Annotated in this window: 53 protein-coding genes, 5 tRNA genes and 1 other RNA gene; 38 read left to right on the top strand and 21 right to left on the bottom strand. The window is 52.4% G+C overall.

What is annotated here, in order from left to right:
• A partial coding sequence (locus tag ACTG33_RS03100) for an NAD(P)/FAD-dependent oxidoreductase (protein ID WP_439133718.1) occupies nucleotides 1-1,129 on the bottom strand: 1,129 nt, incomplete at its 3' end.
• 222 nt (nucleotides 1,130-1,351) lie between these two features.
• Between ACTG33_RS03100 and ACTG33_RS03095 the strand changes: the two genes are divergently transcribed.
• Nucleotides 1,352-2,383, top strand: coding sequence for a helix-turn-helix domain-containing protein (locus ACTG33_RS03095; protein WP_439133717.1), 1,032 nt, complete (start codon nucleotides 1,352-1,354; stop codon nucleotides 2,381-2,383).
• A 284-nt stretch (nucleotides 2,384-2,667) separates the two neighbouring features.
• On the top strand, nucleotides 2,668-3,738 hold the full coding sequence (gene hppD, locus ACTG33_RS03090) for a 4-hydroxyphenylpyruvate dioxygenase (RefSeq protein ID WP_439133716.1): 1,071 nt from the start codon (nucleotides 2,668-2,670) through the stop codon (nucleotides 3,736-3,738).
• On the opposite strand, the gene cobB is transcribed toward hppD, so the two are convergent.
• Genes cobB through trhP form a run of 4 tightly spaced genes read right to left on the bottom strand, consistent with a single transcriptional unit; the run spans nucleotide 3,728 to nucleotide 6,713 of the window.
• Complete coding sequence (cobB, locus tag ACTG33_RS03085) at nucleotides 3,728-4,459, bottom strand: Sir2 family NAD+-dependent deacetylase (protein WP_439133715.1); 732 nt, start codon at nucleotides 4,457-4,459, stop codon at nucleotides 3,728-3,730. The genes hppD and cobB overlap by 11 nt on opposite strands.
• Nucleotides 4,449-5,039 carry a substrate-binding periplasmic protein gene (locus ACTG33_RS03080; RefSeq protein WP_439133714.1) on the bottom strand — a complete coding sequence of 197 codons (591 nt, stop codon included), beginning with the start codon at nucleotides 5,037-5,039 and terminating at the stop codon, nucleotides 4,449-4,451. The genes cobB and ACTG33_RS03080 overlap by 11 nt, the downstream gene beginning before the upstream one ends.
• Before the next feature lie 36 nt (nucleotides 5,040-5,075).
• Entirely contained in the window at nucleotides 5,076-5,300 is a 225-nt protein-coding gene (locus tag ACTG33_RS03075; RefSeq protein ID WP_439133713.1) for a hypothetical protein, read from the bottom strand.
• A gap of 45 nt (nucleotides 5,301-5,345) precedes the next feature.
• On the bottom strand, nucleotides 5,346-6,713 hold the full coding sequence (gene trhP, locus ACTG33_RS03070) for a prephenate-dependent tRNA uridine(34) hydroxylase TrhP (protein WP_439133712.1): 1,368 nt from the start codon (nucleotides 6,711-6,713) through the stop codon (nucleotides 5,346-5,348).
• Between the two features lie 160 nt (nucleotides 6,714-6,873).
• Between trhP and ACTG33_RS03065 the strand changes: the two genes are divergently transcribed.
• On the top strand, nucleotides 6,874-7,980 hold the full coding sequence (locus tag ACTG33_RS03065) for a GGDEF domain-containing protein (RefSeq protein ID WP_439133711.1): 1,107 nt from the start codon (nucleotides 6,874-6,876) through the stop codon (nucleotides 7,978-7,980).
• Between the two features lie 42 nt (nucleotides 7,981-8,022).
• Here ACTG33_RS03065 and ACTG33_RS03060 read toward each other — a convergent pair whose 3' ends face one another.
• Nucleotides 8,023-8,949: a glutaminyl-peptide cyclotransferase gene (locus ACTG33_RS03060; RefSeq protein ID WP_439133710.1), complete on the bottom strand. Its 927-nt coding sequence runs from the start codon at nucleotides 8,947-8,949 to the stop codon at nucleotides 8,023-8,025.
• On the opposite strand from ACTG33_RS03060, the gene ACTG33_RS03055 reads away from it, so the two are divergent.
• Entirely contained in the window at nucleotides 8,948-9,589 is a 642-nt protein-coding gene (locus tag ACTG33_RS03055; RefSeq protein WP_439133709.1) for a DUF502 domain-containing protein, read from the top strand. The genes ACTG33_RS03060 and ACTG33_RS03055 overlap by 2 nt on opposite strands.
• A gap of 64 nt (nucleotides 9,590-9,653) precedes the next feature.
• On the opposite strand, the gene mnmC is transcribed toward ACTG33_RS03055, so the two are convergent.
• The 4 genes from mnmC to ACTG33_RS03035 form a co-directional block, all read right to left on the bottom strand.
• Nucleotides 9,654-11,828, bottom strand: coding sequence for a bifunctional tRNA (5-methylaminomethyl-2-thiouridine)(34)-methyltransferase MnmD/FAD-dependent 5-carboxymethylaminomethyl-2-thiouridine(34) oxidoreductase MnmC (gene mnmC, locus ACTG33_RS03050; protein ID WP_439133708.1), 2,175 nt, complete (start codon nucleotides 11,826-11,828; stop codon nucleotides 9,654-9,656).
• A 108-nt stretch (nucleotides 11,829-11,936) separates the two neighbouring features.
• On the bottom strand, nucleotides 11,937-12,464 hold the full coding sequence (gene fldB, locus ACTG33_RS03045; RefSeq protein WP_439133707.1) for a flavodoxin FldB: 528 nt from the start codon (nucleotides 12,462-12,464) through the stop codon (nucleotides 11,937-11,939).
• A 101-nt stretch (nucleotides 12,465-12,565) separates the two neighbouring features.
• Entirely contained in the window at nucleotides 12,566-13,048 is a 483-nt protein-coding gene (gene trmL, locus ACTG33_RS03040) for a tRNA (uridine(34)/cytosine(34)/5-carboxymethylaminomethyluridine(34)-2'-O)-methyltransferase TrmL (RefSeq protein WP_439133706.1), read from the bottom strand.
• 245 nt (nucleotides 13,049-13,293) lie between these two features.
• Nucleotides 13,294-13,836: a glycine cleavage system protein R gene (locus ACTG33_RS03035; RefSeq protein ID WP_439133705.1), complete on the bottom strand. Its 543-nt coding sequence runs from the start codon at nucleotides 13,834-13,836 to the stop codon at nucleotides 13,294-13,296.
• 225 nt (nucleotides 13,837-14,061) lie between these two features.
• Here ACTG33_RS03035 and ACTG33_RS03030 point away from each other — a divergent pair, with 225 nt between their 5' ends.
• The 3 genes from ACTG33_RS03030 to ACTG33_RS03020 all read left to right on the top strand — a co-directional run bounded on the left by ACTG33_RS03030 (nucleotide 14,062) and on the right by ACTG33_RS03020 (nucleotide 15,977).
• Nucleotides 14,062-14,907 (top strand): class I SAM-dependent methyltransferase, encoded by an 846-nt coding sequence (locus ACTG33_RS03030; RefSeq protein WP_439133704.1) that lies wholly within the window; start codon nucleotides 14,062-14,064, stop codon nucleotides 14,905-14,907.
• A 73-nt stretch (nucleotides 14,908-14,980) separates the two neighbouring features.
• Nucleotides 14,981-15,343: a YheU family protein gene (locus ACTG33_RS03025; RefSeq protein ID WP_439133703.1), complete on the top strand. Its 363-nt coding sequence runs from the start codon at nucleotides 14,981-14,983 to the stop codon at nucleotides 15,341-15,343.
• Entirely contained in the window at nucleotides 15,336-15,977 is a 642-nt protein-coding gene (locus ACTG33_RS03020) for an alpha/beta family hydrolase (protein WP_439133702.1), read from the top strand. The genes ACTG33_RS03025 and ACTG33_RS03020 overlap by 8 nt, the downstream gene beginning before the upstream one ends.
• 33 nt (nucleotides 15,978-16,010) lie before the next feature.
• On the opposite strand, the gene ACTG33_RS03015 is transcribed toward ACTG33_RS03020, so the two are convergent.
• Nucleotides 16,011-16,439: a hypothetical protein gene (locus tag ACTG33_RS03015; protein WP_439133701.1), complete on the bottom strand. Its 429-nt coding sequence runs from the start codon at nucleotides 16,437-16,439 to the stop codon at nucleotides 16,011-16,013.
• A 138-nt stretch (nucleotides 16,440-16,577) separates the two neighbouring features.
• Here ACTG33_RS03015 and tusA point away from each other — a divergent pair, with 138 nt between their 5' ends.
• Complete coding sequence (gene tusA, locus ACTG33_RS03010) at nucleotides 16,578-16,862, top strand: sulfurtransferase TusA (protein ID WP_439133700.1); 285 nt, start codon at nucleotides 16,578-16,580, stop codon at nucleotides 16,860-16,862.
• A gap of 236 nt (nucleotides 16,863-17,098) precedes the next feature.
• Here the strand turns inward: tusA and ACTG33_RS03005 are convergent, their stop codons facing one another.
• The gene (locus ACTG33_RS03005; RefSeq protein ID WP_439133699.1) at nucleotides 17,099-17,797 is read right to left on the bottom strand and encodes a hypothetical protein; all 699 of its coding nucleotides are present in this window, start codon (nucleotides 17,795-17,797) and stop codon (nucleotides 17,099-17,101) included.
• Between the two features lie 202 nt (nucleotides 17,798-17,999).
• Here ACTG33_RS03005 and ACTG33_RS03000 point away from each other — a divergent pair, with 202 nt between their 5' ends.
• The 4 genes from ACTG33_RS03000 to ACTG33_RS02985 are packed head-to-tail and all read left to right on the top strand — an operon-like array spanning nucleotide 18,000 to nucleotide 21,251.
• Nucleotides 18,000-18,494 (top strand): gamma-glutamylcyclotransferase family protein, encoded by a 495-nt coding sequence (locus tag ACTG33_RS03000; protein WP_439133698.1) that lies wholly within the window; start codon nucleotides 18,000-18,002, stop codon nucleotides 18,492-18,494.
• Complete coding sequence (locus tag ACTG33_RS02995; protein ID WP_439133697.1) at nucleotides 18,491-19,057, top strand: elongation factor P hydroxylase; 567 nt, start codon at nucleotides 18,491-18,493, stop codon at nucleotides 19,055-19,057. Before ACTG33_RS03000 ends, ACTG33_RS02995 begins: the two co-directional genes overlap by 4 nt.
• Before the next feature lie 14 nt (nucleotides 19,058-19,071).
• Nucleotides 19,072-20,070, top strand: a complete 999-nt coding sequence (locus ACTG33_RS02990) for a 5'-3' exonuclease (RefSeq protein ID WP_439133696.1) — start codon at nucleotides 19,072-19,074, stop codon at nucleotides 20,068-20,070.
• Nucleotides 20,067-21,251 (top strand): 4-phosphoerythronate dehydrogenase, encoded by a 1,185-nt coding sequence (locus tag ACTG33_RS02985; protein ID WP_439133695.1) that lies wholly within the window; start codon nucleotides 20,067-20,069, stop codon nucleotides 21,249-21,251. The genes ACTG33_RS02990 and ACTG33_RS02985 overlap by 4 nt, the downstream gene beginning before the upstream one ends.
• A gap of 31 nt (nucleotides 21,252-21,282) precedes the next feature.
• Here the strand turns inward: ACTG33_RS02985 and ACTG33_RS02980 are convergent, their stop codons facing one another.
• Nucleotides 21,283-21,465 carry a PA1571 family protein gene (locus ACTG33_RS02980; protein WP_439133694.1) on the bottom strand — a complete coding sequence of 61 codons (183 nt, stop codon included), beginning with the start codon at nucleotides 21,463-21,465 and terminating at the stop codon, nucleotides 21,283-21,285.
• Between the two features lie 473 nt (nucleotides 21,466-21,938).
• On the opposite strand from ACTG33_RS02980, the gene ACTG33_RS02975 reads away from it, so the two are divergent.
• Together ACTG33_RS02975 and ACTG33_RS02970 are read left to right on the top strand one after the other, a co-directional pair.
• Nucleotides 21,939-23,111: an ATP-NAD kinase family protein gene (locus tag ACTG33_RS02975; RefSeq protein WP_439133693.1), complete on the top strand. Its 1,173-nt coding sequence runs from the start codon at nucleotides 21,939-21,941 to the stop codon at nucleotides 23,109-23,111.
• Nucleotides 23,108-24,058, top strand: a complete 951-nt coding sequence (locus ACTG33_RS02970; protein ID WP_439133692.1) for a class I SAM-dependent methyltransferase — start codon at nucleotides 23,108-23,110, stop codon at nucleotides 24,056-24,058. Before ACTG33_RS02975 ends, ACTG33_RS02970 begins: the two co-directional genes overlap by 4 nt.
• Before the next feature lie 61 nt (nucleotides 24,059-24,119).
• On the opposite strand, the gene ACTG33_RS02965 is transcribed toward ACTG33_RS02970, so the two are convergent.
• Entirely contained in the window at nucleotides 24,120-24,563 is a 444-nt protein-coding gene (locus tag ACTG33_RS02965) for a hypothetical protein (protein ID WP_439133691.1), read from the bottom strand.
• Between the two features lie 41 nt (nucleotides 24,564-24,604).
• On the bottom strand, nucleotides 24,605-25,819 hold the full coding sequence (locus ACTG33_RS02960) for a pyridoxal phosphate-dependent aminotransferase (protein WP_439133690.1): 1,215 nt from the start codon (nucleotides 25,817-25,819) through the stop codon (nucleotides 24,605-24,607).
• Nucleotides 25,820-26,057: 238 nt separating this feature from the next.
• On the opposite strand from ACTG33_RS02960, the gene msrB reads away from it, so the two are divergent.
• Genes msrB through ACTG33_RS02945 form a run of 3 tightly spaced genes read left to right on the top strand, consistent with a single transcriptional unit; the run spans nucleotide 26,058 to nucleotide 27,173 of the window.
• Nucleotides 26,058-26,483: a peptide-methionine (R)-S-oxide reductase MsrB gene (gene msrB / locus ACTG33_RS02955; protein WP_439133689.1), complete on the top strand. Its 426-nt coding sequence runs from the start codon at nucleotides 26,058-26,060 to the stop codon at nucleotides 26,481-26,483.
• A 9-nt stretch (nucleotides 26,484-26,492) separates the two neighbouring features.
• Nucleotides 26,493-26,750, top strand: coding sequence for a hypothetical protein (locus ACTG33_RS02950; RefSeq protein ID WP_439133688.1), 258 nt, complete (start codon nucleotides 26,493-26,495; stop codon nucleotides 26,748-26,750).
• A complete protein-coding gene (locus ACTG33_RS02945; RefSeq protein WP_439133687.1) occupies nucleotides 26,751-27,173 on the top strand; it encodes a hypothetical protein in 423 nt (140 codons plus the stop codon). It abuts the gene before it with no gap.
• Nucleotides 27,174-27,192: 19 nt separating this feature from the next.
• Here the strand turns inward: ACTG33_RS02945 and ACTG33_RS02940 are convergent, their stop codons facing one another.
• Complete coding sequence (locus tag ACTG33_RS02940) at nucleotides 27,193-27,972, bottom strand: hypothetical protein (protein ID WP_439133686.1); 780 nt, start codon at nucleotides 27,970-27,972, stop codon at nucleotides 27,193-27,195.
• 417 nt (nucleotides 27,973-28,389) lie between these two features.
• On the opposite strand from ACTG33_RS02940, the gene ACTG33_RS02935 reads away from it, so the two are divergent.
• From ACTG33_RS02935 to ACTG33_RS02915, 5 genes are all read left to right on the top strand, one after another.
• Nucleotides 28,390-28,465, top strand: a tRNA-Glu gene (locus ACTG33_RS02935).
• A gap of 2 nt (nucleotides 28,466-28,467) precedes the next feature.
• Nucleotides 28,468-28,543 (top strand) — tRNA-Gly (locus ACTG33_RS02930).
• 78 nt (nucleotides 28,544-28,621) lie between these two features.
• Nucleotides 28,622-28,697, top strand: a tRNA-Glu gene (locus ACTG33_RS02925).
• A gap of 32 nt (nucleotides 28,698-28,729) precedes the next feature.
• Nucleotides 28,730-28,806 (top strand) — tRNA-Gly (locus ACTG33_RS02920).
• A 306-nt stretch (nucleotides 28,807-29,112) separates the two neighbouring features.
• Nucleotides 29,113-30,567: a GumC family protein gene (locus tag ACTG33_RS02915; protein ID WP_439133685.1), complete on the top strand. Its 1,455-nt coding sequence runs from the start codon at nucleotides 29,113-29,115 to the stop codon at nucleotides 30,565-30,567.
• A 79-nt stretch (nucleotides 30,568-30,646) separates the two neighbouring features.
• Here ACTG33_RS02915 and ACTG33_RS02910 read toward each other — a convergent pair whose 3' ends face one another.
• Nucleotides 30,647-31,036, bottom strand: coding sequence for a PA2817 family protein (locus ACTG33_RS02910; protein WP_439133684.1), 390 nt, complete (start codon nucleotides 31,034-31,036; stop codon nucleotides 30,647-30,649).
• Nucleotides 31,037-31,133: 97 nt separating this feature from the next.
• On the opposite strand from ACTG33_RS02910, the gene ACTG33_RS02905 reads away from it, so the two are divergent.
• The 3 genes from ACTG33_RS02905 (at nucleotide 31,134) to queF (ending at nucleotide 33,795) form a co-directional block, all read left to right on the top strand.
• The gene (locus ACTG33_RS02905) at nucleotides 31,134-32,099 is read left to right on the top strand and encodes an ABC transporter ATP-binding protein (protein ID WP_439133683.1); all 966 of its coding nucleotides are present in this window, start codon (nucleotides 31,134-31,136) and stop codon (nucleotides 32,097-32,099) included.
• Nucleotides 32,096-32,869, top strand: coding sequence for an ABC transporter permease (locus ACTG33_RS02900; RefSeq protein ID WP_439133682.1), 774 nt, complete (start codon nucleotides 32,096-32,098; stop codon nucleotides 32,867-32,869). Before ACTG33_RS02905 ends, ACTG33_RS02900 begins: the two co-directional genes overlap by 4 nt.
• Before the next feature lie 89 nt (nucleotides 32,870-32,958).
• Nucleotides 32,959-33,795 carry an NADPH-dependent 7-cyano-7-deazaguanine reductase QueF gene (gene queF, locus ACTG33_RS02895; protein ID WP_439133681.1) on the top strand — a complete coding sequence of 279 codons (837 nt, stop codon included), beginning with the start codon at nucleotides 32,959-32,961 and terminating at the stop codon, nucleotides 33,793-33,795.
• Nucleotides 33,796-33,953: 158 nt separating this feature from the next.
• On the opposite strand, the gene ACTG33_RS02890 is transcribed toward queF, so the two are convergent.
• The 3 genes from ACTG33_RS02890 to ypfJ form a co-directional block, all read right to left on the bottom strand.
• Nucleotides 33,954-35,324, bottom strand: coding sequence for an adenylate/guanylate cyclase domain-containing protein (locus ACTG33_RS02890; RefSeq protein WP_439133680.1), 1,371 nt, complete (start codon nucleotides 35,322-35,324; stop codon nucleotides 33,954-33,956).
• Nucleotides 35,325-35,802: 478 nt separating this feature from the next.
• The gene (locus ACTG33_RS02885) at nucleotides 35,803-36,912 is read right to left on the bottom strand and encodes a hypothetical protein (protein WP_439133679.1); all 1,110 of its coding nucleotides are present in this window, start codon (nucleotides 36,910-36,912) and stop codon (nucleotides 35,803-35,805) included.
• 220 nt (nucleotides 36,913-37,132) lie between these two features.
• Nucleotides 37,133-38,044, bottom strand: a complete 912-nt coding sequence (ypfJ, locus tag ACTG33_RS02880) for a KPN_02809 family neutral zinc metallopeptidase (RefSeq protein WP_439133678.1) — start codon at nucleotides 38,042-38,044, stop codon at nucleotides 37,133-37,135.
• A gap of 267 nt (nucleotides 38,045-38,311) precedes the next feature.
• Here ypfJ and ACTG33_RS02875 point away from each other — a divergent pair, with 267 nt between their 5' ends.
• The 12 genes from ACTG33_RS02875 to ACTG33_RS02820 all read left to right on the top strand — a co-directional run bounded on the left by ACTG33_RS02875 (nucleotide 38,312) and on the right by ACTG33_RS02820 (nucleotide 46,009).
• Nucleotides 38,312-38,875 carry a nitroreductase family protein gene (locus ACTG33_RS02875; RefSeq protein ID WP_439133677.1) on the top strand — a complete coding sequence of 188 codons (564 nt, stop codon included), beginning with the start codon at nucleotides 38,312-38,314 and terminating at the stop codon, nucleotides 38,873-38,875.
• Between the two features lie 80 nt (nucleotides 38,876-38,955).
• Nucleotides 38,956-39,043: transfer RNA gene (locus tag ACTG33_RS02870), tRNA-Ser, on the top strand.
• 155 nt (nucleotides 39,044-39,198) lie between these two features.
• An RNA gene (gene ffs, locus ACTG33_RS02865) (signal recognition particle sRNA small type) lies at nucleotides 39,199-39,295 on the top strand.
• A gap of 178 nt (nucleotides 39,296-39,473) precedes the next feature.
• Nucleotides 39,474-41,408 (top strand): DNA polymerase III subunit gamma/tau, encoded by a 1,935-nt coding sequence (gene dnaX, locus ACTG33_RS02860; RefSeq protein WP_439133676.1) that lies wholly within the window; start codon nucleotides 39,474-39,476, stop codon nucleotides 41,406-41,408.
• A 41-nt stretch (nucleotides 41,409-41,449) separates the two neighbouring features.
• Nucleotides 41,450-41,770, top strand: a complete 321-nt coding sequence (locus ACTG33_RS02855; protein ID WP_439133675.1) for a YbaB/EbfC family nucleoid-associated protein — start codon at nucleotides 41,450-41,452, stop codon at nucleotides 41,768-41,770.
• Nucleotides 41,771-41,847: 77 nt separating this feature from the next.
• Entirely contained in the window at nucleotides 41,848-42,441 is a 594-nt protein-coding gene (gene recR, locus ACTG33_RS02850) for a recombination mediator RecR (RefSeq protein ID WP_439133674.1), read from the top strand.
• A 58-nt stretch (nucleotides 42,442-42,499) separates the two neighbouring features.
• Nucleotides 42,500-43,633: a ribonuclease D gene (rnd, locus tag ACTG33_RS02845; RefSeq protein ID WP_439133673.1), complete on the top strand. Its 1,134-nt coding sequence runs from the start codon at nucleotides 42,500-42,502 to the stop codon at nucleotides 43,631-43,633.
• Between the two features lie 128 nt (nucleotides 43,634-43,761).
• Nucleotides 43,762-44,052 (top strand): YcgL domain-containing protein, encoded by a 291-nt coding sequence (locus tag ACTG33_RS02840; RefSeq protein WP_439133672.1) that lies wholly within the window; start codon nucleotides 43,762-43,764, stop codon nucleotides 44,050-44,052.
• The gene (locus ACTG33_RS02835; RefSeq protein WP_439133671.1) at nucleotides 44,049-44,276 is read left to right on the top strand and encodes a hypothetical protein; all 228 of its coding nucleotides are present in this window, start codon (nucleotides 44,049-44,051) and stop codon (nucleotides 44,274-44,276) included. Before ACTG33_RS02840 ends, ACTG33_RS02835 begins: the two co-directional genes overlap by 4 nt.
• Nucleotides 44,273-44,722: a YcgN family cysteine cluster protein gene (locus ACTG33_RS02830; protein ID WP_439133670.1), complete on the top strand. Its 450-nt coding sequence runs from the start codon at nucleotides 44,273-44,275 to the stop codon at nucleotides 44,720-44,722. Before ACTG33_RS02835 ends, ACTG33_RS02830 begins: the two co-directional genes overlap by 4 nt.
• A 57-nt stretch (nucleotides 44,723-44,779) precedes the next feature.
• Nucleotides 44,780-45,196 carry a hypothetical protein gene (locus ACTG33_RS02825; protein WP_439133669.1) on the top strand — a complete coding sequence of 139 codons (417 nt, stop codon included), beginning with the start codon at nucleotides 44,780-44,782 and terminating at the stop codon, nucleotides 45,194-45,196.
• A gap of 144 nt (nucleotides 45,197-45,340) precedes the next feature.
• On the top strand, nucleotides 45,341-46,009 hold the full coding sequence (locus tag ACTG33_RS02820) for a YEATS-associated helix-containing protein (protein ID WP_439133668.1): 669 nt from the start codon (nucleotides 45,341-45,343) through the stop codon (nucleotides 46,007-46,009).
• Here the strand turns inward: ACTG33_RS02820 and ACTG33_RS02815 are convergent.
• Nucleotides 46,006-46,281, bottom strand: a complete 276-nt coding sequence (locus ACTG33_RS02815) for a hypothetical protein (protein ID WP_439133667.1) — start codon at nucleotides 46,279-46,281, stop codon at nucleotides 46,006-46,008. The genes ACTG33_RS02820 and ACTG33_RS02815 overlap by 4 nt on opposite strands.
• On the opposite strand from ACTG33_RS02815, the gene ACTG33_RS02810 reads away from it, so the two are divergent.
• The coding region (locus tag ACTG33_RS02810) for a VWA domain-containing protein (RefSeq protein WP_439133666.1) at nucleotides 46,268-48,031 on the top strand (1,764 nt) is incomplete at its 3' end. The two genes, ACTG33_RS02815 and ACTG33_RS02810, sit on opposite strands and share 14 nt — an antisense overlap.

Below are 48,031 nucleotides of genomic sequence, written 5' to 3'. Positions count from 1 at the left end.
ACTCCTGTGGACGGTTTACACAGTCGGCGGAGATCAGTTTGCCTTCTTTCAGATAGAAGGCTACAAAGCTGCGGGTGTTGTCTTTATCACCGCGGATGACCACTTGATCGTAGCCTTGGCTCAAGCCGGCAATTTGCAGTTTCAGATCGTACTGGTCGGACCAGAACCACGGCAGTGAGTGATAGGCCACGTCCTTGCCGCAAATGCTGGCTGCAGCAGATTTCGCCTGATCGGTGGCGTTAGGGACAGATTCCAAACGCAGACGCTCGCCGTACAGGGCATTGGGGTGATTGGCACAATCACCGGCCGCCACGATGTCTGGATCATTGGTGCGGGCGTATTCGTCCACCACAATCCCGTTTTCGACGGTGAGGCCTGCGGCTTCGGCCAGCTCGACGTTAGGAACAATACCCACGCCGATGACCACCAGATCCGCTGGCAGGCTGGTGCCATCGCCACAGGTCACTTCGGTCACGCGACCATCACTGCCTTCGAAGCCGGAGACGGCGATGCCGGTTTTGATGATCACGCCTTCATCGCTGTGGACACGGGTGTAAAATTCGGACAGGGCGGGAGCGGTTACGCGAGCCAGAACGCGCGGTGCCATTTCCAGTACGGTCACGTTCATACCCATCTTTTTCAGGGAGGCGGCGGTTTCAAGACCGATATAACCACCACCCACAATCACGGCGTTTTTGCCTTCAGTAATTTCCTGCTGGATAGACTCGGTGTCTTTCATGTCGCGCAGGTAATGAATGCCGTCCAGATCGACGCCAGGCAGGGATACAGTGCGCACGCGGGAGCCGGTGCACATCGCCAGCTTGTCGTAGTTCAGCACTTCGCCGTTGGTCAGGGTCAGAGACTTGTGGGCGCGGTTGATGTTGGCCACACGAGTATTCAGCTTAAATTCGATGTCGTTCTTGTCGTAGAGCGCTTGGGCGCGAATCATCAGATCGTCAATTTTCTTCTCACCGGACAGTACGGCTTTTGACAGCGGTGGGCGATGGTAAGGCATGTAGGGCTCATCGCCGATGACCAGAATTTTACCGTCCCAGCCTTCTTGTCTCAGGGACGGGGCAAGTTGGGCGGCCGCGTGGCTGGCGCCAATAATAATGCAGGTTTTAGACATGATGATATCTCGTGATTCGATCGTTAATTCGTGACTGTTCAGGTTTTGTCAGGATCCTGTCAGAAGTTCCTGTCAGGGCTACTGAACATTCTTTGAGTGATTGGGGCTAAGATTACTCTTAGGTTTTGTACTTGTGGATAGCATTTAAGGCCAGATGAGTAGCATTATCGTCCTTTGTTGAGTATCATTTTCGGCCAAATAGTTATCGGTAGTATCGCTTATATGCGTAAGCCTCAGCAGCAGGAACAACAACAATTTGTCGACAAGCAGCTTTTGATATTGGATCAGGTGTTGCGGGAGGAGTGTGCCTATGTGGATCGTGAGGCGCTTGGGCACTGGTGTGGGTTAAGTGTTCCCTGGTGGGAACCGGGACATAACCTTAGTTTGGATGACTTCCTGCGTTTACTCCGCCAGCTGCATGACAATGAGGTGCCGAATATTGCCGTGCGTCTCGCCCGGCGCCGCAGTCTGGAAGATATGGGGGTGTTGGGGTATGCCCTGCTGGCGAGTCCGACCTTGCAACAAGGGCTGCAGTTGTCGGCGCATCTGGTAGAGAGTAACTTCCCGTTTTTGAAAGTCTCACTGGCCACCGACAACGAGCACGCGCTGGTGTCTTGTGACGTGATGGCCGGCGGTTCGGATTACTTTCAGTTGCTGCTGGAAGAGTGGATTTTCTCCCTGTGGGTCTATATTCAGGCGCTGTTGCCAGAAGGGCTGGCGGCCTGCGCCAGCTACGCCACGCTCAACTACCATGCACCGACGTATCACTGGCAGTACCAGCAGATTCTGGGGTGTCGGGTCGATTTTGATCAACCGAGAGCGGTGCTGGCGATCCCTAAACAATGGTTGTACATCGCGGTTAAAGGTCGCAGTGGACACACCCAGCAGCTCTACGACACGCAAGTAAAACGTTTGCTGAAAGAGCAGGAACACAGCGGCGATATCGTCAGCCGGGTGAAGCGTCTATTGCTGGAAAAGCCGGTGCAATGCGATTACCGGCTCGAAACCACCGCGCCATTTCTGTCACTGTCTGCCCGTACCCTGCGGCGTTATCTGGCGGAAGCGGGCACCAGCTTCCGCGCGGTCAGCCTGGAGGTAAGGATGGATCTGGCGAAGGACTATCTCCTCAATACACAACTCACCGCGCAAGAGATTGCCTATCAATTAGGCTACGCACAGCCCAATAACTTCTATCGAGCGTTTAAAAGCTTTTACCAGCTGCCGCCGGAGCAGTATCGGTTGCTGCACTCTTAACCTCCTCAAATCTACTAATCCGCTCGCCTTGAGCGCGTCGAAGGGCCTGTTGCGGTGGTTGGTATCCTTCGACAAGCTCAGGATGAACGGGCTGAGGCAGTATGTGCGGGAGACATGGTAAGGGTTATAAGAGATACGTTCGCCCTGAGCCTGTCGAAGGGCCTGTTGCGGTGGTTGGTATACTTCGACAAGCTCAGGATGATCGGAGTGGGGCAGGAAGACCTTCTTTACGCCCAACGACTGCTAAGCTTAAGGCAATAAAAGCCAGTTAAGCAGGTATTGTCATGGCTGATCTATTTGACAACCCCATGGGGTTGGATGGTTTTGAGTTTGTCGAATTCGCTGCCCCGAAGAAAGGGGTTCTGGAGCCAGTGTTTGAGACGCTGGGCTTTTCCCGATTGGCGACTCACCGTTCCAAGGATGCCGTGTTGTATCGACAGGGCGACATCAATTTTATTATCAATTACGAACCCCAAAGCGAAGCCCAGTATTTTGCTGAAGAGCATGGTCCATCGGCCTGCGGCATGGCGTTTCGGGTGAAAAATTCGCACAAGGCTTATCAGCGGGCTCTGGATCTGGGGGCTCAGCCGATCAATATCCCCACGGGTCCCATGGAGTTGCGCTTGCCTGCGATTAAAGGCATCGGTGGTGCGCCTCTGTATCTCATTGATCGCTATCAAGAAGACCTCTCCATTTACGACATTGATTTTGAATACATCGACGGTGTCGAGCGTCACCCCGAAGGTTGTGGTTTTAAGGTGATCGATCATCTGACCCACAATGTCTATCGCGGCCGGATGGAGTTTTGGGCGAAATTTTACGAGCGCATTTTCAACTTTCGTGAGATTCGCTATTTCGACATCAAGGGTGAATACACTGGATTGTTATCCAAAGCTATGACCGCACCGGATGGTCGCATCCGGATTCCTTTGAATGAAGAAGCGTCACAGGGAGGACAGATTGAAGAGTTTCTGATGGCGTATAACGGCGAGGGCATTCAACACATCGCCTTTTCCTGCGATAACCTTTATGAGGCCTGGGATAAGTTGAAAGCGCGAGGTGTGGTGTTTATGAAACCTCCACCAGAGACCTATTACGATATGCTGGAAGAGCGCTTGCCGGGTCACGGTGAAGCGGTGACGGAATTAAAACAGCGGGGGTTGTTACTGGATGGCAGTACCGAAGGTGGGCAGCCGAAGCTGTTGTTGCAGATCTTTTCCGACACGTTGGTCGGCCCGATGTTTTTTGAATTTATTCAGCGCAAACAGGATGAAGGCTTTGGCGAAGGCAATTTCAAAGCTCTGTTTGAATCCATTGAGCGGGATCAGGTGGCGCGCGGCGTAATTACAAAGTGAGGGATTGCAGATACTCCGGCACCACTTCACTGGCGGGGCCGTAGTGGGCCTCGTCAAAGAAAGAGCCGTGATTGGACGGTTCCAGATTCAGCTCTACCGTATGGGCACCGGCCTGCTTTGCCATCTGAAAAAAGCCCGCCGCCGGATAAACATTGCCCGAGGTGCCGATTGAGATAAACACATCGCACTGGCTCAGGGCCTGATCAATCTCATCCATATACAGCGGCATTTCTCCAAACCACACCACGTGAGGGCGCAGCTGGCCGGGCATCTGGCAGCAGGGGCAGGCGCGGTCGACATCGATAGCTTCCTGGCAGGGAAACAGTTGTTCCGTGGCTGAGCAGCGCACTTTTAACAGTTCACCGTGCATATGCAGCAAATTCCGGGAGCCCGCCTGCTCGTGCAGGTTGTCGATATTCTGAGTGATCAGGGTGAACTGGCCACTGGGTGTCTGCGCTTTGTGTGCTTTTTCAAATTCGGCCAATGCCAGATGTCCAGCGTTAGGCTGAATGCCATCCAGCAATTGCATGCGGCGTGCGTTGTAAAACCGCTGTACCAGTTCGGGATCCCGTACAAAAGCTTCTGGAGTGGCGACGTCTTCGACTCGATGTTCTTCCCATAAGCCGTCGGCAGCCCGAAAGGTACGAATGCCTGACTCGGCGGAGATGCCGGCACCGGTCAGAATGACGATGTTTTTGGGTACAGTAGCATCAGGGGCCATGTGAGCGAGCGTCCTTACCGGGAGCCTTGTCTGGTTCTACCCCGTTGTTAGATTCGTAGTAATAAGGCGGGGTGTAACCTTGAAGGTTGTCGTACCAGATTTTATCCAGTGAGCCATCATCGATCATGTTGTGGATCACCATTTTCAGCTTGGGAAGGTGGTTGCTCAGGGGCGATGCCTGACTGATGGCAAGCAGAGCGGTTTCGCTGAATTTATGAGTATAGGGAGCGGTCGTAATCTTGGGGAATTCCTGCTCGAGCTTTTCATGGCCAATGTTGAACCCGATATAGGCGTCAATTCTGCCGGCGCTTAGCATTTTGGGCAGTTGATCCTCTCGCAACACGACGGTTTTGTTAATGCGCTCATCGTTATCGAATTTTTCAAAATAGGAGTAGCCATTAACCACACCCACGTTAAGTTGATAGAAGTCTTCGTAGTTTTTCAGTCGGTCTTCTTCACCGCGTCGGACGTAGAAAGGAATGGTGTAGGGGATGGGCCAGATTTGCACGAAGTCCATATAATGGCTGCGCGACGGGGTTACCGCGATAAACAGCATGATATTGAGCCGGCCGCTTTTCATATACCGCAGGCAGCGCTGAAAGGGGCAAAGCAGGTGTTATTTTGACCACCCGAGTCTGCGACCAATTTCTTCAATCAGGTCGTACTTAAACCCCCCGACGATCTTGCCGTTCTCGACATTACTGAGCTTATCCAGACCGATGGCGCCATGTGTGAGCGTTATCGATTTCTCCGAGTTGGCTGTCGTCGCCCATGCCGGGGCACTGCCCAATATCAGCAGGATCAGAAAAAAATACGTTTGGACGATACCGGTTGGGCGCAATGTGACTATCCTTTTTTGCTACTGCGGTGCTGTTCGCTGTCTGGCTTAAAGGTAACGCATCAACATAGCGTAACCGCCGTCTTCAGGCAGTGCAATGTCCGCCGGCATAGGTATTTTTACTTGATGGCCCGAGCCAGGTGCTGCGTCGATAGACTGTCCTTTTTTGTTTTCCAACGCATCCAGCGTAAAGCGCAGATTGCCCTGTGGGGTAATCAGTTCCAGCTGGCTGCCCGTTTCAAAACGGTTTTTCACATCAATGGAAAGCCAGCCATTGTTCGCGTCGTAGGCGGTAGCTTCACCGACAAACTGTTGGTGGTTGCTGGGGTTACCTGCTTCGTAGTTCTGGTATTCGCTGGGCACGTGGCGGCGATAGAATCCCTCGGTGTAGCCGCGGTTGGCCAGGTGTTCCAGCTCTTTCATCAGGTTCATATCAAAGGGCTTGTTGGCCATGGCGTTGTCGATAGCCTGACGGTAAACCTGCGCCGTGCGGCCCGCATAGTAGTGGGATTTGGTGCGGCCTTCGATTTTCAGTGAGTGAATGCCCATTTTTACCAAACGGTCGACGTGTTGTACCGCGCGCAGGTCTTTGGAGTTCATGATGTAGGTGCCGTGCTCGTCTTCGTAGGCTGGCATGTACTCGCCGGGACGACTGCGCTCCTGCAACAGCATCGAAATTTCATCGTCCCCGGTGTTGGCGCCTGCGGCTTTAGGGTCGTAGACGCTGGCCTTGGGCCCGCTGTTACCTGTAAGGGAGCCAGAATCTACGGCAATCAGGTTGCCGGTCTCGTCTTCTTTGGCTTCATGGGTGTTGTATTCCCAGCGGCAGGAATTGGTGCAAGCCCCCTGGTTGGAATCGCGGTGGGTCATATACCCCGATAGCAGGCAGCGGCCAGAGTAGGCGATGCACAGGGCGCCGTGGACAAAGACTTCCAACTCCATTTCTGGACAGCGCTGACGGATCTCTTCGATTTCGTCCAGCGACAGTTCGCGGGACAGGATTACCCGCTCGACGCCCTGACGATGCCAGAATTGCACCGTGGCGTAGTTGACGGCGTTGGCCTGCACCGAGAGGTGAATCGGCATATCCGGCCATTTGTCCCGAACCAGCATGATCAAGCCTGGGTCGGACATGATCAGAGCGTCCGGGTGCATCTCGATGATCGGCTCCAGATCACGCAGGTAGGTGCGAATCTTGTCGTTGTGCGGTGACAGGTTGCTGGCGAGGTAGAACTGTTTGCCCTGTCCGTGAGCTTCTTTGACGGCTTCGGACAGCACTTCCAGACGATTAAACTCGTTGTTGCGCACTCGCAAGCTGTAGCGGGGCTGACCTGCATAGACGGCGTCGGCACCGTAGGCAAAGGCGTAGCGCATGTTTTTCAGCGTGCCGGCGGGAGAGAGGAGTTCAGTGGTCATGGGAAAATCTCGGCAAAGGGGTTTTACAGGAGCCCTAAAAGGTGACTGGCTGGTCACAAATTGTGACGGTCAATTAATAAAAGTTCTCAAACAGGGCGCAATTTTACCGGATGTCGGCCGATATTACAGGGTATCCGCAGATTGAATGGTCTAAAACCACGTGCCAAAGATTGATTTACAACACGAAAATTCAAAATTGAAGCAATCCGTCCAGTCACTGTTGGCCCGGATTGAGGAAAATCAGCGCATCGACCGGCATTTTCAGGGGTTCGAGTTTCAGCTGTTGGGGTGTTATCACCTGAAAGATGTGCTGGATATCCTGCTGGTGGATGCCATGAAGCATTTCAACCTGGATGATGTGGGGCTGGTTCTGGTGGATCGGGACTTCTCTCTGGAAGAGTTGATGACATCACTGGACATCGGTCGTTATGAAAACCGCCTGCAGTTACGTCACAGTGATGATTTTTCTCTGACGCTCTATCGGGGCGATTATCGGGTGACACTGGGTGAGCAGGATACTTTAACCGCCAGCCGTCTGTTTCCCAATCTCGACCAGTTGGGATCGGCGGCACTGTTACCGCTGGTGCGGCACAATCAGCTGCTGGGCAGTCTGCACTTTGCCAGTCGCTCTCATGAGCGCTTCTCACCGGACAAGGCGGTGGACTTTCTGCAGCACCTGGCGGGAATCAGTGCCGTGTGTCTGGATAATAGCCTGAGCAACGAGCATCTTAAGCGCCAGAGCTTGTATGACCGGTTGACCAAAGTCAGCAATCGCATGCATTTTGATCTGGAGTTTGGTAAAGAACTGGAGCGTTCGGAGCGTAACGGGCAGCCGCTCTGCTGTCTGTTTCTGGATCTCGATCACTTCAAGCAGGTGAACGATCAGTTTGGTCACCAGATGGGGGATATCTGTCTCAAGCAAGTGGCGGCGGCGATCCGGCAGGAATTGCGCAAAACCGACCTGCTGGCCCGTTACGGCGGTGAGGAGTTTGTGGTGTTGTTACACAGCTGCGAGCAGCGGGAAGGCTTGCAGATTGCCGAGCGAATTCGGGAAGTGGTGGATAAACTCAAAATCACAGGGCGCGGCGTGGTCAGGCCGACGGTCTCCATTGGGTTGGCGTGTTGGCATCCGGCGGGCAACCGCACTCACGATTTGTCACGGTTGGGTCAGCGTTTATTAAAATGCGCCGATGAAGCCATGTACGAGGCGAAGGAACAAGGGCGCAACCGGGTGGTCAGTAAGGTGTTTTGCCAGATTGTGGCTTAATCTGATCTGACTTTAACCTTGATGATTTGGCTCTGGATGATTTCACTCTAAAGGCTGTGGTGGGTTTTTCAGTTGAATCAAATAGCGTTTGTTCCAGCGCTTGCCGGTTACCCAAAAGCCCTGTTGTTGTTCATCCCAGGCAATACCGTTCAGAACACTGTCGCTGTCGAAGCTGCGATGCTGTCGGGTGAGTTCGCGCAGTTCGATTTTTCCCACCAGTTGTCCGCTGTCAGGATGGATGGCGGCGATATAGGATTCGTGCCAGACGTTGGCCCAAATCAGTCCGTAGGCAACGGTGAGGTCGTTCAGATACTCCACGGGTTGTTGGTTGTCTGTGACATTCAGTGTGCGGTTTATGGAGAAGTCTTCCGGGTCGCGAAACAAAAGCTGATCACCACCGTTACTCATCACCAGTTCTTGACCGAAGCTTGTCAGTCCCCAGCCTTCTCCCTGATAGGCCAGCGTGCTTTTCAGATTCAGACTGTTCGGATCCAATACCAACACTCGTTCGCTTTTCCAGGTCAGTAAAAACAGCTTACCGTTGAACACCGTGAGACTTTCGGCAAACAGATCATCGGGGAGTGGTTTATACTGGCCTTCGTTTTTATCTGGCTCAAGTCTATCGGAGACAGGTCTATCGGAGACCGGGGCATCGGAGACAGGTGTAGCGGAATCAGTTTCGCCGGAGGCGGGTCCATTAAAAACAGGGTAGCGGTGAACAACCGATTTGCCGTAGAGCCCACTGCTTTCTATCAGGTAGTGACCATCGACGACCAATCCCTGGGTAAAACTGCGCTGGGAATGGGGTAACGTTTTGATAATACTGTAGTCGTAATTTGCGGCATTATGAATTGAATGGCTGGTATCTGTGGATGCCTGCAAGGTGCACTTATTCAGGCTCAGCGCGACAAAGGCGAAGGCCACAGTGGGCAACAGTTTGCCATAGACACATTTCGGGAAGAATTGCATGAAACGGTTAAAATCTTTTATTGGATTAACGCTCTTGGGGGGCATTACGGTTGTTCTTCCCATCGCAATTCTGATGTTGTTGTTTCAGTGGTTGTTCGATCTTATCACCGATTTTATTCAACCCCTGAGCGATATGCTAACCAGTCGTGCTGATATTGCGGACATGTTGGCGGATTGTATGGTGATCCTGGTCGTGCTCGGGCTGTGTTTTACCGTTGGCCTACTGGTCAAAACCAGTGTGGGACGCTGGATTCATCACTGGATGGATATGGGGTTGGCAAAGTTTGCGCCTGGTTACAGCACGATTCGCGATATCGTGGTGCAGTTTGTCGGCGGCAGTGAAGAGCATTCATTGCTGAATGGGCAGGTGGCTTTGGTGAAGCTGTATGGTGATACCTGTGAGTTGCAGGTGACGGGTATTGTGACCTCAAAGTACGATGAGGGCTTCACGGTGTTTGTGCCTACGGCACCGGTGCCCACATCGGGGATGGTCTACCACGTGCCGGCTCAATACGTGACCTTGCTGCCTGATGTCAGCGTGGAGCAGGCGCTGCGCACGGTGATTGCCTGTGGGGCAGGGTCGCAGTCGTGTTTGTTGGAACAGGCGCAGATGACGTCGTCTAATCGATCTTCAGGCTAGTTTGTAATTCAGATTGGTTTGTAATCCAGACTGGTTTGTAATTCAGACTGATTCGTCATTCACGCTAGCGTTTTTTGCGGATCAAATCCCGGATCCAGAAGCGGCCGGGGTGCAGTGCCGTCTGTAACGGCTGCCCCACTGGCGTTGGCTCTCCGTGTATTTGCGCGGCCAGTATCTCGGCGCACAGCGGAGTGTAAGTCAGTCCTCGAGAACCGTGCCCAACGTTGATAAACAGACCCGGCCAGTAGCGTCCGGCGTGGGGAATGTTAGAGCGCGCATTTTTCCTCAGCAGGGCGAAGTCTTCCATAAGTTCAGCGTATTTGGGCAGAGCGCCGACCATAGGCAGGTAGTCGGGGGTGGTGCAGCGCAGGGCGGCTCGTCCACCCAGAACTCCCTCTTCCACAAACGTGTCCGCAAGCGCGGGTGCCTGAGTGCTCATGGTGGCCAAATTGCGTCGATGGTCGTCATCGTTTGGTGACAGGTCAAACATTTTTGGATTGAAAGTGGCGCCCAGGCAGTGCTGGCCTTCGGTCGCCGGCGGGAGATATCCCTCTCCGCAGAGTACCGTTTTTAATGCCTGACTTTCCTCTGTTGCTTTCACATAACTGACTTGCCCGCGAATGGGTTTCAGCGGCAGTTCTTGCAGGGTATTGCTCTTTCCTAAGGCATCACTCTTTTCCATTACGAGATTCAGTGCGTGGCTGGCAGTCGTGATCACCAGTGTCGGTGCGTTGTATTCCGCGCACTCTGTGTGCACTTGCCACTGCTGAGCTGTCTCATTGTATCGCACGCTATCAACGGAGCTGTTCAGAACCACGTCGATATTGGGATGCTGTGTGAGCCACTGGCAGAGTCTGGCAGGATTGATCCATCCCGCTTGCGGAAAGAATAATCCACCGAAAGGGGAATCGATACCACTGATGGCACTGGCTTGCTGGGCATCCAGTTGAGAGAACAGCCCCTGTTCGCCGTGACTCTGACTGAGCTGATCATGCAGGTGAGCGCTTTTTTCCTGACTGGCCAGTTGCAGGACGCCGCAGCGTTCTCCCGCGCTGGACACTCCTTTTTGAAAGACTTCATCCCAATAGCTGCGGTAGCTGCGCTGTGCGAACTGCAGTGCCTGCAAATTAAAGTCGGACAGGGTTTCCTGGCGGTGTGAGAGCTTGGCGTACAGCACTCCTTGCGGATTGCCGGAGCCTTCCTGAGCGAGCTGTTCGTGTCGTTCCAGTAACGTGACACGCCAGCCGCGATTGGCGAGAGCCCTTGCCGTGTGGCAGCCCGCGATACCGCCACCGATAATCAGCGCGTGTTGATCTTGTGGTTTGGGCGCTTGTTGTTTGGATATTTGCCGCTTGGACGTCTGGCTGGTCTGGCTGTTGCAAACCTGCCAGGGTACAGGGTAGGGGGAGTTAAACCCATTGCAGGGCAAGCTATCCGGTGACTCGATGGCAGCCGATTCGATCAGCTTGCCGTAGACCATTTCCCGTTTGCGACCAAAGCCCTTGCCGGTGTGGATCTGGAAGCCGTGTTGTGTCAGCCCGCGCTTAATCATGGTTGCGGCCGCAAAGGTGGCGACAGTCGCTTCAGGCGCACTCAGTTGTTGCACCCGTTCAAACAGTTCAGATCGCCACATATCCGGGTTTTTTGCCGGGGAAAATCCGTCCAGAAACCAGGCGTCGATACCGCGTTGTGGGCGTCGGTGAGCCGGATGGGTGGATTGCAGCAGTTGCTCCAGGCCCTCGCAGGCTTCGCCAATAATCAGGGTGAGGCGAACGCGGCCTTCGGCGAACACGAGATGGTGAAAGCCTGGATGCAGCACTGGCGGGTACTGTTGGATGAGTTGATCGGCCAGAGTTTTGAGTTCTGGCCAAAGTGCCAGTGATCGCTCCAGATCTTCAGGGCGCAGTGGAGCCTTTTCGACCGAGAGATAGTGCAAGTTGGCATCTTGTGGAGCACTCTGCTGCCACAGTTGCCAACTGCTGAGAAAACTCAGCCCAGTGCCAAACCCGGTTTCGCCAATCACAAAATCAGAGTCGGGTGTCAGAGCCTGCCAGCGGGATTCGAGAAAATTGTGTTCCAGATAGAGGTAGCGGGTTTCTGCCAGACCATCCAGCTTGGAAAAATAGTAATCGTCACACTCATCAGAGAGCGGCAGGCCATCGGCATCCCAACGCAGGGTTGCATGTTTGAACGATGCTGAGTGTACAGAGGAGGTCGGTTTATCAGAAGAATCGGACATGGACGTTAATCGGTTAAGGTCGGGGCCGTTCGATCCGGATTTCGGGGGGACGGATTAGTGTGTCAGAGCAAATTAATGTGTCCGCGCAAACTAATGTATCAGGGAAAACTAATGTATCAGGGCAAACTCGCGCATGATTTGATCACACCACTTTTCCAGTCGCTCATCGGTCTTGTCGAACTGATTTTCGTCGTCCAGAGCCAGGCCGACAAACTGTTTTCTGTCGGCTGTCAGGGCTTTGGAGGCTTCAAAGTCGTAACCTTCGTTGGGCCAGTAACCCACGGGTTGGGCACCCAGTTTGACCAGTTTAAAGTGCAGGTAGCCCATGGCATCAAGGAACCATTCGGGATAGCCCACTTGATCGCCCAGTCCATACAGCGCCACCTTGCGGCCGGCAAAGTTGACCAGGTCCAGCTCTTCCCAGATTTCTTCCCAGTCTTCCTGCAGTTCACCGTAGTCCCAGGTAGGAATGCCCATGATCAGGAAGTCATAGCTTTCTGCGGTGAGCATGGACTCATCGGTGATGTTAAACACATCAACGACTTCGTCGGTCAAAATGTCGCAGATTTTGTCGGCCACAATCTCGGTATAGCAGGTGGAGCTACCGTAGAAGAGGCCTACAGGGGCTTTACTCATGTGATCTATCCTAATTTCGAGGGCGTCATTCTAGGGGCAAGGCCGAAAAAATGCACGAATTGAGCGTCCTTGTGGGGCTATTCTGTGCATTTTTTTGAATTTTAAAGCGAGCCGGGAAAGCCCATTTGACGCCAGGCCTCATAAACAATGACTGAGACGGCATTGGACAGGTTCATGCTACGACTGTTGGGCTGCATGGGGATCCTGAGTACGTTTTCTGGTGGTTGTTGCGCCAGCAATTCCGCGGGTAAGCCTCGGGTTTCTGGGCCAAATACCACGTAGTCGCCGTGGGTAAAGGGAGCGTCCGTGTAGGAGCGTGTACCTTTGGTGCTGATGGCGTAGAGGTTTTCAGGCTGGCAAGTCGCCAGAAAGCTCTCCCAGTCCTCATGTACTTGCATATCTTTCCACTCGCCGTAATCCAGCCCTGCGCGGCGCAGGCGCTTGTCATCCAGTTCAAATGCGATGGGTTTGATCAGATGTAACTGGGCGCCGGTGTTGGCTGCCAGACGGATTATATTGCCGGTATTGGGAGGGATTTCGGGCTGAAAGAGAACAAGGTTCAGTCTGGGGGAGTTGTCAGTCATGGGCGTGTGGTGGGGCTCTGCGGTGAGTTGGGCGATTGTCGTCAGTTAAATTGCGTTTTGGACAGCGGGTATCTGGGGAAAGAGTATAAAGCAGAGACGCTCAGGATTCACACAAACGTCACAAGCTTGTCATCTTGGCACCTTACCCTGCACGCAGATGAAAACAAGACTGCATGGATGCGGACTCTCCACACCTTCCAGGGGCTTTTTGCCCCTTTCTATTTTGCCTCGTTCTGTCATTGCTTCTATTGCTCGGTAGAATCTTCCGGTTCACCCAATTCGATATCCACACCCAACTCGTCCGAAATATCGTTCAATCGATCCGTAAGCCGATCCATGTCTACATTGGCTGGCAGACTGATGATGCCTTCTGCGGTAAACATCGGATCGCCAGACCAGGGCATGCTGGTGCAGTGAGTTTGCAGATCGTCCAGATTGATGTCGTGGCTGGCAAAGGCCTGGGCCAGTTCGCGGACAATACCAGGGCGGTCATTGCCCATCAGGTTGAAATGCAGGTTTTGCAGCGGTTGTCCGGCTCCAGTTTCCATGGTTTCCGAAGCGACCACTTCAATGCCCCGTTGCGCTTGCAGCTCGCTTAGAGCCTGTCGTAGTGCTGGCAGTTGATCGGTGGGCACGCTGATCTGCAAGATTCCGGCAAATTTACCCGCCAGATGGCTCATCCGGCTTTCCAGCCAGTTGCCTTGATGAGTGGCAATGGTGCTGGCGAGGGCTTCGACCACACCGGGTTTGTCGTCGCTGAGGATGCTGAGTACGAGGGAGCGGTTCATAAATCAATCGCCTTTGGTGTTGGGCGTCTCCGTCTTCAGGTTGGCAAATGTTGTGCGATGCGCAGAAAACGGTAACGCGATCTTTGTTATTGAATTGAATGCAGTATAGTGACTGTTCGGCTTTGCTGACAATGTTGTCACTGTTGTCACTGTTGTCACTGTTGTCACTGTTGTCACTAATAATATTCTAAAGTCGTATATAACGTCCTTAAAAGAGAGAGTGCCATGTTGAATCATCTTTATCGTCGTGTAACAGGTTGTTTATGGGGGGTCGCAGGTTTGAGTGTTGTGGCCAGTAACAGCCTGTGGGTAGACAGTGTGAGGGCCGATAGTATGACCCTTGAACAGGCAGTGAAAAACCCTCTGCGTACTGAGTCCAACGTCCAGCGGGACGTGTATCGCCATCCGGCGGAGACTTTGGCGTTCTTTGAAGTTGCTGCGGATCATACCGTGGTAGAAATCTGGCCGGGGAGGGGATGGTACACCGAGATTCTGGCTCCTCTGCTGGCAGAAGACGGCACGTTTTACGCCGCACATTTTGCCAAGGAGACATCGGTCGCCTATTTCCGCAAAAGCCGTTCCGCATTTGAGACGATGGTGAAAGACCAGCCGGATTTGTACCAGGGGGCGGTGGTGACAGAGTTTGATCCCGCGCAGGATATTTTACCGGGGCCTGAAGGCAAGGCGGATCGTGTGTTGACGTTTCGCAACGTTCACAACTGGATGAAAGCCGATACCGCAGAAAAAGCGTTTACTGAGTTCTATCAGGTACTCAAGCCCGGTGGCATTCTGGGGGTGGTGGAGCATCGAGCAAAACCGGGTACTTCGTTGAATGAAATGGTTAAGTCGGGCTATGTCACTGAAGCCAAAGTGATTGAGTTGGCTGAAAACGCGGGTTTCGTACTGGATGCCCGCTCGGAGATCAACGCGAACGACAAGGACTCTGCCGATCACCCCAGAGGGGTTTGGACTTTGCCTCCGAGTTTGCGTCTGGGTGACGAAGACAAAGAGAAGTACCTGTCTATTGGTGAAAGTGATCGAATGACTTTAAAATTCCGCAAGCCTGAGTGACGGCGGTATTTTTAATTCTTTATTAAGCGTTAAACACACTTTATGTGTTTAACGCTCTGGAAAGGCGGTTCTGTTGATTATTCCCGTAGAAAAACTCTCGGCTGATGCGGTGCACGGTCTGATTGAGGAATTTATTACCCGTGAAGGTACGGATTATGGCGAGGTAGAATGTGCTTTGTCTGACAAGGTTGAACAGGTAAAAGCACAGTTGGCCAGCGGTGAAGTCGTGGTGGTATTTGATGTGGTCATGGAAAGTGTCAGCATCAAAACGCGCGCGGATGCGGATAAAGCCGAGCGGGAATATCAACAGCTGCTGGATGGTGAGGTGCCTGAAAACGCCGAAAATAGCATGGTGCGGCAAGGTAATGTGAAGCAGAACTCCGCGGTTCAGGATGATGATTTCGGGTTTAATCAGGATGTTTACCCGGATGACTGATGATACTGAGAGTGCATCAGACTATTTGAGAACCGGACCCGAGTCCCCTTGTTTGTTACTGGCCCATGGCGCGGGAGCGCCTATGGGCAGTGCGTTTATGGAGGAAATCTCCGGTTTGTTGGCTGAGCGGGGGGTGGGTGTTATCCGGTTTGAATTTCCTTACATGCAGCAGCGTCGCAATGGCGGGAAAAAACGTCCGCCGGATCGACAGCCGGTGCTGTTGGATCACTGGCATTCGGTGATCGAGCAATTTCATTCTGTGGAAAATCTGTTTATTGGCGGTAAATCCATGGGGGGGCGAATGGCCTCAATGATCGTCGATGAGGCGCCGGTGAAAGGCTGTGTTTGTCTGGGTTATCCTTTTCATCCGCCGTCGAAACCGGAAAAGACCCGTACGGAACATTTAAAAGATCTCGCTTCACCGGTATTGATCGTGCAGGGCACTCGCGATGCTTTGGGCAAACAGGAAGAAGTTGCAGATTATCAACTATCGGATTCCATCAGTCTCTGTTGGTTGGAAGACGGCGATCATGATTTGAAACCCCGGGTTCGCTCCGGTTTGACTCATGAACAGCATTTGATCAGTGCGGCAGATGCTATTGCTGAGTTTATTAACGCCCAGTCCGCGTCTTAAAGTCTTGAGCTTCTACGCTTTGGGCTTGGGCGTTTAGTGAACAGCCAGGGTGGGTGGTGTATCAACTTGTAAGATGATCCATTCGGCCAAATCCATCCAGTCTTTCATCAAGGTTCGAATCACCACCAGCTTGCCGTTACCTTTGGTCGTACTGTTAAGCAACTCTTGTCCCAGACGGGTCAAGGTGTCGACCACCTTGCCAACGCTTTGTGGGCTGAGAGTCACGTAAAAGTGATCGGCTGCCGGGTCTTCCTGGAAGCGGTAATTGCCCTGAAAACGCTGATCTGCGTAGTAGGCTTGGCGTATGGTTTGGCTGTCGGCTTTTTGTCCCTGGAGCAGGTTTTGTATTTCGAGTGCGAGGTGTGCGTTTTGATCTCTGAGCAATCGGAAAGTCAGCTCCAATGACCCGCGACTGAACAGGTCTGGTCTGGCTTTGCCGGGTGTGTTTACTGCCATCATCATTCATATCCCCTACTGACAACAATCAAGGGTTGCTGGGCTTTGCTGGAAAATATTCTGGAATATTTGGCATTCCGAGTTGCTTTAAGTGTAGCAATTGGGTTTTTATATGCCGGATAAATTTAGGCAGCTTTTACCAATATGACACAGACCTTTGACCAAAATCTCGATGCGGCATATCCAGACGCCACCTATCTCGATACCACAGGGCTAACCTGCCCAGAGCCTGTCATGATGCTACATAAAGCCATGCGAGACGCTCAGGAGGGGGATGTTCTCAAAGTCGTTGCGACAGATCCTTCAACCGAGCGTGATATTCCTAAATTTTGCCAGTTTTTAGGACATGAATTGTTGGGTCAAGGTGTGGAAACTGTCGATGAAGGACAAGCAGAGTACCGTTATTGGATACGCAAGCAGTCGTTGTGAACAATAATCATGAGCAGTAGTTATGAACAATAATCATGAGCAGTAGTTATGAACAATAGCCACAAGTAGTGATTTGAGCAGGGTCAAGCAGGAGGGGGCGGGAGAGTTAGAAGAGGTGAGGGTCTCAAGAGAATAGGAGAGTTAGACGGGGATGGGAGAGCGCATCAGGGGGTGGCACCCCCCAATGGCTGCGATTTACATCTTATCCGTCACCTATCGATTTCTTCCGCTTGCTTTTAGACTTCGTCCACAAGGGTTGAAATAGCAGCCAGAGCTTCCGGATCTTCAGATTTCAGTTTGTTGGCAATCTGATGCTGAAAGAAATAACGGAATTCTTCTCGGCTTTGTGCGGGATAAAGGCAGCTGTCACCGGGCAATACGGGCGTATTCTCGATTTTCTGAGGATCCGCGAGCATGCCACACACGGTGCCATCGTGATGCAGGCGCCAGCTAACCACTTCGGTGAGTGTGATGCTGTGAAACCCGTTGTCTGACAGAACCGCGTGAGTACCGATGGTGTCGGGCACTTCCTGCAGGACGTCATTGGGGTTTTCGCACTGAAAGTCGTAATACTCGGCGGCAGTTTCGAGCTCGACAACCTTGTGGATTGGGCCTTCGTAGAAGATCTCATCAATACCAGGGTCGTAATAACCCTCCCACTTGCCGTTGAGGGGATCCTGAATCTCCGGTGCGGCGACTATATCGTCCAACCAGGGAACCAGACCTACGACTTCGCCATTGGCGCGCAGGGCCCAGCAGAGAATCTTCAGACTGAAGAGTTTATCGGGGCTTGCTTCGTTGGAGTAAAGCATCTCCAATCCGTCGAGCTCCGGAGAAAGGCGGATAATGCGTGAATTTTGCAGTTCTGAAAAGGGCTGCCCGGTGAAAAAATCGACCACGTTATCCGTGTTGTGGCCAGATACTGAGGTCTTCATAATACCACCTCCATAATAAGCCTCTGGTAGAATTGCCCCTTAAGCGTTGGCAAGCTGCCTGCTCACGGGAAGATCGTTGAGGCGGATGTATCTTTACTACACCTTCACTACATAAGGTATATGCAGTTTTTCAAAAGCACAATACTTTGACGTGAATTTATTGTGCGTTTTTATAATCTTTATCGATAACAGGGGTATCAGCTTGTCTGAGTATTATTTCGCCTACGGCTCAAATATGAATGCCAATCGGATGATCGAGCGGGGATTGCGCTTTGAGCGGGCGCTATCTGGCAAAATTCAGGGGCTTGGACTGGCTTTTAATAAACGCGCTGCCGATGCCCCCCACAGATCCTACGCCAATGTGGTTTACGCACCGGATGGGTGCGTAGAAGGCGTGTTGTATCAGTTAAAGGAGCTTGACGAGATCATCAAAATGGATCCGTTTGAGGGCTCTCCGCGCTTGTACAGCCGTGAGATCTATCTTGTGCACACCGACGAGGGGCCGATTCCGGCCTGGGTCTACATCGCCAATCGCGCAATGATCAGCGATGACCTGAAACCGGAGCGCTGGTACCTGGAGCATTTGCTGGCCGGAAAGCCCTACTTAACAGAAGGTTATTACGATGTGCTGGCGCAAACTCAGTGCCTCGATGACGTTCCAGGTCTCATTGATGCCAAGCAAGAGACTGGGGCATGAGTGCGTTTGAAACACCGGTTGAGCGAGTAGCGTTAAATCATCGTGAGCTGGAAAGTGTTTTTCACGAGGTGTTTGAGCAATCTTATCGCACCCGTTTGGTGGGTGGCGGTGAGGAACCGTTGTATCAACCTGCAACCACCGATCATGATTTTCACCAGATTATCTACACCCGGGATTATGCTGCCAGTGCTTTGCATGAGATCGCTCACTGGTGCGTGGCGGGAACGGAGCGTCGCAAGTTGGAAGATTACGGTTACTGGTATGCGCCTGACGGCCGCGACGAGCAACAGCAGACTTTGTTTGAGCGGGTTGAGGTTAGACCACAGGCTATGGAGTGGATTTTTTCCATCGCTTCAGGCCGGGATTTTCGGGTCAGTGCGGACAATCTGGAAGCGGAACTGGGAGCCAGTGAATCCTTTAAAGACGCGATTTTTCAGCAAGTGCAGCAATTTTGTGCTGAAGGGCTTCCGCCACGCGCCCATCAGTTTGCTCAGGCTCTGGCTGCACGCACCGGATTGTGTACACCCCTAGCCCCTGAATACTTCCCGCGCGAGGGACTTTAAGTTTGAATCAGTCTATGACAAGTTCTACTCACGCCTCTTTTTCTGGACACGAGTCATCCTCCGATATCTGTTTGCTGGATGCGTCCATCTACATTTTTCGCTATTACTTTTCATTGCCGGATAACTGGTTTTCGCAAGAGGGTTACCCCACAGCCGCGGTTTATGGTTACACGGCCTTCCTGCTGAATTTTTTGACACGACAAAGACCGTCATTGATGGCCGCCTGTTTTGATGAGAGCCTCGGCAGTTGTTTCCGCAATGAACTTTATCCCGATTACAAGTGCAGCCGAGCGTTGCCGGATGAGGCTTTGGCTTTTCAACTGAACGCCTGCCGTGAAGTCACGGAGTTGTTGGGTATTGCGAGCTTTGCCAGTGATACCTACGAGGCCGATGATTTATTAGGCACCTTGCTGGAGGATATTAAGCGTTCAGGAGATGAGCGCGGCGTTGCCATTCTGACGCGGGACAAAGATCTGGGGCAGTTGCTGTTGCGGCCACAGGATTGCCTGTGGGACTACGTGAATGAAAATCAGCACCAGCGATTGTATCGTGAAGATATCTTCCAGAAGTTCGGAGTCTGGCCGGAACAGTTGTCGGACTATCTGGCTTTGGTCGGTGATACGTCGGATGACATTCCCGGGGTGCCGGGAATCGGTCAAAAAACAGCGCAAGTTTTGTTGCAATGGCAGCCATCGATTGAAGCGCTTTTTGAGCATATTGAGGAGCTGCCGAAGTTGCCCATACGAGGCGCAAAAGGTCTGCCTGAAAAACTGGTGGATCATACGGAGCAGATTGTCTTGTCCCGTTGTCTGGCAGACATAGTGACGGACATTGACTGGCAGACTGAAGGCGGTACTCCATCAAGTCTCAGTGTGTCACTGGATCATACAACGACTGCCGCTTTTGAGGACTTTTGTCTGCGAATGGGGTTTGGTTCCGGATTGATGAAAAAATACGCTCAGATGGTTGCCGTTGACGAGCCAGTTGAATCTGAAGTGATGGATGTTCTATGACCCGATTGAAAATTGTTGCGGATGAAAATATCCCTTTTGTGGAACAGTTTTTTTCCTCCTTGGGCAAAGTGATTACCTATCCGGGAAGAACGCTCTCGGCTGATCAGGTTGTAGATGCTGATGTGCTGTTAGTGCGTTCAGTCACACCTGTTAACGAAGCCTTGCTGAAAGGAAGCAGGGTGCAGTTTGTCGGCACCTGTACCATTGGGATTGATCACCTGGATGTGGACTATCTCGACAGTCAGGGCATTGCTTATCACAGTGCACCGGGCTGCAATGCCAACTCGGTGGTAGAATATATTTTCAGCGTGTTGGCGAATGTCAGACCAGATTGGTTACAGGCCAGTTTTGGTATTGTTGGTTGTGGCAACGTTGGTGGTCATTTGCACCGCCGCCTGAAAGCGCTGGGTTTGCCTGTCGTATGCTACGACCCGTTTCTAACCGCTGCAGAGAATGCCGATTTACGGGGTCTTGACGAGGTGCTGAACGCCGATGTGGTCTGCATGCATACTCCTTTTACGCGTGAAGGCCCGCATCCAACCTGGCACTTTCTGGATGAAAACCGGCTCAGTCAATTGAAGTCAGACTGCCTGCTGATTAATGCGGGGCGTGGCCCTGCAGTTGATAATCAGGCGTTAAAGCGAGTGATGGGACAGCGTGACGATCTCACGGTTGTGCTGGATGTGTGGGAGCCTGAGCCCAACCTGGATACTGAACTAATGCGGGAAGTCGCTTTGGCCAGCCCGCATGTTGCGGGTTACAGCTACGATGGCAAAGTGGAAGGGACGGCAATGATCTACCGCGCCCTGTGTCGACATCTGGGTCGCGAGGTCACCGAATCCGCGTCACAGTTGTTACGGCATGATACCAGCGGCTCGCAAAACATTTCTCTGGATATAAGTGCTTCCGGAGATGTGCAAGCCTTCATCAATCAGGCAATTCTGAGTGCTTATGATGTGGCGGGGGATGATCAGCGGATGCGTACTGAATTAATGAGTGATGCCTGTCTGCAATCTCCAGAGGCATTTGCTCATGGCTTTGATAGGTTGCGTAAGCGCTATCCCAAACGCAGAGAGTTTCCTTGCTTCCGGGTTGACCTGTCTTCGGTTGCTTTTCCTGCAGACAAAAAAAAGTCGCTCAACAAACTGTTGGCGACTTTAGGTTTTGACCTAACAATATGAGAGGAGAGAGTTTAACAATAATGAAACGCCATCAGAGTTCGCCGTCTCCAGCGGACCCTACTGAACCTTGAGGGTGAGATAGAGCCTGCTCTACCATTTCCTCGGTGATCGGAATCTCAACACCCTCATCATCAACAAGAGCCGCACCGTAGAAGTTAATTTCCTGGGCGTCAGAGGCGTCGTGGGGTTCTGATTGTGGGTTGCGATTAAACATGAGATACCTGCGTTTTCATTGGTGGCCACTATAAAGTTGCGTCGTGACAGTTTTATGACATATAACCACTTTATGACACGTACCAATGACATCTACTTAAAGTCGCATTAGCAGCCATGCGGTACCGTGATCTGACGCATCCCGTTCATCTGTTATTCAGTATAGCCAGCAAATCCTGCGATTGAATGTGACTCGTGTCAGCTCTCTAGAAATAATACGCATAAAAATCCCAGCGCTATAACAGAATTTTTTCTGAGGGGTAAGACGGTGCATGGATCGCACAGAGCCAGTGCCTGTTTATCAATAGTGATTCTTAGTTACAGTTTTCCCCTGGCTAATGTGTTCCATATTTGTGCGTTTATGGCCTAGGTGGATTTAGGCGTAGTTTGAAATTAGGCATCACCGACACTGCGGGGGTTATTTGGTAGAATCCGCGCCTTCTGTATAACCGCCCAACTGGGACTTCTGTGACTATGGCAATGAACCCTCTGACACTTGGTTTGATCATCAACCCCTGGGCGGGTATTGGTGGTCCGGCAGGACTGAAAGGCAGTGACGACCGCTCACTGGTGGCGCAAGCGTTGGCAGAAGGAGCCGAACGCCGCGCGGCAGGGCGCGCTCAACGCTGTCTGAAGCAGCTTCAGCAGGCCCAGGGAGAATTGTTGACCGTACTGACGTGCAGCGGGCAGATGGGCGAAGCGGAAGCTCGGGCTGCGGGGTTTTGTCCTACAGTGGTTTTTACCTGTGAAGACCAGGTGAGTCAGGCTGACGATACTCAGCAGGCTGCGCGACTGTTGATGCAAGAGGGTGTTGACCTGCTGTTGTTTGTGGGCGGTGACGGAACCGCCAGAGACGTCTGCGCTGCCGTGGGTGAACAGTTACCGGTGCTGGGGATTCCATCGGGTGTGAAAATGCATTCCGGTGTTTTTGCGATTTCGCCGGAGGGCGCCGCTGAGGTGGTGCTGTCGATGATGTCGGGCGAACTGGTGGATCTGCGGTTGCAGGAAGTTCGGGATATTGATGAGGCCGCGTTTCGAGAGGGCGTGGTAAAGAGCCGTTTTTACGGAGAAGTGCAGGTGCCGGAATGCGGTCACTTTGTGCAGAGTACCAAAGACGGTGGTCGCGAAGTAGAAGAGCTGGTGTTGGATGATATCGCCGCGGATCTGCGAGAGCGCCTTGAGCCAGACGTTTATTATCTGATCGGCGCCGGCACCACACCGCGAGCGCTGATGGATGAATTGCAGCTGCCCAATACGCTGTTGGGGATTGATGTAATCTGCAATGAAGAGATCGTGGCTGCTGATCTGTCGGGCCAGCAGCTGGAAGGTCTATTACAGGGTTTCGATGGCAAGGTGGTTATCATTTTATCTATCACGGGAGGGCAGGGTTCTCTGATTGGCCGTGGAAACCAACAGCTCACTCCTGAGGTTCTTAAACGAGTAGGCAGGGACAATGTTTGGGTGCTGGCTACCAAGAGCAAGATCAAGACTCTAGCCGGCAGACCGTTGCTGATGGACAGTAACGATCCGGATCTGGATGCCGCCTGGAGCGGGTATATTCCGGTGATTACAGGATATCGTGACCAAATTCTCTACCCGTTGGGTACCCACTTTGATCAACCGGATATGGAGGGTGTGTCTGAGTGAGCATTCTGGCAGATCGTCTGCAGCAAGCCTTACTGGTTTCGGGGGAGGCCAGTCAGCAATCCCCGTCAATTCCAATGGATTCAAGACGCCTTTTTCACGGACGCGGTTGTATCTACCCGGGTTACGAACAGGTGACGGTCGACCTCTACGCACCGGTGCTGTGGTTGACGTTTTTTAAAGCTCATGACGACGTGGCTTTTGAGCCTCAGGTGATTGATGACGTTATCCGTGCTGCTCAGACGCATGCTTTGCAAGCGGTGATGGTGCAGCGTCGTTATTTGCAAGATTCTCCGGCTGAGTGTGTGTGGGGGAGTGCACCTGACGAAGTTTGGGCTCAGCGGGGAGACGCACGTTTTACCATTCAACTGGGCGGGCGCCAGAATACGGGCTTTTTTCTGGATATGGAGCCCGGTCGTCAGTGGCTGGAGCAGCGGGCAGACGGTAAGCGAGTGCTTAATTTGTTTTCCTACACCTGTGCCTTTTCGGTGGTGGCACAACAGGCCGGTGCGGTATCGGTGGTCAATGTCGATATGAGTCGCGGGGCTTTAAATCAGGGGCGAGAGAATCACCGCTTGAATAACTTGCCCACCGATCCGATTCGTTTTCTGCAGGAAAACATTCTCAAATCCTGGGGGCGCATCCGTCGTCCCGGTCCCTACGATATTGCGATTATTGATCCCCCCAGTTTTCAGCGAGGCAGTTTTATAGCCAGTCAGGATTACCGCAAGTTAATACGTCGGTTGCCGGAATTTATGGTGTCGTGTGGTGATGTACTGCTGTGTTTGAATGCCCCCGAGCTGGGCGAGGACTTTTTGCGGCAACAGGTTGAGGAGGAATGTCCGGCCTGTGAATTCGTGGCCAGATTGATGCCGTCGGAAGATTTCCCGGATGCCGATCCGGATCAGCAATTGAAATTGATGCACTTCCGTTACCATGCAGCTGAGTAGGCTTGGGTAAGGTAGGGAGAGGATAACTACTGTTCGGAAGGCTGCTTAATGGCCTTTCGAGTTAATGGTTTGTCGATTGTAAAAACAGATTGTGCATGGTGCGACGGATCTGTTGAGAATCGCCAGCTCGCAAGGCTTCCCGCAGTTGATGGATATTGGTTTGCTGGGTTTCCAACACGGAGGTGGGCAGTTCAGGATCAATGTCGGTCACCAGTGCTGTAGCCGTGGAGGATAGCAGCGTAAACGCTTTATGGGTCAGAATGACTTGATCCATACCTTCCTGGCGAATGGTTTCACCGTAACTTAAGTAACCGGATTCAGCCAGCCAGATGGCGGCACCAAAACAGGATTGGTGCCGTTCGCTGTGCAGACCGTATTCGTCCGGTGTGTCCGGTCCACTGATGTCTTCTACCAGTAACAAATTTTTGCGTGGAAAAGACCGGTACAGCTGCACCAGTATCTTTCCGGCATCTTTGTAGAAATCATCAATATGGATATCACCCACGGCCCACTCCCGACTGTTATAGAGATAGCTATTGAGAACAGCTATTGAGAATAGCGATCCATGAAGGTCGCAAAGCGGTCGATGGCCATTTCAATTTCATCCGCGCGAGGCAGGAATACTATGCGGAAGTGATCCGGGTTTTTCCAATTAAACGCGGTTCCCTCGACCAGCAGAATTTTTTCCTGAATCAAAAAGTCCTGCACCAGTTGCTGATCGTTGTGGATTTTGTGCATGTCCAGATCAATCTTCGGGAACAGATACATGGCACCTTTCGGTTTCACGCAGCTGACACCCGGAATGTCATTGATCTTATTCCAGGCCATATCCCGCTGTTCCCGCAAACGACCGCCGGGACGGATCAATTCATTGATGCTCTGGTAGCCTCCCAGTGCCGTTTGGATGGCGTACATGGACGGTACGTTGGCGCACAAACGCATGGATGAGAGCATCTCAAGGCCTTCAATAAAGCCTTTGGCTCGCTGCTTGGCGCCGCTGATGACCATCCAGCCGGAACGGAAGCCGGCCAGTCGATAGGTTTTGGAGAGGCCGTTAAAGCTGATGCACAGCACATCCTCGGCCAGGCGGCCCATGGGTACAAACTCAGCGTCATCGTAGAGAATTTTGCTGTAGATTTCGTCGGCAAAAATAATCAGGTTCTTTTCTCTGGCCAACTCTACGATTTGTTCCAACAGCGCTTCGCTGTAAACCGCGCCAGTCGGGTTGTTGGGGTTGATGACCACGATGCCGCGGGTTTTGTCGGTAATCTTGGAGCGGATATCTTCAATATCCGGAAACCAGTCCGCTTGCTCGTCGCACAGATAGTGGACGGGGTTGCCGCCGGCCAGGTTGACGGCCGCGGTCCACAAAGGATAGTCCGGTGCGGGGATCAACATCTCGTCACCGTCGTTCAGCAGTGCCTGCATTGACATGACGATCAGTTCACTGACTCCGTTACCGAGAAAGATATCGTTGATTTCGACACCCGGTACCTGCAATTGCTGACATTCCTGCATGATTGCCTTGCGGGCAGAAAACAGACCGTGCGACTCACAGTAACCCTGCGCATTGCGCAGGTTGGCGATGACGTCCTGAATGATTTCATCAGGGGCATTAAAGCCAAACGGTGCCGGGTTGCCGATGTTCAGTTTTAGAACTCTATGGCCTTCTTCTTCCAGGCGATTGGCGTGTTCCAGAACGGGTCCACGGATGTCGTAACAGACATCATCCAGTTTGTGAGATTTTTCAATGCTGTACATTTGCATTACCATCGTGCGGTCAACGGAAATTTAGTTAAGGCCGGCTACCGGCTGATATTGTCTGTTCAGTCTGCCAGTTGTCGCGGTCGTCAGGTCGCCAGATCCGGTCAGGCCTGTCCCTGTCACAGAACGGAGCCCGGAATCTGCTAAGCTGAGATGCTACTGAGTCCAGATGCTACTGAGCCGAGATGCTACTCAGAAAGCCGCCTTAAGTCATTAGGAATAAACGGAAAGAATTATGTCAGATCACCCCGAAAAAAACGATGGCCTCCGTCAAAACGAAACCTGGAGGGACAAACTGACTCCTGAGCAGTATCACGTCTGTCGTGAGAAAGGCACAGAGAGACCGTTTACAGGAGAATACTGGCAGACGACGACACCGGGGCAGTACTTGTGTCGGTGCTGTGGAGAGCCCCTGTTTGAGTCAGACACCAAGTTTGACGCAGGCTGTGGCTGGCCCAGCTTCTATCAACCGCTGGCGGACGAAGCGATCACCGAAGAGCGCGATGTCAGCCACGGCATGATTCGCACGGAAGTGACCTGCAGTCAGTGCGGCTGCCATCTGGGGCACGTTTTTCCGGATGGTCCGGCACCTACCGGGCTGCGCTACTGCATCAACTCGGCCTCGGTGAAGCTGGATCCCACGGACGGTGGTGAGTCATAGGCAAAACAGATGAGATCTTTTCGCTCTATTTATGAAACAGCCGTTCTGCACAAGGGGGGCGAGGCCGCGGTTGAAGCCAATCTTCCTGTGCTGCGCTCTCCGTCTCAACTGAAGCAGCTTTCTGATGATCGCTATCTGTCGGATATCAGCCGAAGAATATTCCGGGCAGGCTTGAAGCATTCTATGGTGGATGGCAAGTGGCCGGCGTTTGAGGAGGTGTATTTCGGCTTTGATCCCTATCGAGTGGCTATGATGTCGGATGAATAATTGGAGGCTTTGACCCACGAGCCCCGTATTATTCGTCACTTTGGCAAGATCAAAGCGGTTCGGGCCAATGCCATCTGGGTACTGGATGTGTCCAGAGAGTATTCATCTTTCGGAACCATGATTGCCGACTGGCCAGTGGAGCACATTGTTGATCTGTGGACGCTGATGAAAAAGCAGGGGACTCAACTGGGTGGTCAGTCGGCATCGCGTTTTTTACGGATGGTCGGCAAGGACAGCTTTTTGCTGACGGATGATGTGGTGAATGTGCTGAAGGCGGAGGGTGTGGTCGACAAATTGCCAACCAGCAAGCGGGATTTGCAGAAGGTACAGGAAGCCTTCAATCAATGGCACGCTGAAAGCGGAAGGCCGCTGGCGGAAATCAGCCGCATCATCTCTTTCACGGCTGATAGCCATTCGCTGTAGTGGCTCGGCTGTACAAAATTTAATCGTATACGGCTTTTTTCTTCCAGTTAACGTCAGCTTCGAACTCTTCCCATTCCGTGTTGGATTGTTCATCCCCAGGTTTGGCCCGATCACGTTGGGGGCTCTGCTGAGCCACTTGTTGTTCCAGCTTGGCAATGACGTCATTCAGTTTCACAATCTGTGGCTGATAATTCACTTCACGGCTTTCTTTGGCCAGTAATTTTTTGGCCAAGGTGTAAAAGTGGATAGCCAATCGCTCTTTTTCACCGCTCGCCGCTTGTTTGGCGTTGAGAATGTAATTGTCGACGGTGATTTCTACCACGAGACGTTTGATCTGTGCGGTAAATTGCTGCATTTGCGCTTCGGTGATTTTGCCCAGCTTTTGCAGTTGCGCAATATAGCTGTTCAGAGCTTGCAGTAGTGATTGGGCTTCTTTGACCTGTTGAGGGGTTTTCAGAGGGGTGCGTTTTTGAGTGGCGGGGCGCTGTTTGGCTTCGTTGAGTTGTTTACTGAGCAGCGTCAGTTCTTCAACGTGAGTTTTTACCTTGGGCTCGAGTTCAGTCAGCTTTTCACAGGCATCCACCAGACTTTGATAAACCAGCAGGTTCAGCTCTTTGGGCAGGAAACCGGGAGGAAAGCCGCTGACCATGTATTTGAAGTCTCTGACCCGCAACTTGCTGGCCGTTAACTGCCGTTGGCGCTGTTTACGTTTGCGCTCGATAGTTTGAGAAATGAACGCGTAGGCAACCAGAATCACCAGGACGGTGACGATGATGGCAATAATAGCGGTAGAAGACATGTGCTCTGCACCTGTTAATGATGAAACTTTGTTACTCTATCGGCCTGTTTCAGGAAGACATGAATTTATCGAGTGAAAAACTCACGAACAACTTCCCAAGTCCGTCGCATGACGCCTAAATGACTATTAATGATGATTTTGATGCCAGCTTACCGATTAATTCCCTAAAAGTATCTAGTTGGGCTTAGTGGGCCGACCGGAGGAGTGATTTCAGGTTTCGACGGTTGGCATCAGTGTTGAGGCGGAGCTTTTCAGTCTTGCTTGTATCGTTTCCTGTCTTTCAGGCAGAAAGGCCTAAGTCCTTGTATAAAAACTGAAAAAAATGGCACAAGTATATTGACAGGTGTGCCGCCTCTACTTAGAATGCGCCCCACTTCTGAAGACGACGCCATGTAGGGTTGCTTAAGAAGGTCCAGGGTCCCCATCGTCTAGAGGCCTAGGACACCGCCCTTTCACGGCGGTAACAGGGGTTCGACTCCCCTTGGGGACGCCATTGCGGGAATAGCTCAGTTGGTAGAGCACAACCTTGCCAAGGTTGGGGTCGCGAGTTCGAGTCTCGTTTCCCGCTCCAAATTTAAAGCCGCAGATACTGTCTGCGGCTTTTCTTTCCTAGGAAAGAAATTTTCCGGTTCTTGCCGGTACAGTTTCTGTCCCCTTCGTCTAGAGGCCTAGGACACCGCCCTTTCACGGCGGTAACAGGGGTTCGACTCCCCTAGGGGACGCCATCTTCAAGCTATCACATCTGTGGTGGCTTTATGCGGGAATAGCTCAGTTGGTAGAGCACAACCTTGCCAAGGTTGGGGTCGCGACTTCCTGTCTTTTTATCCCGCTCCAAATTCGTATCATGTTTGCAGTATTGAATTTATCGCCTCGGAATCTGGTTGTTGCCAGTAGAGGGGCGGTAAACGAGCCTGCGTCTCGTTTCATTCGCGACATCCCTGTCGCCTAATCTTATTGCCTGCGCCATATTCTCATGTATCTTGTGATTCGCTTCTCTTCTGCTCTTTCACTCGTTTTATAACACAGTCTTTACTTGAGATATTCGACTACACTCTCTGCATTCGGGGCTGTTGTCGTTAGAATCTTATAGATCCGGTTTGACGACGTTGCGCCTCTTTCCAGTCTGTTTTGGGCACGTTTATGGAAAAATATGCTGCATATCAAGAGGGGCAGTCAGTCGGAGCGCGCGGATATGCTCAAGCCGGTGGCGGTCAGTCCCAGCGAATCAAGGTGTTTGCGATTGTTTTAGGGCTTTGCCTTGGGGTTGGCTTTGCCGCTTTGTTGTTGCTCAGTCCGATTTACCGCAGCAGTGCGACACTGCTGATTTCTGCGCCGGTAGCCATTGATCAGGAGAGCGGTGACGCGGATGTTCAGCAAGTGGCGATTCAGCGGGAAATACTCCTCAGTGAGCAATTGTTGAGCCTGACGTCGCAGCGTATTGCTGAGTCCACGGGTAAGGCTGCTCGCTCGGTTGAAGATCTTCAGTTGATGCTTCGTGCGGAGCCGGTGGAAGAGACAAATCTGATGGATTTAGCCGCAGAGGGTGCCGAGCAGGAATTCTTGCCGGTACTGGTCGGTCATTGGGTTCAAGAGTATCTGGACATGCGGGCTGATGATGTCAGGCGCAATGTGCAGCAGACCAAAGTCTCGATTGAGCAGGAGCTGGATCAGATATCGAAAAAGGTTCAGGCTGCGCGTGCGGCTCTAAATGCCTATCGGGAGGAGCACAATATTGTTTCGGCGGAGCGTGAGGAAAACGAGGCTCTGTCGCGATTGCGCGGTCTGAATGCTTCGTTGAATACCGCCATGGAAGCCGAAGTTAAGGCCCGCTCGCAGCTGCAAGAAGCGCAGGCGGCCGGGAATCAGGGAAAGCTGCTGATTGCACCCAGCCAGGTGGATTATGTGAATGATCTGCAGAATCGGTTAAGTGCCCAGAGAGCCAGGCTGGCGGTACTTGAGCAGCGTTACACCCGAGATTACATCAATCTGAAGCCCGAGCTGAGAGAGATCCCGGAAGAGGTTGAAGCTCTGGAAGAGGAGCTTCGACGGATAAAAGCAACGGGTTCGGGGCGTGCCCTGCAAGAGGCGCAGCAGGAGTACGAGCGGGCGCAACGAGTGGCGGAGAATTTGCGCGAAGAGTTTGCCGCACGCAAAGCGGAGGCGAGGGAAATTACCGCGGTGTTTGCCGAGCATGAGGCTTTGGTGACGGATCTGGCTGAGTTGGAGCAGTTGAGTCGGGACACTCAAACCCGGCTGGCACAGCTGGACGCTCGCCAGTTTGATCGTCAGGCGCAGGTATCTGTGATCGCCGAGGCCAGCAGTGCGACTCGAATTTGGCCGGATTATGGCCGCTTGAGCTTGTATATTGCCGGTGGCTCTCTCGCGGTGGCGATTTTCTGTGTCTGGCTGATGAGCTGGTTGCAGGGTAGGCGAGATCAGGGGGCAATCACGCTCACAGGTGTGCACATCTATCCAAATTCTCCGGGAGAGGCGCTCAGTTACGAGCGCGCTATCCGGGACTCTCTGGAGCATCGCGGTGAGCAATCGCTTGAAGATCAATCGCTTGAAGATCAATCGCGAAAACCGTCCGAATGATGGCTGCTGGATTCTCCGGTAGCCACTTGTTGATGACTTTTTCTACGCTTGCCTGGCCTCTTTGGTGAAAGCCGAGAGTTCAGTGAAGACCGAGAATTCGGGCTCTTTGCTTTTCGTAATCGAAATCGGTGTTATCATTCTCCGCCTCAAAGCGCAGTTCGTCTAATTGCTGGTAGAGGGAGATTTCCTCATCCGGCATGTAGTGCAGGCAGTCGCCTCCAAACAGCCAGAACAGATCTCTCGATACCTGCGGAGCCAGATTCGGGTAAGCCGCCACAATGCGGCACAGCGCCTGCTGGCCGGTGGCGATAAATGTTTCGTCAAAGGCTTTACTGTTGGCCAGCAGGTCAAGTTGAGACAACAGGGTCTGATCCTCTTCACTGAGTTCGTTGACTGGCATGGCTTGGGCCGCAGCTTGCTGTAGTGCCTGTAGCAGGTTGCGATGAAACTGGACGTATTGGTTCTTCATGGGGTTCCTCATCTTTAATTCTGCCATTCTACCCCAATATTGACTGGCAAGAAGCCATAGGGCGTTGAGCGACAAGCATTAATTCAGGTGGATACATATGAGTGTGGCGTTATCAATCAAGCAGCTGACCAAAACCTACGACAATGGTTTTGAAGCACTGAAGGGCATTGATCTGGAGGTGAAAGAGGGCGACTTCTTTGCATTGCTGGGTCCCAATGGTGCCGGCAAGTCCACCACCATCGGTGTGATCTGCTCTCTGGTGACAAAAAGCGGTGGAAAGGTTTCCATCTTTGGTCATGACATTGATACGGATTTTGCCACTGCCAAAAAACAGCTGGGCATTGTGCCTCAGGAGTTCAACTTTTCGCAGTTTGAGCAGGTGCGCAGCATCGTTGTGAATCAGGCCGGCTACTACGGCTTGAAAAAATCTTTGGCGGAAGAGCGGGCCGATAAATACCTCAAGCAGTTGGGGCTGTGGGATAAACGTCACACGCCGGCGAGGATGCTGTCCGGCGGAATGAAGCGCCGTTTGATGATTGCCCGTGCGCTGGTGCATGAGCCCCGCCTATTGATTCTGGATGAGCCAACGGCTGGTGTGGATATCGAACTGCGTCGCTCCATGTGGGAATTCCTGCAGGATATCAATGCCAAAGGCACCACCATTATTCTGACCACCCACTATCTGGAAGAGGCCGAAAGCCTGTGCCGGAACATTGCCATTATTGATAAGGGCAATATCGTGGAAAATACCAGCATTAAGGCGCTGTTGAAGACACTGAACAAGGAGGTGTTCGTACTGGATACCCGCGAGGCACTGACCCGTGCGCCGGAAGTGGAAGGCTATCAGCTCAAGCTGGTCGAAGAGCACAGTCTGGAAATCGAAGTGGAAAAAGGGGGGTCCCTCAATGAGGTCTTTGAATCCCTCACCCGAAGTGGAGTGCATGTGGTCAGTATGAGAAACAAGTCCAATCGTCTGGAAGAGCTGTTTGTCTCCCTGGTCAATGGCAATGCAGATAAAGTCGATAGTTCAGTCCAAGCGGATAAAGTGGAGGTGAAGGCATGAGTCCGCAGGAACAGTGGATTGCATTAACCACCATTATCCGCAAAGAAATTCACCGCTTTATGCGCATCTGGGTGCAAACTCTGGTGCCGCCAGTGATTACAATGGCGTTGTACTTTGTGATTTTCGGAACCCTCATCGGTTCTCGCATTGGTGAGATGGGTGGCTTCAATTACATGGCGTTTGTGGTGCCGGGGTTGATCATGATGTCGGTGATCACCAACTCCTATTCCAATGTGGTGTCGTCTTTTTACAGTGCCAAGTTTCAGCACAATGTCGAGGAGTTGCTGGTGTCGCCGACACCCAATTACATCATTTTACTGGGATACATTTGCGGTGGCGTGGCCCGGGGGCTGATGGTCGGACTGATTGTGACCGTAGTGTCGCTGCTGTTTACCCGTTTGCACATCCAGCATTTCGGTATCACGGTGGCGATTGTTTTGCTGACTTCAGTGCTGTTCTCGCTGATGGGGTTTGTGAATGCCGTCTACGCCAACTCGTTTGATGATATCTCGATCATCCCGACCTTTGTCTTGACTCCTTTGACTTATCTGGGAGGCGTCTTCTATTCCATCAGTTTGTTGCCCGAGTTCTGGCAGGGGGTATCGCAGCTGAACCCCGTACTCTATATGGTGAATGCCTTCCGCTATGGGGTCTTGGGGGTGTCGGACATTAATATTGGTTTTGCCTTTGTGGGTGTGTTGGTGTTTATTGCGGCGTTAACCGCCTATTGCCTGCACCTGTTGAAAACCGGCAAACGTCTGCGGGCGTGATGGGTTGCCTTTTAGGGCATGAAGGTTGCGGCAGAAAAACAGCGTTTTATGCGCATTGAATTAGTGAATAAGCGTCACAGGTATTGAATATGGCTGGTACAGACCCTCATCAGGGAACCCTGCTGGGCAAGAACACAGAGTATGTTTCCGTTTACAGTCCGTCGCTGTTGTGCCCGATTCCGCGGCAGCAGTCCCGTCGCGAGCTGGGTATCAAGCCGGGTTCGCTGCCGTTTCGCGGAGTGGATATCTGGACGGCTTATGAGATCTCCTGGCTCAATAATGATGGCAAGCCTGTGGTGGCCATTGCCGAATTTGAAGTCCCGGCCAACAGTCCGGCGATTATCGAGTCGAAATCTTTTAAGTTGTACCTGAATTCGTTCAATCAGACTGCATTTTCAGATGTTCAAAGCGTTGCCCAAACGCTGGAATCCGACCTGTCGAGTGCTGCTGGCGCAACGGTTATGGTGCGTTTGAAGCCTCTTCAGGGGGTTGCGCTGGAAGGGCTGGGGCACTTTACGGGCGAATGCATTGACGATGAGCCGGTCAAGATCGACTGCTATTCACCCAGCCCGGATCTCCTGACACTGCATAAGCCGGAAAAGATTGTCAGTGAATCACTGTACAGCAACCTGCTTAAGAGTAATTGTCCGGTCACTGGACAGCCTGATTGGGCCAGCGTGTTTGTGCAGTACCGTGGCGCTCAGATTGATCGAGCCTCGCTGCTGAAGTACATTATTTCGTTTCGCGAGCATCAGGATTTTCACGAGCATTGCGTCGAGCGCATGTTTCTGGAAATCCAGGAGCGCTGCCAGCCGGAAGCTCTGACAGTCTATGCACGCTATACCCGCCGCGGCGGACTGGATATCAATCCTTACCGCACCAATGGCTCGGAAGGACCGATGGAAGTAAGGTTGGTCAGGCAGTAGGGGCGGTTAGGCAGTAGGGTTGGCCAAGCAAGAGTTGCCCGGTAAGCAATAGACAGCTGCCGGGTAAGAACAGACAGGTTGTGTGAAATAAGAACAGCTGGATCGGGTGCTGTGCTGCGCAGAGTGCCGGAGCAGCAGTGATCAGGATGGGAGAGAGGCTAGATAACCTTGTCTTTCAGGGCGTCGGCAGCCGCTTCCAGTGCCTTGATGGCCCGTTCACGGTCGTAGTTCCGAACTTTATCCATATCCAAATGCATGGAAAAGCCGTCCAGGCTGTGTTCGAAATAGTTCTGGTTTTTGCCCAGATCCTTGCGTAATCCCACCACGCTGTAAACTTTGATGGGGTGGCTGAAACCTTTCACGCCGATTTCACCTTTATCACGACACATAATGGTTTCGCGACACAGTGACCAGGTTTCATGGGTGACCAGAATCTCATCCGGCGAAGCGGCTGATTCCAGGCGGCTCGCCAGATTCACGTGGGTACCCAGTACGGTGTAATCCAGGTGGTGGGATGTACCGAACGTACCGACGGTGCAGTAGCCGGTGTTGATCCCCATACGGATCTGCATGGGGCGCTTAATCCCCTGATCCTGCCACTGCTTTTGCAGCACTTTCATCTTCTTGCGCATGGCGAGAGCCATGGATACGCACTGCACAGTGTCGTTCTTGATGCCTTTGCTCTGATTGTCACCAAAGATCACCATAATCCCATCGCCCATGAATTTGTCGATGGTGCCGCCATACTGGCTGACGATCATCGACATCTCTTTGAGGTAGGTGTTGAGGATCTCGGTCAGAGCTTCGGCTTCCATTTCTTCCGACAGCTGGCTGAAATCCTTGATGTCGGAGAAGAAGATGGTGAGGCGCTTGCGCTCGGTTTGCAGGGTGCTGTCGCGCCCTTCATTGATGGCAGACCACACCGGCGGGCTGATGTAGCGGGAGAGCTTGTAAGCGCGGATCTTGAAGGTGTTCTTCTCGCGATTCAGTAGATCGGTTTGTTTGCGCAGGCCGGCAATCTGACTGTAGGTGTAAAAAGCCGAGGCGCAAAAATAGGTGAGAATACCAATCAGGCTGGCAAAGCTGATGCTCAGTTGCGACGACAGAATCCACTGGGGCTGGTACACCACCAGGCCCAGCGCGATACCTGCCGTCATGGCCAGGTTGTCATGAGCCCACTTTTTTCCGCCACCGTTGAGCAGGGCATTGAACTGGACCATGGTGACAAACAGTAGAGTGGGAAGCAGGCTGAAACTGGAGAGGGCCAGAATAAACCCGAGCAGCATGGAATCAGCGCAACCCAGCCAGCGCACAACCTCGGGCAGGCGTTCGGCGCCCACCTGCCGACAGATACGGTAGGCTACGTAAATATAAATCAGGCTGAAAAGAATAGTGCCAGCTTTGAAGAAATCAATGTTGCTGAGGTTGAGCTGAGACGCCAGGGTGCCAGATGCCGCAAAGCATATTAATGCTCTGAAATAGTACTGCGACTTTACAGAATCCATCTGGGCGTTAGGGTCGTCTGTCATTGCTGTGACTCTGCCTACCGTGAGGTTGGCGTCTGCTCCTACCAAAAATGGCTGAGTTGATATTTTGACCGCTCAAAATGAGTGGTTGTACTCTTTTTTCTGAGTTCGTTTGCAATATCCTTTGCACAACGGTTTCTGCTCAGTGAGAGATGCAGAAACCATCTGGTTGGCAGAAACCCACCTGGCAGTAATTGCGAGGCATTATTTTCCTGGGTTTTGCGAAGCAGGTCGAAGACACCCATTTCTTCGGCATAAGGTTCGATGTTAGGGTTTTTAGCAAGCTTTGTCTAACCTTGTGTGTAGGGTTTACCGCTGCATCGCCATTTTTTTGGCGCAAAAACCGTCTTTTGGGGTCTTGTTAGTCGTATAGCTAATGGAATCAGGCATTCTTATAGCTAAAAAGCTAAAGCTAACGATTTGTCTTAGGCCCTTCGGTTACTTACCAAGCTTTCATTCTGTCTCTATTAGACCTTCATAATTAGGCTTTCATTCTGAGAGCCAGATATTTACTTTCCAGTTCTGTGTATCGGTGTTCAAGGCTGCTGTATTCGCTTTGCAGTCGGCTCATTTCTTTGTCGAAATCATCGCTTTCATTGGACGGTCCGCCATCCAGGCTGGTTTGCATTTGCATAACCAGTTGTTCATTTTCTTGTTTTAGCCTCTGAATGGCTTGGTTCTTTTGCTCGTGTTCCCCTTCCTGGTTGGCCAGTTTGCGGTGTAAGTCGTGATTCTCTTCCTTGTCGTGGCGCAATTGGTGATCGCGACTGGTTAAGTGTGATTTTAGCTTGGTGATTTGTTCGTGAGCGTCGTTCAGTTCTCTCTCCATCAATTTAACGCAGGTTTCCGATTCGCTCAGGTAGCGCAGCTGCTGGTCCAGCTGGGTTTTCAGGTCGTTGATCAGTGCTTCCTTATCAGCACTCGAATAAGCCACAGCAAGTCGCTGCTGCAGTTCACTGATTAGATTGTGTTGATTGCTGGCGATGGACTTGAGGCGTTCCAGTTCGTCAGAAGCCAGCTGTGGTGGGCTTTCATGGTCGGCGGAGGGGGCTGCATCAAGCTGATTCGTTGTTGTTTGACCTGGCTGTTGTAGCGATTGGCTGAAATCGTCGTATGCGGACTGATAGCCCTGCAGTAAGGTGTCCAATTCGTCTTTCTGGTCTATGTCTGCGGTCAGATCGGTGATCTTGAGGTGGTATTCCTGCGCCTGATCCTGGGCGTTTTGCCACTTTTCCTCCAGCTCAAAGAATAGCGTCTTAAACTGTTCCAGGTTTTCGACTCGACGCCTGCTGTCTGACAGGGCCTGGCGAAGGCTTTCAGCATCCATTTCTTCAAGAGGAGTGTCTGCGCTTGCGTCTTCGTTGTCTGCCTCTTCACTGTCTGTGTCTTCGGCAGAAGAGCTTTCTGAGACCGGATCGTTACTGGCCTGGCGGGTCGATTTCAGATCGAATGCCACGCGTTTAAGTCGCGACTGCAAACGTATCACCAATTGTTTGAGGCTGCGGGTGTGCATCAGCAGATACAGGCAAATCAGGATTAATAACCCGATCAGCTCTATAACGCCAAAAATTACCCAATGTGAAACCTGCATATCAAGTTGCTCCTCCCAGAACAATTGGTTGAACTACCGCTATCGGCCGGTTTCACAAAGACGATAGTGTTAATTTTTCAGGCGGAAGTAGGCAGAAATCTTTCTTATCGTTATTCGAAATATATTTTTAGATATAGATTTCGTTGGGCGCTAAGCTGGAGGTTGTGTGTTTCTAACTGAAAGTCCTATAAAAGTCCTATAACTGCCGCAACCGAAAGCCCTATAACTGCTGCGCTGCGAAGGTGTTGCAGTTGTTGAGGTCGCCGGAGTCAAAGCCTTTGCGAAACCAGCGAACACGCTGTTCGGATGAGCCGTGGGTGAAGCTGTCAGGCACCACCTGCCCGCCAGCCTGTTTCTGCAGACGGTCATCGCCAATGGCGGTGGCGGCCGTCAGGGCTTCTTTGAGATCGCCGGGATCCAGCAGTTGTTCTTGTTGGGCACTGTGCCCCCAGACACCGGCGAAGCAGTCGGCCTGCAGCTCTTGACGAACGGACAGGGCGTTCACTTCAGCCTTGCTTTTCCCTTGTCCGGCTTGTCTGACCTGGTTGCTAATCCCCAGTAAGGTTTGGACGTGATGACCGACTTCGTGAGCAATGACGTACGCCTGAGCAAAATCACCTGGCGCGCCATAACGGCTTTTGAGGTCTTGAAAGAATGACAAATCCAGATAGACCTGCCGGTCGGCGGGGCAGTAAAACGGGCCGACGGCAGCACTGGCTTGACCGCAAGCCGATCGGACGCTGCCGGAAAACAAGACCAGTGAAGGTTCTTGGTATTGTTGTCCCTGTGATTGAAAGATGCTGTTCCAGGTGTCTTCTGTGTCTGCAAGTACAACCGCGACGAACTGACTGAGTTCCTGTTCTTCGGGGGTCGGCTCACGGCTGTTTTGAGTGACTGCAGGGCTGCCTCCGCCGAGCAGAAAAGGCAATAAATCAATGCCGAAGAAGCGACTGCCGACGATAACCAGAATGCCGACGATCAGGATCACTCGGCCCGATTTGCTGCCAAGCATGCGAGGGATAAAGCGAAACAGCATGGCGGCGCCTGCGCCCGTACCGGCCGCGGAATAACCGCTGGATTCACCGCGTCGATCCTCTACATTGCTGCTTTGTCGTCTACCTTTCCAGCGCATGATGTCTACTCATCGGAAGGTGAATGATTTAGGGCTGTTTGGCCTCAGGGCTCTTCAGTGAACAAGTTCTTCAGCCTAGGTTCTTCAAATCAGATTCTTCAACTCAGGTTCTTCAGTTCAGCTTCTTCAACTATAGGCCAGTTTTGCAGGAAAGGCGTCCTGGTGGTCAGGGAGTGGGTGAGTGGTTAAAATGGCCGCCCATAGGCGCAGAGGATCGGTGGGTTAAATTCTGGCTCTGTGCAATTTACTGATGTTAGGACGCTTATCATGGAAGCCACAGAATTATTGTTAAACCGCGTCTCCTGCGGCAAGTTGACAGAACCGGCACCGACAGCTGAGCAACGCGAGGTGATGTACCGCGCCGCCTTGCGCGCTGCAGATCACGGTAACTTGCAGCCGTGGCGATTTCTGGAGGTCGAAGGCGAGGGGCTTGAACGTCTGGGTGAACTCTACGCCAAGGCGGCTTTGCAAGATGACCCGAATTTGAGTGATGTGCAGCGTGAGCGTTTTCGGAAGATGCCTCTTCGTGCGCCGCTGGTGATTGTGGCCATCGCCAAAAAAATCGAGCACCCCAAGGTACCGCACATCGAGCAGATATTGGCCACGGGCGCTGCTGCTCAAAACCTGATCAATGGCGCTTTTGCTGTGGGTGTGGGTGCCTACTGGCGCAGCGGTGCCATGGCTGAGCATCCGGAGGTTAAGCAGGGCCTTGGCTTGGAAGAAGGCGAGCAGATTATCGGCTTTATCTACCTTGGGACGCGCTCCGCTCCCTTGAAGACAGCCCCCAAGCCTGACCCGGCAGATTTTTTTCACCCGTGGCCGGCTAAATGAGATTGCCTTTCAGAAATCATTTGTGTATTGTACCGCCCTCGCTGAAGCAGGGTTGTGATTAATCTGCCATTTCAGCAGCTGGAGAGGTGTCCGAGTGGTCGAAGGAGCACGCCTGGAAAGTGTGTAAGTCGCAAGGCTTCGAGGGTTCGAATCCCTCCCTCTCCGCCATTTAATAAAAAGGGCTTACCCGCAAGGGTGGGCCCTTTTTTATTGAGCGAAGGAAAGATAGATTTAAACAGTTCATCCTTCAACTTTACGTCTCCGCGGCTTGCAATCCCTCGCTGAAAAAGGAATAATCGCCCGCGTTTCGCAATGGTGGCTCTTTCTGGTCCCCTCGCAATGATTAGCTGTGAACTCCGCCAGGCCCGGAAGGGAGCAACGGTAGCAGTGAGTTCATGTGCCGGGGTGTGGCTGGTCTGAGCCGCCACCCAATTTCTGCGAAACTCCTCTGTTTTTTCTTCCGTACTTTATTCTTTCTTCTATATATCGGTCTATTACTGTTCTCTTCCGTGGGTAGCTCGCCACCGGCAGCATCAGTCGATATAATCGCTGATCCGATACGTACATTCTGATGACAGACAAGGAACCCCCAACCTCCATGAGCTATCAAGTTCTTGCCCGAAAATGGCGTCCGCGGACTTTCCGTGAGCTGGTTGGACAGCAGCACGTGCTGCAAGCGCTGGTGAACGCGCTGGATCACAATCGTCTGCATCATGCCTATTTGTTTACCGGCACTCGCGGGGTGGGGAAGACCACCATCGCTCGCATCCTGGCCAAATGCCTGAATTGTGAATCTGGCGTCAGCTCTGAGCCCTGCGGCCAGTGCGGCGCCTGTGTTGAAATCGCTGAGGGACGTTTCGTTGATCTGATCGAAGTGGATGCGGCCTCGCGTACCAAGGTTGAAGATACCCGCGAGCTATTGGAAAACGTTCAATATGCGCCGACCCGTGGGCGCTACAAGGTGTACTTGATCGATGAGGTGCACATGCTCTCCAGCCACAGTTTTAATGCGCTGTTGAAGACGTTGGAAGAGCCGCCACCCCATGTGAAATTCCTGCTGGCTACGACTGATCCGCAAAAGTTGCCGGTGACGATCCTGTCTCGCTGTCTGCAATTCCATTTGAAGAATATGGACCCCGAACGCATCGTCGGGCACCTCCAGTACGTGCTTGAGCAAGAGATGGTGCCGTTTGAAGAATCTGCACTGTGGCAGTTGGGCCGCGCTGCCGATGGCAGTATGCGCGATGCCATGAGTCTGGCGGACCAGGCCATTGCCTTTGGCGGTGGCAAGGTTGCTGAAAGTGAAGTGCGTTCCATGCTGGGCACCATCGACCAAAATCTGGTCTACCGGGTGCTCGAAGCACTGGTCTCCGGTCAGGGGCAGGCGGTCTTGCAGGCGGTTGATGAGTTGTCGGAGCATGCGCCGGATTACAGTGGTGCTCTGGCCGAGTTGCTGTCCTCGCTGCATCGTATTGCCATTGCACAGGCTTTGCCGGAGGCCGTGGACAACAGCCGGGGGGATCAGCAACAAATACTGACCCTGGCGCAGCAATTACCGCCTGAAGACGTACAGCTCTTTTATCAGACCGCCCTGATGGGGCGTCGTGACCTGCCGATGTCGCCGGATATGCGCGCCGGGTTTGAAATGGTACTGCTGCGCATGATGGCGTTCCGCCCGCAGGGTGTACACAGTGTGCCGACACAGCCGCTGCCGCAATCCACACCGACAGCACCGCAAGCCGTTGCAGAACCCGAGCCTGCACCGCAGCAAGTCGCGCCACCTGCACCGCAGCCTCAAACTCCACAAGAGCCTCAAGTTCAGCAAGAGCATCAGCCACAAGAGCCTCAGCCAGAGGCAGAAGTAAAATCTGAGCCGGTAGCAGAAGAGCCGCAACAAGTTCAGCCGGAATCTCAAACCGAACACGCCAGACCTGTGGAGCATGTTTCTGAGCCATCGGCTCCTGAACCTCCTGCTCCTGAGCCACCTTCAGTAAATGAAACCGCCCAGGCGGGTGAGGCTCAAAAGCGCAGTCTGTCTCCAGAAGAGATGACGGCAATGGGCTTACAGCCCGCGCGTCAGGTGCCCGTGGTCGAGAAGCCGGAGGTGAAAAGCCCCGAGTTAAAAAAGATTCCTCTGTCAGCCATGACGCCTGACCGTTGGATTGAGCTCTATGCCGGTCTGGGAGTCGGTGGTGTGCTGCAGAGTACGGTCTCGAATTGTTTACTGCAGCATATCGAAGGCGATCAGTGGTATTTTCTGCTGGATCACAACCACAGCACGCTCTATGACGAGGGCCATCAGGGGCGCTTGTCGGATCTGCTGGGGCAGTATTTTGGTCAACCGATGACCGCCGTGATTGAGCTGGGTACGGTAACTGCCGAAACTCCAGCGGCCTGTGCCATCCGTATTCGTCAGGAACAGCACGCCTATGCGTTGAATGCCATGAATACGGATCCTGTGGTGCAGCAGTTATTGCAACAGTTTGAAGGTGTGTTGGACGAAGAGTCCGTTCGTCCCATCCTGGATGAATAAATCATGTCAGATCACCCCTTAGGGGGCATTGAGAGGTAACTATGAAAGGCATTGGCGATTTAATGAAGCAGGCCCAGGAAATGCAGGCCAACATGCAGAAAATGCAGGAAGAGTTGGCTGAGGCAGAAGTCCAGGGAGAATCCGGTGCGGGGCTGGTCAAGGTCACCATGACCGGTCGGCACGATGTCAAAGCTGTAGACATTGATCCGAGCCTGTTGACCGAAGACAAAGAAATTCTGGAAGACCTGTTGGCCGCCGCGGTAAACGATGCGGTACGCAAGGTCGAAGCGAATACCAAAGACAAGATGGGCGATCTGACCTCCGGCATGCAAATGCCACCGGGTTTCAAAATGCCGTTTTAATTCGAAGTACCCACTGTCGTTTGAGTTGTAAACTGAGTGTGACTTGTAAACTTAGCGTGAGTCGTAAAGCGTAATTTATGTTTAGCCCCTTAATTGATGAGTTAATGAGCAGTTTGCGCTGCTTGCCCGGTGTGGGTCCGAAATCCGCTCAACGCATGGCCTTGCACCTGCTGGAGCGAGATCGTGAAGGGGCATCTCGTCTCGCCTCCAGTCTGGGAAAAGCCGTTGAAGGCGTGGGCAATTGCGGCCGCTGTCGGACACTGACCGAAGAGGCCGTCTGCGGTATTTGCGCGAATCCTCGCCGTGATGATTCTCTGCTGTGTGTGGTGGAAACGCCGGCCGATGTGCTGGCAATGGAGTCTGCCGGGGTCTATCAGGGCAAGTATTTTATTTTGATGGGGCACTTGTCGCCCATCGATGGGATCGGTCCGGCTGATATTGGTCTGGATGTGTTGCTGACCCGCTTACAAAGTGGCGAGATTCAGGAATTGATCCTTGCCACCAATCCTACCGTCGAAGGTGAAGCTACCGCTCATTACATTGCGGATCAGGCCAAGGCACAGAAGGTGCAGGTGACGCGTATCGCCAATGGCGTGCCCTTGGGTGGCGAACTGGAATACATCGACGGCGGGACTCTGGCTCACGCATTGTCCTCCCGACGCGCGGTATAACCGTGCCGTTTGGCATTTATCTGTTGTTGTCTTATCTCTCCGTTAACTGAGTAACTGCATGTCTATTATTCCCTCAGAGCCTATTTGGGTCACTGAAACCGCAGAGCTGGAACGTCTTTGTGAGCGCTGGAGCCAGCAGGCGGCCATCGCTGTGGACACAGAATTTATGCGCAGCACGACGTTTTTTCCCATTGCCGCCTTGTTTCAGGTGGGAGATGGTCAGGGGTGTTATTTACTGGATCCGCTGTCGATCGATGATTTTTCCGCGTTTGCTGCGATTATGACTAACCCCAACATCACCAAGGTGCTGCATTCCTGCTCAGAAGACATGGAGGTATTTCAGACGTTTCTGGGCATCACGCCATCGCCAGTATTCGACACTCAGTTGGCCGCCGCGGTCGCCGGGAAGGGTTTTTCTCTGGGGTATGCGAAGCTGGTGGAAGTCATGTTGGGGGTTGAGGTGCCAAAGAGCGAAACCCGCTCCGACTGGCTGCAGCGCCCGTTAAGTCAGCCTCAGCTGCAGTACGCGGCTCTGGATGTGGCCTATCTGCTGGTGGTGTACGGCCTGTTGTTGAAGCAACTGAAGCAGGATGATCGCTTGTCCTGGGTAGAATCGGATTGCGCCGACATAGTGTCTCAGGCCGAAAGAGGTACAGATTATGATCAGATGTACCTGAAAATTAAATCCGCCTGGAAATTAAATCGACCCCAGTTGGCGACGCTGCAGGCGCTGGCCGCCTGGCGTGAAGAGCAGGCCCGGGAGCGGGATATCCCCCGCAACCGACTGATTAAAGAGCGCGCCCTGTGGGATATGGCTCGCTATCAGCCTACCGAGCTGAAACAGATCGCCGGACTGGAAGGGATGACGGCACGTACGCTCAAAGCCGATGGTGAGCAGTTACTTGCCATCATCGCCCAACAGCGACAGAAGCCCGACTATGAGTGCCCTGAACGATTGCCTAAACCACTGCCGCCAGAGCAGGGGGATTTGATGAAGGCGTTGAAAAATCACACGCGGGAAACCGCCGAAAAGCTGGTGATTGCCCCCGAAATTCTGGTGCGGAAAAAGGATTATGAAGATCTTGTGCGCTCTGGCATGGAAAATGACGTCTATAGTTTAAATGAGCGCTTGTCAGGCTGGCGGCGTGACGTGGTTGGTCGAGGGTTACTGGATATTGCTCAGACGTGGTAATGGCGGTTATTACCTTATGTCGCTGGGTTCAGTGCGTATCGAGTTGGACCAACAATATTGACTGTGGGATTCAAATCAAAAAGGCTGAGGAGCGCCAGTGACCGGTGCCAGCGCGGAATAGGATTACTATGAAAATTATTTGCGACATCTACAGAAGCCCGATTGATGAAGAGATGTATCTCTATGTGACGAAGTCAGAGGCTCTGACCCGGGTTCCAGAAGCGCTGCTGGACCGGTTTGGCAAGCCTCGTCATGTGATGACCCTGTTGTTGCAAGCGGGTAAAAAGCTGGCTCGTGTCGACGCTGAGCGTGTGATGGAGCAGTTACAAGTGAATGGTTACTATCTGCAAATGCCGCCAGCCAAAGACAGCGAGATGCTCGATATTCACTTGCAGAACACCAAAATGAACCTCAAGTGACGAATTTACCCTCCAGCAGCCGGTTGCAGCAGCCGATTGAAAAAGACAGCATTGTCATTGCGAGGAATGAAATGACGCGGCAATCCATTATTAGCACACTGCATCTAGACCCTGCCAACCATGGATTGCCGCGTCGCTGTGCTCCTCGCAATGACGGTAGAAAGGTTGTCACAGAAGTGGCCATTCTCTTGAACTGTCAGGATTTAAATCAGATTACGGTATGATTGCTCAATTTGCCCACTTTTGGGAACGTAAGTCCCTGTCCGAATTGTCGGAAGATGAATGGGAATCTCTCTGCGACGGTTGCGGAAAATGCTGCCTCCATAAGTTGGAAGATGAAGATACCGGTGAGGTGCATTACACTTGCGTCGCCTGCCGCTATCTGGATCGGGACAAGGGCGGTTGTCGCGAGTATGGTCAACGGCTGGAACTGGTGCCTGAGTGTATCGATCTTAAACCTGAGGATGTGACGCTTTTCCACTGGCTGCCACAGACCTGTGCCTACCGACTGGTTGCTGAAGGCAAACCGCTCTACGACTGGCACCCTCTGATTTCCGGCAATCGGGATTCAGTCCACAAAGCGGGAATTTCCGTGCGGGGAAGGGTTTACGCCGAGGGCGATATTCCTGAAGATGAATTGGAAGACTACGTTGTTCACTGGGTGGAATAACCCCGTTGGTTGCATACGCTAACCGGTGAACATCAAAGAAAAATTTGGAAACAATAGATGATAGACGCTTCATGGTTTGAAGGCTCGATGTTGGACAATCCGCATGTGGCCTGGATGTATTATTTGCTGGGTGCGCTGGGTTTGTTCATTTTCTGGTGGCGGATTACCCGGGGAATTGGCTGGTCAACCGTGAGACGTGTGTTGCGAAGCGTGATGCTGGTAGCTCTGGTGTGCCCATTCAGTATTGGTGAAGATCACACAGAAATGGCGCCAGCCACCTTGATGATGCTGATGGAAACCGTATTCGGCGGGCAGGAAGGCTTCAGTCGTGTTGGCCCAAGCTGGTTAGGATTCCTGGCATTTGGTGTTGTCGTGGCTTTGCTGTGGGACGGCGCTTGCCGCTACTGGCTGCATAGAAAGCGAGTCAAAGAAGAGCATACGCACACGGCTGAGGCTGAGGCGGAAACTGCTTAAACGGTATCCCTGTGGCGATACCGTGGACAATCACAACCAAAGCGTTTATCTCAGAGAAGTTGTTTTACCAATAGTTAAGTTAAATAGTTAAAAGCAGTCGTTAAATAGTTAAAAGAATAACGGACTATCAATTAGGAGCGTTCCATGGGGAATCATATTTTTATTCTGGCAGCGATCATGCTGGTTTCAGGCATATTTGGCGGCCTGATCAACTACTACCAGATGAACCAGAACACCAGTGATTCAGGCAGTTTGCCACGTTGTATCGTGATCGGTATTGGCGCCTCCTTTCTGGTTCCGGTGATCCTCGATTTTGTGAACAGCGATCTGATTCTGGAAATTCAGGGCGATCCCTCCCGTTTGCTGATCTACACCGGTTTCTGCCTGATTGCTGCGATTGCAGCGCGGGTGGTGATCGTGAATACCTCCGACCGTATTCTGCGTGAAGCAACTCTGGCTCGCGCTCAGTCTGAAGCCGCTCAGCAGGAGCTGCGTGTGTTGCGCGATGAGTTGTTGCCGCTGGTTGAAGCAGAAACGGAGCAGGATGCGCCGCTGGATGACGGCACAACCCCTGAGCTGGACGCGGATCTGGATGAGACTGCTCAGAAAACCCTCAAGTCACTGGCGTCTGAACGCTATACTTTCCGCTCACTGGCCGGTTTAAGTCGGCAAGTGGGTACGGAAGAAACCGCTACCGGCAAAGCGTTGGCTCAGCTGTCTGCCAAAGAGTTGGTGGGTAAGGTAAGCGGTCTGCACGGTATTCGCTGGTATCTCACCGAAAAAGGCCGTCGCATGGCGGATCTGCTGGTTTAACTCTGGGCCTCCTGTTTTAAACCTAGGGCCTCCTGTTTTAAACCTAGGGCTACTTGTTTTAAAACTGAAATAACCCACCATTTCTTTGCTGTTTTTCTAAAGCATTTGGGTTTCTGGCCGTATTTATAGACACAGTGATGTATAAATACGGCCACGGGGTGATGCTCGCTCTGGATGCCGGATTCAGCGAGTCTATTCATGAAACCCAAGTCCTTGTCTTTTTGTCTTTTTAATAAGCCGTGTATGCCAGAGAAGCCCTTGCGGAAGCTCATCGGGTGTCTGCTCCTGGTCTGCTGTCTGGGGTCGTCCTCTGTTTGGTCACAAGCTGTAGATGAAGACTCGGTTGAGGCTCCGGAATTTACTGATGTCCGCGTAGTGATCGACATCTCCGGCAGCATGAAAAAGAATGATCCCGCCAACTTGCGTAAGCCTGCGTTGGAGCTACTGCTACAGTTACTGCCGGACACCAGTAAAGCCGGCGTCTGGACCTTTGGTCAGTACGTCAACATGTTGGTGTCCCATGGCGAAGTGAGCGATGTCTGGACAAAACGTGCCGCCCGACAAACCCGGCATATTACGTCCAATGGCCTGTTTACTAACATCGGTGAGGCGTTGGAAAAAGCGGCTTACGATCGCGATATCCCTAATACCAATTACCAGACCCATATTATCCTGCTGACCGATGGCATGGTGGATATCGACAAAGATCCAGAAAAAAACCAATTGGAACGGCAGCGGATACTTGAAAGCGTTCTGCCTGATATTGAGTCTTCGGGATTTACCTTACACACCATTGCCTTGTCGGATCACGCTGACAAAAAGCTGATGGACGAATTGGCATTGACTACTGGCGGCGTGTCCGCGGTAGCGCACACAGCCGATGAGTTAATGAAGGTGTTTTTGAGAATCTTTGACCAGACGACGCCTGCGGAGCAATTGCCCCTGTCGGACAATCGTTTTCTGGTGGATTCGAGCATTGAAGAGTTTACCGCGCTAATCTTTCGTCAGCCGGGCAGTTCACCCACTCGATTGCTGAGTCCGGACGGAGAGGAATATCAGTTTGAGGAAAAAGCGACGGACGTGAACTGGTATCGCACGGATCAGTACGATCTGGTGACCCTACAACAACCCGTGGAAGGTGAGTGGCAAGTATTGGCGGATGTTGCGCCGGACAGTCGAATCACTATTGTCAGTAACCTCAACTTGTTTTTAAAACCGCTGCCCAATAACGTGTTTTGGGATCAAACATTGGATTTGTCTTTGCTGATGCAAGATCAGGAGGGGACGATCACCGATGCTGATTTTCTGAGATTGCTGACGGTCACCGGTGCTGTTCATCAGTTGGAGCAGGATGGCGATGCAGAGGTTGGTAAAAACGAAACGGCTGCAAAAGAAGTTTGGCAGAAAGTATTGAGCGGCGAAGTGCCGCCCACGGATGGTATCTATTCAGCACAATTGGATGTCTTTCACCAAGCGGGAGGTTATAAGCTCACCGTTGTAGTGGATGGTAAAAGCTTTCAGCGTCAATTGACGCACTACATGCAAGTGCGCGAAGTAGAAGGCATGATTCCTCCTGCAAAAGAACCTGAGCCTGCCGTAGTTGAAGAGGCTGTCGTTGAAGAAACCAAAGTTAATGAAGAGCCGGCACCGACCGTCGAGCCAGAGAAAGAACTGCCAGAAGAGACATTACCCGCTAAAATGCCGGATTGGCTATTGTACGCTGTGATCGGCGGCGGTAATTTGCTTCTATTGTTCATCGCGTTTATGGCCTATCGTCTGGTTATGGGCACCGGAAAAGACGACAGCCTGAAAGAACTGGAACAGGCTGTGTCTGACGCCGAGGCGGACACGGATGAAACACCGGACGAAAAGTCCGCGCAAGAAAATGACGATCCCAAGGCTTCTGAAAGCGCTGAAAACAGCCCTGAGCTTGAAAGCGACCCTGAACCAGAAAATCGTCCTGACGCTGAAAAGACAGACGATATTGCTCCTATTGAAATGGAGGAAGACGAGGGACTGATG

Source organism: Pseudomaricurvus sp., assembly GCF_965662505.1.
In the GTDB taxonomy this organism is placed as follows: domain Bacteria; phylum Pseudomonadota; class Gammaproteobacteria; order Pseudomonadales; family Cellvibrionaceae; genus Pseudomaricurvus.
Note: the sequence above shows the minus strand (reverse complement) of the source record. Positions and strands in the feature narration are given on the sequence as shown.

Coding starts and splice junctions, on each gene's coding strand:
- ACTG33_RS03095 (WP_439133717.1), top strand. CDS start 1,352: ATGCGTAAGCCTCAGCAGCAGGAACAACAACAATTTGTCGACAAGCAG.
- hppD (WP_439133716.1), top strand. CDS start 2,668: ATGGCTGATCTATTTGACAACCCCATGGGGTTGGATGGTTTTGAGTTT.
- cobB (WP_439133715.1), bottom strand. CDS start 4,459: ATGGCCCCTGATGCTACTGTACCCAAAAACATCGTCATTCTGACCGGT.
- ACTG33_RS03080 (WP_439133714.1), bottom strand. CDS start 5,039: ATGAAAAGCGGCCGGCTCAATATCATGCTGTTTATCGCGGTAACCCCG.
- trhP (WP_439133712.1), bottom strand. CDS start 6,713: ATGACCACTGAACTCCTCTCTCCCGCCGGCACGCTGAAAAACATGCGC.
- ACTG33_RS03055 (WP_439133709.1), top strand. CDS start 8,948: ATGAAACGGTTAAAATCTTTTATTGGATTAACGCTCTTGGGGGGCATT.
- ACTG33_RS03060 (WP_439133710.1), bottom strand. CDS start 8,949: ATGCAATTCTTCCCGAAATGTGTCTATGGCAAACTGTTGCCCACTGTG.
- mnmC (WP_439133708.1), bottom strand. CDS start 11,828: ATGTCCGATTCTTCTGATAAACCGACCTCCTCTGTACACTCAGCATCG.
- fldB (WP_439133707.1), bottom strand. CDS start 12,464: ATGAGTAAAGCCCCTGTAGGCCTCTTCTACGGTAGCTCCACCTGCTAT.
- trmL (WP_439133706.1), bottom strand. CDS start 13,048: ATGACTGACAACTCCCCCAGACTGAACCTTGTTCTCTTTCAGCCCGAA.
- ACTG33_RS03035 (WP_439133705.1), bottom strand. CDS start 13,836: ATGAACCGCTCCCTCGTACTCAGCATCCTCAGCGACGACAAACCCGGT.
- ACTG33_RS03030 (WP_439133704.1), top strand. CDS start 14,062: ATGTTGAATCATCTTTATCGTCGTGTAACAGGTTGTTTATGGGGGGTC.
- ACTG33_RS03020 (WP_439133702.1), top strand. CDS start 15,336: ATGACTGATGATACTGAGAGTGCATCAGACTATTTGAGAACCGGACCC.
- ACTG33_RS03015 (WP_439133701.1), bottom strand. CDS start 16,439: ATGATGATGGCAGTAAACACACCCGGCAAAGCCAGACCAGACCTGTTC.
- tusA (WP_439133700.1), top strand. CDS start 16,578: ATGACACAGACCTTTGACCAAAATCTCGATGCGGCATATCCAGACGCC.
- ACTG33_RS03005 (WP_439133699.1), bottom strand. CDS start 17,797: ATGAAGACCTCAGTATCTGGCCACAACACGGATAACGTGGTCGATTTT.
- ACTG33_RS02995 (WP_439133697.1), top strand. CDS start 18,491: ATGAGTGCGTTTGAAACACCGGTTGAGCGAGTAGCGTTAAATCATCGT.
- ACTG33_RS02990 (WP_439133696.1), top strand. CDS start 19,072: ATGACAAGTTCTACTCACGCCTCTTTTTCTGGACACGAGTCATCCTCC.
- ACTG33_RS02985 (WP_439133695.1), top strand. CDS start 20,067: ATGACCCGATTGAAAATTGTTGCGGATGAAAATATCCCTTTTGTGGAA.
- ACTG33_RS02980 (WP_439133694.1), bottom strand. CDS start 21,465: ATGTTTAATCGCAACCCACAATCAGAACCCCACGACGCCTCTGACGCC.
- ACTG33_RS02975 (WP_439133693.1), top strand. CDS start 21,939: ATGGCAATGAACCCTCTGACACTTGGTTTGATCATCAACCCCTGGGCG.
- ACTG33_RS02960 (WP_439133690.1), bottom strand. CDS start 25,819: ATGTACAGCATTGAAAAATCTCACAAACTGGATGATGTCTGTTACGAC.
- msrB (WP_439133689.1), top strand. CDS start 26,058: ATGTCAGATCACCCCGAAAAAAACGATGGCCTCCGTCAAAACGAAACC.
- ACTG33_RS02950 (WP_439133688.1), top strand. CDS start 26,493: ATGAGATCTTTTCGCTCTATTTATGAAACAGCCGTTCTGCACAAGGGG.
- ACTG33_RS02940 (WP_439133686.1), bottom strand. CDS start 27,972: ATGTCTTCTACCGCTATTATTGCCATCATCGTCACCGTCCTGGTGATT.
- ACTG33_RS02915 (WP_439133685.1), top strand. CDS start 29,113: ATGGAAAAATATGCTGCATATCAAGAGGGGCAGTCAGTCGGAGCGCGC.
- ACTG33_RS02910 (WP_439133684.1), bottom strand. CDS start 31,036: ATGAAGAACCAATACGTCCAGTTTCATCGCAACCTGCTACAGGCACTA.
- ACTG33_RS02905 (WP_439133683.1), top strand. CDS start 31,134: ATGAGTGTGGCGTTATCAATCAAGCAGCTGACCAAAACCTACGACAAT.
- ACTG33_RS02900 (WP_439133682.1), top strand. CDS start 32,096: ATGAGTCCGCAGGAACAGTGGATTGCATTAACCACCATTATCCGCAAA.
- queF (WP_439133681.1), top strand. CDS start 32,959: ATGGCTGGTACAGACCCTCATCAGGGAACCCTGCTGGGCAAGAACACA.
- ACTG33_RS02890 (WP_439133680.1), bottom strand. CDS start 35,324: ATGACAGACGACCCTAACGCCCAGATGGATTCTGTAAAGTCGCAGTAC.
- ACTG33_RS02885 (WP_439133679.1), bottom strand. CDS start 36,912: ATGCAGGTTTCACATTGGGTAATTTTTGGCGTTATAGAGCTGATCGGG.
- ypfJ (WP_439133678.1), bottom strand. CDS start 38,044: ATGCGCTGGAAAGGTAGACGACAAAGCAGCAATGTAGAGGATCGACGC.
- ACTG33_RS02875 (WP_439133677.1), top strand. CDS start 38,312: ATGGAAGCCACAGAATTATTGTTAAACCGCGTCTCCTGCGGCAAGTTG.
- dnaX (WP_439133676.1), top strand. CDS start 39,474: ATGAGCTATCAAGTTCTTGCCCGAAAATGGCGTCCGCGGACTTTCCGT.
- ACTG33_RS02855 (WP_439133675.1), top strand. CDS start 41,450: ATGAAAGGCATTGGCGATTTAATGAAGCAGGCCCAGGAAATGCAGGCC.
- recR (WP_439133674.1), top strand. CDS start 41,848: ATGTTTAGCCCCTTAATTGATGAGTTAATGAGCAGTTTGCGCTGCTTG.
- rnd (WP_439133673.1), top strand. CDS start 42,500: ATGTCTATTATTCCCTCAGAGCCTATTTGGGTCACTGAAACCGCAGAG.
- ACTG33_RS02840 (WP_439133672.1), top strand. CDS start 43,762: ATGAAAATTATTTGCGACATCTACAGAAGCCCGATTGATGAAGAGATG.
- ACTG33_RS02830 (WP_439133670.1), top strand. CDS start 44,273: ATGATTGCTCAATTTGCCCACTTTTGGGAACGTAAGTCCCTGTCCGAA.
- ACTG33_RS02825 (WP_439133669.1), top strand. CDS start 44,780: ATGATAGACGCTTCATGGTTTGAAGGCTCGATGTTGGACAATCCGCAT.
- ACTG33_RS02820 (WP_439133668.1), top strand. CDS start 45,341: ATGGGGAATCATATTTTTATTCTGGCAGCGATCATGCTGGTTTCAGGC.
- ACTG33_RS02815 (WP_439133667.1), bottom strand. CDS start 46,281: ATGAGCTTCCGCAAGGGCTTCTCTGGCATACACGGCTTATTAAAAAGA.